The sequence below is a fragment of the Polaromonas sp. P4_F9 genome (assembly GCF_056401235.1).
Map to the genome: position 1 here is coordinate 112,174 of NZ_JBFUJT010000010.1, position 56,630 is coordinate 168,803.

The 56,630-nt window shown below is 62.7% G+C and carries 49 protein-coding genes, 1 other RNA gene and 1 pseudogene (2 of these 51 only partly in view); 24 read left to right on the top strand and 27 right to left on the bottom strand.

Going from position 1 to position 56,630, the window contains the following annotated elements; genetic code table 11:
- From AC1DUB_RS11040 to trxA, 5 genes are all read right to left on the bottom strand, one after another.
- On the bottom strand, positions 1 to 235 hold the beginning of the coding sequence (locus AC1DUB_RS11040) for an MATE family efflux transporter (protein WP_477729561.1). It extends 1,133 nt beyond the left edge of the window; 235 of the gene's 1,368 nt are visible here — the first part of the coding sequence; its start codon is at positions 233 to 235; the stop codon falls past the left edge of the window.
- Positions 232 to 2,022 carry a hypothetical protein gene (locus tag AC1DUB_RS11045; RefSeq protein ID WP_477729562.1) on the bottom strand — a complete coding sequence of 597 codons (1,791 nt, stop codon included), beginning with the start codon at positions 2,020 to 2,022 and terminating at the stop codon, positions 232 to 234. The genes AC1DUB_RS11040 and AC1DUB_RS11045 overlap by 4 nt, the downstream gene beginning before the upstream one ends.
- 141 nt (positions 2,023 to 2,163) lie before the next feature.
- Entirely contained in the window at positions 2,164 to 2,445 is a 282-nt protein-coding gene (locus AC1DUB_RS11050) for a type B 50S ribosomal protein L31 (RefSeq protein ID WP_011483184.1), read from the bottom strand.
- Between the two features lie 278 nt (positions 2,446 to 2,723).
- Entirely contained in the window at positions 2,724 to 3,986 is a 1,263-nt protein-coding gene (rho, locus tag AC1DUB_RS11055; RefSeq protein ID WP_477716888.1) for a transcription termination factor Rho, read from the bottom strand.
- Between the two features lie 291 nt (positions 3,987 to 4,277).
- The gene (trxA, locus tag AC1DUB_RS11060) at positions 4,278 to 4,610 is read right to left on the bottom strand and encodes a thioredoxin TrxA (protein ID WP_011483186.1); all 333 of its coding nucleotides are present in this window, start codon (positions 4,608 to 4,610) and stop codon (positions 4,278 to 4,280) included.
- Between the two features lie 174 nt (positions 4,611 to 4,784).
- Between trxA and AC1DUB_RS11065 the strand changes: the two genes are divergently transcribed.
- The 5 genes from AC1DUB_RS11065 to AC1DUB_RS11085 all read left to right on the top strand — a co-directional run bounded on the left by AC1DUB_RS11065 (position 4,785) and on the right by AC1DUB_RS11085 (position 13,658).
- A complete protein-coding gene (locus AC1DUB_RS11065; RefSeq protein WP_477729563.1) occupies positions 4,785 to 7,376 on the top strand; it encodes a PD-(D/E)XK nuclease family protein in 2,592 nt (863 codons plus the stop codon).
- Positions 7,377 to 7,661: 285 nt separating this feature from the next.
- Positions 7,662 to 10,961 (top strand): UvrD-helicase domain-containing protein, encoded by a 3,300-nt coding sequence (locus tag AC1DUB_RS11070; protein ID WP_477729564.1) that lies wholly within the window; start codon positions 7,662 to 7,664, stop codon positions 10,959 to 10,961.
- Between the two features lie 286 nt (positions 10,962 to 11,247).
- Complete coding sequence (locus AC1DUB_RS11075; protein ID WP_477729565.1) at positions 11,248 to 12,681, top strand: TIGR03862 family flavoprotein; 1,434 nt, start codon at positions 11,248 to 11,250, stop codon at positions 12,679 to 12,681.
- A 216-nt stretch (positions 12,682 to 12,897) separates the two neighbouring features.
- Complete coding sequence (locus tag AC1DUB_RS11080; protein WP_477716885.1) at positions 12,898 to 13,380, top strand: response regulator; 483 nt, start codon at positions 12,898 to 12,900, stop codon at positions 13,378 to 13,380.
- Positions 13,377 to 13,658: a hypothetical protein gene (locus AC1DUB_RS11085; RefSeq protein WP_477716884.1), complete on the top strand. Its 282-nt coding sequence runs from the start codon at positions 13,377 to 13,379 to the stop codon at positions 13,656 to 13,658. The genes AC1DUB_RS11080 and AC1DUB_RS11085 overlap by 4 nt, the downstream gene beginning before the upstream one ends.
- A 240-nt stretch (positions 13,659 to 13,898) precedes the next feature.
- On the opposite strand, the gene ffs is transcribed toward AC1DUB_RS11085, so the two are convergent.
- Positions 13,899 to 13,995: signal recognition particle sRNA small type (ffs, locus tag AC1DUB_RS11090), an RNA gene on the bottom strand.
- Between the two features lie 223 nt (positions 13,996 to 14,218).
- Here ffs and dnaX point away from each other — a divergent pair.
- From dnaX to AC1DUB_RS11125, 7 genes and pseudogenes are all read left to right on the top strand, one after another.
- Entirely contained in the window at positions 14,219 to 16,057 is a 1,839-nt protein-coding gene (gene dnaX, locus AC1DUB_RS11095) for a DNA polymerase III subunit gamma/tau (RefSeq protein WP_477729566.1), read from the top strand.
- Positions 16,058 to 16,097: 40 nt separating this feature from the next.
- The gene (locus AC1DUB_RS11100) at positions 16,098 to 16,430 is read left to right on the top strand and encodes a YbaB/EbfC family nucleoid-associated protein (RefSeq protein ID WP_477716882.1); all 333 of its coding nucleotides are present in this window, start codon (positions 16,098 to 16,100) and stop codon (positions 16,428 to 16,430) included.
- An 88-nt stretch (positions 16,431 to 16,518) separates the two neighbouring features.
- Complete coding sequence (gene recR / locus AC1DUB_RS11105) at positions 16,519 to 17,145, top strand: recombination mediator RecR (RefSeq protein WP_477716881.1); 627 nt, start codon at positions 16,519 to 16,521, stop codon at positions 17,143 to 17,145.
- 140 nt (positions 17,146 to 17,285) lie between these two features.
- Positions 17,286 to 17,699: an MAPEG family protein gene (locus AC1DUB_RS11110; protein WP_477716880.1), complete on the top strand. Its 414-nt coding sequence runs from the start codon at positions 17,286 to 17,288 to the stop codon at positions 17,697 to 17,699.
- A 159-nt stretch (positions 17,700 to 17,858) separates the two neighbouring features.
- Positions 17,859 to 18,908: an ABC transporter substrate-binding protein gene (locus AC1DUB_RS11115; protein WP_477729567.1), complete on the top strand. Its 1,050-nt coding sequence runs from the start codon at positions 17,859 to 17,861 to the stop codon at positions 18,906 to 18,908.
- Between the two features lie 75 nt (positions 18,909 to 18,983).
- A pseudogene (locus AC1DUB_RS11120) lies at positions 18,984 to 19,421 on the top strand (ATP-binding cassette domain-containing protein); the annotation flags it as partial.
- A 239-nt stretch (positions 19,422 to 19,660) separates the two neighbouring features.
- The gene (locus tag AC1DUB_RS11125) at positions 19,661 to 19,813 is read left to right on the top strand and encodes a DUF3096 domain-containing protein (protein WP_477716878.1); all 153 of its coding nucleotides are present in this window, start codon (positions 19,661 to 19,663) and stop codon (positions 19,811 to 19,813) included.
- 57 nt (positions 19,814 to 19,870) lie between these two features.
- On the opposite strand, the gene AC1DUB_RS11130 is transcribed toward AC1DUB_RS11125, so the two are convergent.
- A complete protein-coding gene (locus AC1DUB_RS11130) occupies positions 19,871 to 20,674 on the bottom strand; it encodes an IclR family transcriptional regulator (protein ID WP_477716877.1) in 804 nt (267 codons plus the stop codon).
- A 202-nt stretch (positions 20,675 to 20,876) separates the two neighbouring features.
- Here AC1DUB_RS11130 and AC1DUB_RS11135 point away from each other — a divergent pair, with 202 nt between their 5' ends.
- The 3 genes from AC1DUB_RS11135 to AC1DUB_RS11145 all read left to right on the top strand — a co-directional run bounded on the left by AC1DUB_RS11135 (position 20,877) and on the right by AC1DUB_RS11145 (position 24,409).
- Entirely contained in the window at positions 20,877 to 21,854 is a 978-nt protein-coding gene (locus AC1DUB_RS11135) for a Bug family tripartite tricarboxylate transporter substrate binding protein (RefSeq protein ID WP_477729568.1), read from the top strand.
- Positions 21,855 to 21,969: 115 nt separating this feature from the next.
- On the top strand, positions 21,970 to 22,785 hold the full coding sequence (locus tag AC1DUB_RS11140) for a citryl-CoA lyase (protein ID WP_477716875.1): 816 nt from the start codon (positions 21,970 to 21,972) through the stop codon (positions 22,783 to 22,785).
- Between the two features lie 4 nt (positions 22,786 to 22,789).
- A complete protein-coding gene (locus tag AC1DUB_RS11145) occupies positions 22,790 to 24,409 on the top strand; it encodes an AMP-binding protein (RefSeq protein WP_477716874.1) in 1,620 nt (539 codons plus the stop codon).
- Between the two features lie 35 nt (positions 24,410 to 24,444).
- Here AC1DUB_RS11145 and AC1DUB_RS11150 read toward each other — a convergent pair whose 3' ends face one another.
- Entirely contained in the window at positions 24,445 to 25,857 is a 1,413-nt protein-coding gene (locus tag AC1DUB_RS11150; RefSeq protein ID WP_477729589.1) for a transglycosylase SLT domain-containing protein, read from the bottom strand.
- A 155-nt stretch (positions 25,858 to 26,012) separates the two neighbouring features.
- A complete protein-coding gene (locus AC1DUB_RS11155) occupies positions 26,013 to 26,423 on the bottom strand; it encodes a hypothetical protein (RefSeq protein WP_477716872.1) in 411 nt (136 codons plus the stop codon).
- A 12-nt stretch (positions 26,424 to 26,435) separates the two neighbouring features.
- Between AC1DUB_RS11155 and AC1DUB_RS11160 the strand changes: the two genes are divergently transcribed.
- From AC1DUB_RS11160 to AC1DUB_RS11185, 6 genes are all read left to right on the top strand, one after another.
- Positions 26,436 to 27,272 (top strand): class I SAM-dependent methyltransferase, encoded by an 837-nt coding sequence (locus tag AC1DUB_RS11160; RefSeq protein ID WP_477716871.1) that lies wholly within the window; start codon positions 26,436 to 26,438, stop codon positions 27,270 to 27,272.
- 56 nt (positions 27,273 to 27,328) lie between these two features.
- Positions 27,329 to 27,808 (top strand): ribonuclease HI, encoded by a 480-nt coding sequence (gene rnhA / locus AC1DUB_RS11165; RefSeq protein ID WP_477716870.1) that lies wholly within the window; start codon positions 27,329 to 27,331, stop codon positions 27,806 to 27,808.
- Positions 27,809 to 28,058: 250 nt separating this feature from the next.
- Positions 28,059 to 29,411, top strand: coding sequence for an efflux RND transporter periplasmic adaptor subunit (locus AC1DUB_RS11170; protein WP_477729569.1), 1,353 nt, complete (start codon positions 28,059 to 28,061; stop codon positions 29,409 to 29,411).
- 34 nt (positions 29,412 to 29,445) lie between these two features.
- On the top strand, positions 29,446 to 32,601 hold the full coding sequence (locus AC1DUB_RS11175; RefSeq protein ID WP_477716868.1) for an efflux RND transporter permease subunit: 3,156 nt from the start codon (positions 29,446 to 29,448) through the stop codon (positions 32,599 to 32,601).
- A gap of 7 nt (positions 32,602 to 32,608) precedes the next feature.
- Positions 32,609 to 32,878 (top strand): MoaD/ThiS family protein, encoded by a 270-nt coding sequence (locus tag AC1DUB_RS11180; protein ID WP_477716867.1) that lies wholly within the window; start codon positions 32,609 to 32,611, stop codon positions 32,876 to 32,878.
- Between the two features lie 2 nt (positions 32,879 to 32,880).
- The gene (locus AC1DUB_RS11185; RefSeq protein WP_477716866.1) at positions 32,881 to 34,014 is read left to right on the top strand and encodes a WD40/YVTN/BNR-like repeat-containing protein; all 1,134 of its coding nucleotides are present in this window, start codon (positions 32,881 to 32,883) and stop codon (positions 34,012 to 34,014) included.
- A gap of 16 nt (positions 34,015 to 34,030) precedes the next feature.
- Here the strand turns inward: AC1DUB_RS11185 and moeA are convergent, their stop codons facing one another.
- The 9 genes from moeA to AC1DUB_RS11230 all read right to left on the bottom strand — a co-directional run bounded on the left by moeA (position 34,031) and on the right by AC1DUB_RS11230 (position 43,444).
- Complete coding sequence (gene moeA / locus AC1DUB_RS11190; protein ID WP_477716865.1) at positions 34,031 to 35,386, bottom strand: molybdopterin molybdotransferase MoeA; 1,356 nt, start codon at positions 35,384 to 35,386, stop codon at positions 34,031 to 34,033.
- Entirely contained in the window at positions 35,383 to 36,030 is a 648-nt protein-coding gene (gene mobA / locus AC1DUB_RS11195) for a molybdenum cofactor guanylyltransferase MobA (RefSeq protein ID WP_477716864.1), read from the bottom strand. The genes moeA and mobA overlap by 4 nt, the downstream gene beginning before the upstream one ends.
- A gap of 139 nt (positions 36,031 to 36,169) precedes the next feature.
- A complete protein-coding gene (gene moaA / locus AC1DUB_RS11200) occupies positions 36,170 to 37,294 on the bottom strand; it encodes a GTP 3',8-cyclase MoaA (protein WP_477716863.1) in 1,125 nt (374 codons plus the stop codon).
- 246 nt (positions 37,295 to 37,540) lie between these two features.
- Positions 37,541 to 38,302, bottom strand: coding sequence for an SDR family oxidoreductase (locus tag AC1DUB_RS11205; protein ID WP_477716862.1), 762 nt, complete (start codon positions 38,300 to 38,302; stop codon positions 37,541 to 37,543).
- Positions 38,303 to 38,371: 69 nt separating this feature from the next.
- Positions 38,372 to 39,805, bottom strand: coding sequence for an aldehyde dehydrogenase family protein (locus AC1DUB_RS11210; protein WP_477716861.1), 1,434 nt, complete (start codon positions 39,803 to 39,805; stop codon positions 38,372 to 38,374).
- A gap of 148 nt (positions 39,806 to 39,953) precedes the next feature.
- The gene (locus AC1DUB_RS11215; RefSeq protein ID WP_477716860.1) at positions 39,954 to 40,901 is read right to left on the bottom strand and encodes a 2-hydroxyacid dehydrogenase; all 948 of its coding nucleotides are present in this window, start codon (positions 40,899 to 40,901) and stop codon (positions 39,954 to 39,956) included.
- 25 nt (positions 40,902 to 40,926) lie between these two features.
- Positions 40,927 to 41,370 (bottom strand): nuclear transport factor 2 family protein, encoded by a 444-nt coding sequence (locus AC1DUB_RS11220; RefSeq protein ID WP_477716859.1) that lies wholly within the window; start codon positions 41,368 to 41,370, stop codon positions 40,927 to 40,929.
- A gap of 44 nt (positions 41,371 to 41,414) precedes the next feature.
- Positions 41,415 to 42,383, bottom strand: a complete 969-nt coding sequence (locus AC1DUB_RS11225; protein WP_477716858.1) for a tripartite tricarboxylate transporter substrate binding protein — start codon at positions 42,381 to 42,383, stop codon at positions 41,415 to 41,417.
- Between the two features lie 80 nt (positions 42,384 to 42,463).
- A complete protein-coding gene (locus tag AC1DUB_RS11230; protein ID WP_477729570.1) occupies positions 42,464 to 43,444 on the bottom strand; it encodes a Bug family tripartite tricarboxylate transporter substrate binding protein in 981 nt (326 codons plus the stop codon).
- A gap of 209 nt (positions 43,445 to 43,653) precedes the next feature.
- Here AC1DUB_RS11230 and AC1DUB_RS11235 point away from each other — a divergent pair, with 209 nt between their 5' ends.
- A complete protein-coding gene (locus AC1DUB_RS11235) occupies positions 43,654 to 44,304 on the top strand; it encodes a GntR family transcriptional regulator (protein ID WP_477729571.1) in 651 nt (216 codons plus the stop codon).
- 4 nt (positions 44,305 to 44,308) lie between these two features.
- On the opposite strand, the gene AC1DUB_RS11240 is transcribed toward AC1DUB_RS11235, so the two are convergent.
- From AC1DUB_RS11240 to AC1DUB_RS11260, 5 genes are all read right to left on the bottom strand, one after another.
- Positions 44,309 to 45,025 (bottom strand): ribonuclease activity regulator RraA, encoded by a 717-nt coding sequence (locus AC1DUB_RS11240; RefSeq protein WP_477729572.1) that lies wholly within the window; start codon positions 45,023 to 45,025, stop codon positions 44,309 to 44,311.
- Between the two features lie 44 nt (positions 45,026 to 45,069).
- Positions 45,070 to 46,809 carry an L-arabinonate dehydratase gene (araD, locus tag AC1DUB_RS11245; RefSeq protein WP_477729573.1) on the bottom strand — a complete coding sequence of 580 codons (1,740 nt, stop codon included), beginning with the start codon at positions 46,807 to 46,809 and terminating at the stop codon, positions 45,070 to 45,072.
- A 91-nt stretch (positions 46,810 to 46,900) separates the two neighbouring features.
- On the bottom strand, positions 46,901 to 47,134 hold the full coding sequence (locus AC1DUB_RS11250) for a Dabb family protein (protein WP_477729574.1): 234 nt from the start codon (positions 47,132 to 47,134) through the stop codon (positions 46,901 to 46,903).
- On the bottom strand, positions 47,128 to 48,600 hold the full coding sequence (locus tag AC1DUB_RS11255) for an aldehyde dehydrogenase (NADP(+)) (RefSeq protein ID WP_477729575.1): 1,473 nt from the start codon (positions 48,598 to 48,600) through the stop codon (positions 47,128 to 47,130). The genes AC1DUB_RS11250 and AC1DUB_RS11255 overlap by 7 nt, the downstream gene beginning before the upstream one ends.
- 516 nt (positions 48,601 to 49,116) lie before the next feature.
- Positions 49,117 to 51,315, bottom strand: a complete 2,199-nt coding sequence (locus AC1DUB_RS11260) for a sodium-translocating pyrophosphatase (protein ID WP_477729576.1) — start codon at positions 51,313 to 51,315, stop codon at positions 49,117 to 49,119.
- Between the two features lie 286 nt (positions 51,316 to 51,601).
- Here AC1DUB_RS11260 and ppa point away from each other — a divergent pair, with 286 nt between their 5' ends.
- Positions 51,602 to 52,141, top strand: coding sequence for an inorganic diphosphatase (gene ppa, locus AC1DUB_RS11265; RefSeq protein WP_477729577.1), 540 nt, complete (start codon positions 51,602 to 51,604; stop codon positions 52,139 to 52,141).
- A 253-nt stretch (positions 52,142 to 52,394) separates the two neighbouring features.
- On the opposite strand, the gene AC1DUB_RS11270 is transcribed toward ppa, so the two are convergent.
- From AC1DUB_RS11270 to AC1DUB_RS11280, 3 genes are all read right to left on the bottom strand, one after another.
- Positions 52,395 to 52,730: a four-helix bundle copper-binding protein gene (locus tag AC1DUB_RS11270; protein ID WP_477716850.1), complete on the bottom strand. Its 336-nt coding sequence runs from the start codon at positions 52,728 to 52,730 to the stop codon at positions 52,395 to 52,397.
- Between the two features lie 145 nt (positions 52,731 to 52,875).
- Positions 52,876 to 53,733, bottom strand: coding sequence for an alpha/beta hydrolase (locus AC1DUB_RS11275; RefSeq protein WP_477729578.1), 858 nt, complete (start codon positions 53,731 to 53,733; stop codon positions 52,876 to 52,878).
- Entirely contained in the window at positions 53,654 to 55,390 is a 1,737-nt protein-coding gene (locus AC1DUB_RS11280) for a wax ester/triacylglycerol synthase family O-acyltransferase (protein ID WP_477729579.1), read from the bottom strand. Before AC1DUB_RS11280 ends, AC1DUB_RS11275 begins: the two co-directional genes overlap by 80 nt.
- Positions 55,391 to 55,756: 366 nt before the next feature.
- Here AC1DUB_RS11280 and AC1DUB_RS11285 point away from each other — a divergent pair, with 366 nt between their 5' ends.
- Positions 55,757 to 56,302, top strand: coding sequence for a phasin family protein (locus tag AC1DUB_RS11285; RefSeq protein WP_477717220.1), 546 nt, complete (start codon positions 55,757 to 55,759; stop codon positions 56,300 to 56,302).
- 197 nt (positions 56,303 to 56,499) lie between these two features.
- On the opposite strand, the gene AC1DUB_RS11290 is transcribed toward AC1DUB_RS11285, so the two are convergent.
- Positions 56,500 to 56,630, bottom strand: partial view of a hypothetical protein gene (locus AC1DUB_RS11290; protein ID WP_477729580.1) — the 3' end only. It continues 646 nt past the right edge of the window; the window shows 131 of its 777 coding nt (coding positions 647–777); its start codon lies off the right edge, out of view; it ends in the stop codon at positions 56,500 to 56,502.

Below are 56,630 nucleotides of genomic sequence, written 5' to 3' on the forward strand. Positions count from 1 at the left end.
CTTCGTATTCGCGGGCGCCCCGCATCTCGGCCCAGATGGGCAGCAGGGCCTGGACAATGCCAATCAGCCCGACGTAAACACTGATGTAAATGGCCGACCCTACCGACAGCGCTGCCAGGGCCTCGTCGCTGTAGCGCCCGGCGATCACGGTGTCTGCCACGCCAAAGGCCATCACGGCCAGCTGGCCCACCAGCACGGTTCCCGCGTGCTGGCTGATGATTTTGAGTTCGCTCAAGGGTGGGTAGGCGAGCTGGCTGGCTTGGCCGCCCGGGCCTGTGTATCTGTGCTGACCCGTTTGAACACCAGGACATTTTCGTTTTTGTCCGTTGGTCTGCGTACGGTGGCCAGGAACGCCCAGTCCGGCATATTCACGGTGCTGCTGAGGGTCGACTGGGCATCGACATCCACGACGAGGTACGGACAGCTCGCATGAGGCGTCGCCTGGCGCAGCTCCAGCTGGCCGTGGTACTGCAGCCCGGCAGCCTGGGCGCTGTCCACCCCATAGATCTCGATGCAGGCTTTTTTGTCAACCAGGCTGGCGATCTGCCGCGACATCGGTGCATAGCTGCGCGCATAGTCGAGCAAGGGCATCCAGAGTGTCATCAGCAGCAACCAGCAGAGGGTGGCGCCGCCGGCAGGCAGGACCATCGACTTCCAGATGGCTGCGCGCTGTGCACCGGCCCGCCATTTGACGAGCCAGGTCCACGCCAGCGTGGCTGCCACTGCTGCCAAAAAAGCAAACCACGAAAAGCTGGGTTCGAATCCCGGCGCCAGCTTGGCCACATTGGCCGCGGGTTGCCGCGGCACGCCGGTTTGCATGGCAATCCAGACCACCCAGATGATGGTGGCGCAGCCCGTGAAAAAAAGCAGCGTGAACCAGTCAATCAGCGAGGCCCAGCTACGCTTGAGCGTTGGCAGGGAAAATGCCGCCAGTGCCGCCAGCGGCGGCAGGCTCAGCAGCAGACTGCGGTCGGAGGCTGTGGTGGTCAGCGTGGCGGCCACAGCCATGCCCGCGAACCACAGGGGAAGGGCCACGTGGCGGCTCGCCAGCTGTCTGCGCCAGCGCCACAGTGTCCACAGCGCCAGCGGCCATGTCGGCCAGGTGAACCACAGCAGCAGACGACCCAGCCGGCGCCAGTCTCTCCAGGCCGGTTGATCACTGGCGCCGGGCAGCTGAATTCGCCAGCGCCAGAGGTCCAGCTTGTACGCCAGCAGTGCGGCCAGCAGCGTGGCGCCGGCAATCAGCAGCACCCAATGCCAGGACTGCCGCCTGCTGTCAGCGTCGGCTTGGCTGCCCTGGCTGTCCTGGTTGTAGCCCCAGCGAAGATGAGTCCCCTCGACCAGCACGCCACCTACGCCCAGCAGCAGGGCCAGTGTAGGGGCGCCGCTCAGGGTAAGTCCTGCAAGACCGATCAACAGGCCCAGTGCAGGGCCCCGAATTTTGGTCGCCCGGCGGTACGGGCTGGCAGACATTGCGTAAAACACCAGGGCCGTAAAGCCCAGCTGCGCCAGCGCGGGGGTCGTCTCGTGAGACAACTGTGCCAGGCCCAGGCTGGCAATCAGCGCCAGCAAACCGGCGTCTGCAATGGCGCGGGCGTAGTCCACCGGGCCGGCTTCTCCGCCGAAGGCAAAGGCTACCGGCTGCGCTTGCGGGCTGCGGGCCAGGTAGTAGATGGCGTACCAGGTGGTGAGCAGCGTCAGGACCAGCAGCAGGCCGAACGGAATGCGCACGGCAAGGGCCGGGTCCAGAAAAGGCAGGCATTTGATCGCGAGGGCGCCCAGCCAATAGGGCACAAGTGCTTCAAAATCGGTGACCTGTCCGAGCAGCTGAGGCTGCAGCCAGTTGGCCGCGCTGGACGTCAACTCCCGCATGACGCCGAAGGCGGCGATGTCCTCGTATTTCCACGGACCGCGGCCAAAAAATCCCGGCAGCACGTAGGCCGCGCAAAACAGCAACAGCGCCAGCCGCGGCAGGCGGCGCACGGCAGACTGGGCAATGATGGCGGGCGAAGGTTTGTTCAAAACGGTTTGGTGCTCAGGAAAGATGTCTGCAGGGGGGCCGGATAGCGATTTTCATGGCAAGTAAGGGCAGTTTTAGCCGAAAAAAAAGCAGCCTGAAATTCAGGCTGCTTCTTGCAGGCTGGCGAAAGAATGTTTCGCAGCTTACTCGGCAGCTGGTGGCGTTGCCTCTTTGGCAGCGGTTTTGCCGAAGCGGTTGCGGAATTTCTCAACGCGACCACCCATGTTGTCCACGGATTTTTGGGTACCGGTGTAGAAGGGGTGCGATTCGCTGGACGTATCGAGCTTGTACAGGGGCAGTTCGCGGCCGTCTTCCATCTTCACCATTTCTTTGGTGTTTACGCAGGAGCGGGTCACAAACTTGAAGTTGTTGGACAGGTCCAGGAAACAAACTTCGCGGTAGTTGGGGTGAATGCCTTCTTTCATGATCTTTCCTTATTCGTTGCGGGAGCCACTCAAGCCATTCCTGGGCACTTTCCGCTAAGCCTAATATTATGGCATGAAATCAACCACTTACAGCGGTTTTGGCCTCATGAGGGGTGATTTTGTGGCGAAAGCAGCTCCGGGGGCTTCGAAGGGCTTGGATTTAACCCAGCCGGGGCCGCGGAACCGGCGTGGCCGGGCCGCAGGCGCAGCGGCCCCCTCGGGGGGCAGGAAGCTACACGAAGTGAGCGACCGTGGGGGCCATAGTTGGCGAGTCGGCTTTAGCCGCCTCGCCGCATCATGTCAAAGAATTCGTGGTTGTTTTTCGTCGCTTTCATGTTCTTCAGCATGAGCTCCATGGACTCGATTTCATCCATGTTGTACATGAATTGACGCAAAATGCGCGACTTTTGGAGAATTTCGGGCGCCAGCAACAGCTCCTCCTTGCGGGTACCGCTGCGGTTGAGGTGGATGGCCGGGAACACGCGTTTTTCGTACAAACGACGATCCAGGTGAATCTCGCAGTTGCCGGTGCCCTTGAATTCCTCAAAGATCACCTCGTCCATGCGGCTGCCGGTATCGACCAGCGCCGTGCCGATGATGGTCAGGCTGCCGCCTTCTTCGATTTTGCGGGCTGCACCAAAGAAACGCTTGGGGCGCTGCAGTGCATTGGCGTCGACACCGCCGGTCAACACCTTGCCCGATGAGGGCAGCACATTGTTGTAGGCACGGGCGAGGCGGGTGATGGAGTCCAGCAGGATGACCACGTCCTTGCCGAGCTCGACCAGGCGCTTGGCGCGCTCGATCACCATTTCGGCCACATGCACGTGGCGCGCCGCGGGTTCGTCGAAGGTGGAAGAAATCACTTCGCCGCGCACGCTGCGCTGCATCTCGGTGACCTCTTCAGGACGCTCATCCACCAGCAACACCATCATCACCGCTTCGGGGTAATTGGCGGTGATGGCGTGGGCGATGTTCTGCATCATCACCGTCTTGCCGGATTTGGGCGGCGCCACCAGCAGGGCGCGCTGCCCTTTGCCGATGGGGGCAATGATGTCGATGATGCGGCTGGTCAGGTTTTCTTCGGCCTTGATGTCGCGCTCGAGCTTGAACTGCTCGCGTGGGAACAGCGGCGTCAGGTTCTCGAACATGACCTTGTGCTTGTTGTCTTCCGGCGCACCGTCGTTGACTTTGTCGAGCTTGTTCAGTGCAAAGTAGCGCTCGCCGTCTTTGGGGGTGCGCACTTCGCCTTCGATCATGTCGCCGGTGTGCAGGTTGAAGCGGCGGATCTGGCTTGGGCTGATGTAGATGTCGTCGGTGCTGGCGGTGTAGCTCGAGTCGGGCGCACGCAGAAAGCCAAAACCGTCTGGCAGCACTTCCAGCACGCCATCGGCGACGATGGTTTCGCCGGTTTTTGCCCGCTTCTTGATGATGGCAAACATCAGCTCCTGCTTGCGCATGCGGCCAACGTTTTCGATCTCCAGGGCTTCGGCCTGCTTGAGGACTTCAGACACGTGCAGTGCCTTGAGTTCGTTTAAGTGCATGGAATTACTCCTTGCGGAGTTCATTTAAAAAACGGGGGAGGTTTGAAAAGAAGCCGCAGAGGAGAAAGGCTTACAAACCGGGAACTCGAACCAGCCGGTAACAACCGTCTGGCGAATAAAGCGCATTATGACAGGAAAATCAGGATGTAAATCGGGGGTATCGAGGCGTCCCCGGCAGGCGCCCGGGGCGCGGGCTCAAAGGGACAGGGGATTTGCGCTGGGCAAGAAACAAGCCAGTGCCGGATCAGGAAACCGGGGCAGGCCCGGTTTCCTGATGGCAATGCGAAATGTTCAGGCCAGTTGCTGGTCGATGAACGCGGTCAACTGGGCCTTGCTCATGGCGCCAACTTTGGTGGCCGCCAGCTGGCCATCCTTGAACAGCATCAGCGTGGGAATGCCGCGAATGCCGAACTTGGCGGGAATGTCGCGGTTTTCATCGACATTCATTTTGGCGATCTGCAACTTGCCGTCATAGCCGGTGGCCACTTCGTCAAGAATGGGGGCAATCATCTTGCAGGGACCGCACCACTCGGCCCAATAGTCCACCAGGACGGGCGTCGAGGATTTCAGCACGTCGGCTTCAAAAGTGGCATCGGTGGTATGTTTGATCAATTCGCTCGCCATGACGGCTCCTTTGGTCTAGTTACGAGATACGGCTAAAGTTGCAGTCATTGTGTCAGAAAGCAAGTAACCGGGTCGCTTATGCAGCCGCTATGGCCCCGATAGCCGTCCTCTGAAACATGCCCTGCGTATCGCTCGCCGTCCGTTTTTCCTGTTTCCGAGTTCCCTGATCAATCCATGCCGCCAGAGACCCCAAAGACCGCTGATATCGCCGGGAACGCCGTGACTTCCCCGGATGTGCTCTGCTGGCAGCGCGTCATGGCGCAACTGGCCGCGACGCTGAAAGCGCGCAATGTGCATCCCGCCGAGGCTGTGGTGCTGCTGCCTTACGTGCAGTTGATACAACAGGCGCGGCAGGCCTGGGCAGCCGCCGCAGGCGAGACTTTTTTTGTGCCACGGTTTGAGACCACCATGAACTGGGCCAGCAGCCTGGGTGGCACGCTGGGGCTTTTCACGCCATCGGGCGACGATTTGCGCATGGATGTGGCGGTAGACATGCTGACTGCCGCCTCGCTGCTGGAGCGGGCCGGTTTGGGGGCGCAACAGGACGCACTCGCCGGGCGACTCGTCGACGCCGCATGGAGCCTGGCGCGGGTGGCGGCGGCCGTGTTGCCCGCGGAGCGCCAGGCCTGGAGCCAACGCCTGGCCGTCTCGCTGCAGGCTGGCCAGGATTCCCCGGTGCTGGCGCTGGAAGCAGCTGTGGGACAGATTGCGCTGGCTTGGGCGGCGACCTCGGCCTACGCATCCGATCGCCTGTTCCAGGCCCGGCCGGCGCTGTTTGCAGTACTCGAGGGCTTTCAGGCCGAACCGCTGACTGACGCACTGAAGGCGCATTTTGGAGAGCGGGCTGTCTCCATTGCGCTCTGCCTGCCGGAGGACCTGCTGGCCAGGGGCGAATTCCCCTTGCCGTCGCTACACGCCGCGACGGACGCCGAAGACGAGGCCTGGCGGGCCGCTGCCTGTGTGCTGACGCACCTGGCCGAGGGGCGCAGTCCCGTCGCGCTGATTGCTCAGGACCGGCTCCTCACGCGCCGGGTTGGCGCCATGCTGGCCGAGCGCGGCATCGCGATGCGCGACGAAACGGGCTGGAAGCTGTCCACCACGCGTGCTGCGGCCAGCCTGATGGGCCTGCTGCGCGCCATGCCCTGGGACGCTTCCACCGATGCGGTGCTGGACTGGCTGAAGAACGCGCCCGCATTCAGCCCAGGCGAGGTAACTGCAACGGAAATCGAACTGCGCAAGGCCGGCCTGCGCGCCTGGCGCGATTTGCCCGCCACGCCGCAGCCGGCTTTCGCCGCCATCCAGCAGCTCGCCCCACGGGTGGATGGGCTGCGCAAGGCCTTGGCCCGCGCCCGTCCGCTGGCCGTGTGGCTGCGCGACCTGCGCGCCGCCCTGCAGTCAGCGGGGCAGTGGGAGGCACTGGCGCTCGATGAGGCCGGCCAGACGGTCCTCGACGTGCTCCGTCTGCACGAAGGCGCCGAGGCGGAGTTCGACAGCGCACCCACGATGACGCTGGCTGTCTTCACCAGCTGGGTTAACCAGGCGCTGGAGGGTGGCAAGTTTTCCCCCGAGCATCCACAGGGCGAGCAGGTGGTGATCCTGCCGCTGGCGCAGCTCCTGGGGCGGCCCATGCAGGCAGTCGTGTTGCCGGGCTGCGATGAAATCCGCCTGCCGGTTTCGCCCGAGCCTGCGGGTCTCTGGACACCCGGACAGCGCGAAGTGCTCGGCCTACCCTCGCGTGAAACCCTGGCCGGGGCAGCCCGCCAGGCTTGGCACTATGCCTTGCAGCTGCCGCATGTGGATTTGCTCTGGCGCACCAGCGAGGGCGGTGAGCACCTGATTCCCAGTGGGTTTGTGCAGGAACTGCTGCTCGCCCAAGTCGGGCATGGTGCCGGGCATGGCGAAAGCCCGGCCCTGGCGAGCGACGCCCGCCGTTTGCGCGCCATCGCCGTGCGACCCACGCCGCATCCCATGCCCACGGGCGAGGCCCTGCCGGTGACCCGGCTGTCGGCCAGCGCCTATGAAGACTTGCGCCGCTGCCCCTACCGTTTCTTTGCGCTGCGCCAGCTCAGGTTGCAGGAGCCCGAGGAACTGGAGGGCGAACTGGGCAAGCGCGACTTCGGCAATTGGCTGCACAGCTTGCTGCACCACTTTCATGAAGCACTGAAAGCGGCCCCAGCCCAGGATTTACCTGCGCGGGTAGCCATGATCAATGCAGCGGCAGAGCGGGCCACGCAGGAGCTGGCCCTGAGCGACAGCGAGTTCCTGCCGTTCGCCGCGATCTGGCCGCGCGTGCGCGAGGGCTACCTGGCCTGGCTCACCGATCACGAGGCGGTGGGCGCCCGTTTTGAGGAGGCGGAAGCCGAGCGTGAAATGCCCCTGGGCAAGCTGCAGTTGATCGGCAAGCTGGACCGCATCGACCGCCAGGCCGATGGCCACACGCTGCTGATTGACTACAAGACCGAGCCGCGCACAGTGACGGCCGAGCGCATCAAGGACGGGCAGGAAGACACCCAGCTGGCGTTTTATGCCGCGCTGATGGATGACGACACGCTGGCGGCCGCTTATGTCAACCTCGGCGAGAAAGAGGCCACCCGCACCTACGGGCAACCGGAGATCGTGGGCCTGCGCGACGCGCTGATTGACAGCATTCTGACCGACATGGGCCGCATTGCGCGCGGCGCTCCGCTGCCTGCATTGGGCGAGGGCAAGGCCTGCGAATACTGTGCGGCGCGGGGCCTGTGCCGCAAGGATTTCTGGAATGAGTAGAGCCCCCACGCTTGTCACTTCGTGTACTACGCGAGGCCTTGCAGGCCGCGGCTCGCGAGACGCTTCGCCTCTGTCGCCCGTCCAAAGCTGCGCAGGCAGCTTTGGAGCCGCGGGCTCCAGCCCCTCGGAGGCCGCTGCGCCTGCGGCCCGGCAAAGCCGGTTCCGCGGCCCCTGTTGGTATGGGATGCCTGCGGCTCGGCCCTGCGACGGGCTCAGGGCAGGCCAAGGCCGGTTCCGCTGTCCCTGCTGGGATGGGATGCCTGCGCCCGTCAGGAGGTTCGGGCGATGAAGGTCGTCCATCATGCCGCCTACGAGTGCAACGGCGAGCCGATTTCCGCTGACGCGTTCTACGCCATTGCTTGCGACCCGCGCCGCAGTGTCGCGGTCGAGGCGTGCGCCGGCGCCGGTAAAACCTGGATGCTGGTGTCGCGCATCGTGCGCGCTCTGCTGGACGGTGCAGGGAGCGATCCCGATGCGCAAGTTCGGCCCCACGAAATACTCGCCATCACCTTCACCAAAAAGGCCGCTGGTGAAATGCGTGAACGGCTGGACGACTGGCTCAAGGTTTTTACCCACGCCGACGATGCCATGCTGCAGCGCGAGCTGGAAATACGCGGTGTCCGGTTTGGAGATGCAAACGAAAAAGGCCTGAAAGCTGCGCTTGAAATGCGCAAGCGGCTGTCAAATTTATACCGTTCCATCCTGACCAGTGGGCGTTCGGTGCAGATCCGCACCTTCCACAGCTGGTTTGCCGCCTTGCTGCGCAGCGCGCCCGTGGCCGTGATGCAAAGGCTGGGCCTGCCGGTCAATTACGAACTGCTGGAGGACGATGCCCCGGCACGCGCGCTGGTGTGGCGGCGGTTTTACGCCGCGGTGGCGGCCCATGATTCGCTGAAGGCGGACTTTGAGGCGGTGGTGCTGACACATGGCCGTTTCCAGACCGACAAGGCCCTGCAGACCGCACTCGACAAGCGCACCGAATTCACGCTGGCCGACGAGCAGGGCGTGATCGATGCCTCGGTGCTGCCTTTTGGCGTGCAGTACCCTGACTTCGCCGGGCTGGATGCGCCCGGGGAATGGCTGGTCCATCCCATGCGCCGCCAGACTCTGCTGGAAGCGGCGAAGGCGCTGGGCCGGGCCAGTGCCCCCACCTTCTCGGCCAAGGGCGTGGAGCTGATGCAGGCCCTGTCGGCGGAGGATATGGATATGTCCGCCGTTTTCGGTGCGCTGCTGACCGAGAAGGGAAGTCCGCGCAAGTTCGGCGTGAAAATCGCCGGCATCGACATCGTGCGGCAGGCGCAGGACCTGGCGCTGCGCGCGATGGCGGCCTGCCAGCAGCATGAGGCCTGGATGCACCAGCAACGCATGGTCCGCCTGACCCGTGCCCTGATCGCGCAGTTCACCGGCCTCAAGCGCGAGCGCGGCTGGGTCGACATGAACGACGTTGAGCGCGCGGCGCTCGTCATGCTGGGCGACCCGGTCCTGTCGGGCTGGGTGCAGGAGCGGCTGGATGCGCGCATCAAGCATTTGATGATCGATGAGTTCCAGGACACCAATCCGCTCCAGTGGCAGTCGCTGTATTCCTGGCTGATCGGTTATTCCGGCGCCGGGTCGGCGCCCAGCGTGTTTCTGGTGGGCGACCCCAAGCAAAGCATTTACCGTTTTCGGCGCGCCGAACCACAGGTGTTCCGCGCTGCGCAGGCCTTTGTGGTTGAGGGCCTCGGCGGCGACCTGCTGAGCTGCGACCACACCCGCCGCAATGCCGAAGGGGTGATTGACATGGTGAACGCCGCCATGGTCACGGCTCGCGAGGCTGACGGGTATGAGGGCTTTCGCGAGCACACCACGGCGTCCGGACAGGCCGGTGCGACGGGACGCCTGCCGCCAGTACCGAGGCAGCCGAGGCAGAAAGACACGGGTGAAGCAGCTCCGGATGGTCTGGATTCGGGCTGGCGCGACAGCCTGACCACGCCGCGCGAGTTGCCCGAGGAAACCCTGCGCACGCGCGAGGCGCGGCAGGCCGCCGCATGGATCTCCGGGCAGTTGGCCAGCGGGCTCAAGCCGTCCGGCATCATGGTGCTGTCGCGCAAGCGCGCCGGTCTGCTGCCCTTGCAGGATGAGTTGCGCGCGCTGCACATTCCAGCGCAGATTGGTGAAAAAACCGACCTCATCGACTGCTGCGAGGTGCTGGACATTGTGGCGCTGCTGGATGCGCTGGTGTCGCCGCAGCACGACTTGTCGCTGGCGCGTGCACTGCGCTCGCCGCTGTTTGGCGTGGCCGATACCAGCCTGGTGCAGCTTGCCCTGCTGCAGCGTGAGCTGCGGGTTTCGTGGTACCAGGTGCTGCAAAAAACAGAGCTGCTCACCGGCGAGTTACAAGGGCTGGGCGCAATTTTTATTCGATGGAAGGGCTGGCTGGACCAGCTGCCGCCGCATGACGCGCTACAAGGCATTTACGACGACGGCGATGTGCTGGCGCGTTTTGCGGCTGCCGCACCGGCCGCCCAGCGCAGCACCGTGCTGGCCAACCTGCGCGCGCTGCTGGGTGTGGCGCTGGACCGCGACGGCGGGCGCTATGCCACGCCCTATGCCTTTGTGCGGGCGCTGAAGGCGGGCGGCACGCTGGCCCCTGCAGCCGTCAGCAGCGATGCCGTCCGGCTGTTGACCATTCACGGCGCGAAGGGACTGGAGGCCGATGCCGTGCTGCTGCTGGATACCGACACGGTGGAGCGCAATGCCGACAGCATGGGCGTGCTGGTCGACTGGCCCGGCGAAGCTGCCGCGCCGCATAAATTCGTGTTTTTGGTCAGTGAAAGCCGGCCGCCGGCCTGCGCGGAAGAGCTGCTGGCCGCAGAACTATTGGCGCGCAAGCGTGAAGAGCTCAATGCACTGTATGTGGCCCTGACCCGGGCGCGCCACACGCTGGTGATCTCGTCAATTGAACCGCACCGCGAGACCAGCGAAAGCTGGTGGCAGCGCCTGCGCGGGCTGGTCAGCGAGTTGCCGGCGCCGGTGGCTGAGTCTGTGGTTGAATCCGCTGGCGCTGTGGATAGCCGCGTTTTCTACCTGCCCGAGCTGCCCGTCTTGCCCGACACGGCGACCCCCAGGGCCCTGGCGGCGTTGCCTGGGCAAGAGGACAGCGCCGTTGCCCGTGTCGGCAAGGCCATGCACCGCATGCTGGAATGGGGCGCGCCGTTTTCCGCTCAGCAGGTGGCGGCTGTCACGCGTGAATTTCACCTCAGCCCGGCGCAGGCCGGGCGGGCAGCCGAGCTGGCGCGGCGCATTGTGACGGGTGAGGGCGCCTGGGCCTGGAACCCCGAGGTGGTGGCTTGGCAGGGCAACGAGGTTGATCTGGTCTACCAGGGCCAGCCCCTGCGGCTGGACCGTCTGGTGCAGCGCAAGGACGCCGGCCACGAGGGCCATTGGTGGGTGCTGGACTACAAGTCGGCCGGCGCGCCACAACTGCAGCCGACCTTGCTGGCACAGATGCAGGCCTACCGCGCGGCGGTGCAGCAGATTTACCCGGCGGCCATGGTGAAGGCCGCTTTCCTGACGGGATCGGGAACGGTGGTGGAACTTTCCTGACCGGGCTGGTGCATTGCGCGGAGCGATGCGCGGCCAGCCTGCAATAATTGAACCAATGGTCAGGCAATGGCCAGGCTGGCGGCGTACCGCCCCTGGCCGGAGTTACACACCTTTTTGCGCTGTTGTCCTTGATTTACGGGCTTCCAGATCAAGAGCAGAGAGCGGAGTAAAACCGTGACAGCTTGTGCCGCACGAAATGGCCCCGGTTCGCTGCGGCTGCGGCCACTATTTGACCTTGACGCTCAACAATGCCCCCCGGGCAGACGGAAATTACTTGAACCACTTGATGCCTACTGATAAATCGCTGCAGTCCCCGCAGCACACACCGCATCAGGGCCCGTTGCGGGTTGCCGTCATTGGTGGCGGCCCCGCGGGCCTGATGGCTGCAGAAGTGCTGGCTGGCGCCGGCGCTGCAGTGTCGGTCACGGTCTATGACGCCATGCCTTCGGTCGGTCGCAAGTTCCTGCTGGCCGGCAAGGGTGGCCTCAACCTCACGCATTCTGAAGAGCCGCCGGCCTTCCTGGGCCGATACGGCGAGCGCAGCGGCCAGCTGCAGCCCTTGCTGGCCGCTTTTGGTCCGACCCAGCTGCGCGCCTGGGCCGAAACACTGGGTGTGGAAACCTTTGTCGGCAGTTCAGGCCGCGTGTTTCCCAAGGACATGAAGGCCGCGCCGTTGCTGCGCGCCTGGTTGCACCGCCTGCGCAGTGCGGGCGTGAAATTTTCCATGCGGCACCGCTGGCTGGGCTGGGCCGATGACGGCGACCTGGACGGCGCCCTGAAATTTTCAACACCCGCCGGTGAGGTGCTGGTACAGGCGGACGCCGTGGTGCTGGCACTGGGCGGCGCCAGCTGGGCGCGCCTGGGATCGGACGGTGCGTGGGTGCCGCTGCTGGCCGAGCGCGGCGTAGCGCTTGCACCGCTGAAGCCTTCGAACTGTGGCTTTGACGTGGTCGCACGGCCGGCCGGCGAGGCGGAGCCGGTCATGACGGGGCCTGTCGAGAGCCGCCGTGAGTTTTTGAAGGAACTGATCGGCAGCGCACCGCTGCCGCGAGTGGGCTGGACCGAACATTTCACCAGCCGCTTTGCCGGCCAGCCTTTCAAGTCGGTTGCCATCCACTTCACGGACTCACGCGGCCGCACTTTCCACCGCAAAGGGGAATTCGTGGCGACCGCCACAGGTGTCGAGGGCAGCCTCGTTTATGCCGTTTCAAGCCTGTTGCGTGATGAGATTGCGACGCACGCAAGTGCCACCTTCAAGCTCGATTTGCTGCCGGACAAATCACCCGAGCAGGTATTGGTTGAGGTGCGTCACCCGCGTGGCTCGCGCTCGCTGTCCAGCCACCTGAAAAGCCGCCTGAACCTCGACGGCATCAAGGCCGCCATCCTCCATGAACTGCTCGGCAAGGACGCCATCAACGACCCCGTCCAGCTTGCCCACGCCATCAAGGCATTGCCGGTGACGCTGCTCGCTCCCCGGCCGATCGACGAAGCCATCAGCAGCGCCGGTGGCGTGCCTTTTGAAGCAATGGACGCACAGCTGCAACTTCAGGCACCCAAAGGTATAGCCCAACCCGTATTTTGCGCCGGCGAAATGCTTGACTGGGAAGCGCCCACGGGCGGCTACCTGCTCACGGCCTGTTTTGCCAGCGGATATGTGGCCGGGCAGGGCGTCCTGCGTCATTTTGATCTCCAGCAGAAGGACGCTAGCAATCGCAATTGACCCATCGCTGTTGATCTGACCGCAGATTTGATAGCGGTTCAATTGCTTCAATTGCTTCAACTTCTTCAATTGCTTTTTGACTCTGGCATTGGACTGGCTGTTTGCCGCAGCGCTCATTGAGCGCCACGGTAGCAGAATCTGGATAAAGTCAGCCCCCTGTGAAGGAAGCACTTTCTGCTTCACAATCCCGGATATGCTTTCCAAGAGCAGCCCTTCATGAAGACCCGACCCCTCGCCGGCAGCCGCGTTGCAGAAATTTTGCTGGTTGAAGACAACGAGGACGATGTTTTTTTAACCCGCGAAGCGTTTGACTCGGCCAGTCTGCGCGTCAATCTGCATCATGTCGACGACGGCAAAAAATGCATGCAGTTTCTGCGCAAGCAAGGTCCTTATGCCAATGTTCCCACCCCTGACCTGATCCTGCTGGACATGCACATGCCGATAATGGATGGTCATGAAGTGCTGTCTGAAATCGTCAAGGACGAAAAACTTCGCCATCTGCCGGTGGTGGTGCTGACCACCTCTTACGAAGCCGCCGACATCCAGAAAATGTACAGTCTGCGCTGCAACTCCTACATTACCAAACCCGTCGATTTTGAGAGCTTTGTCAAAGTGATCGGCGAGTTGGCCGGTTACTGGCTGACCGTGGTGGTCATGCCCGAGGCCGATGGATTTCCTGAGAAAGACCTGCTGGCATGATTGTTCGTTTTTCCATTGACCCTGACGGGGCGGGACGTTTTGACTACCGCGTAAGCCATGAAGGCCAGGAGCTCTTCGGCGACGCAGGCCTGGCGAGTGCCGAGGAGTGCATCACCGCCGCCACCGAAGGACTGGGCCAGGATGCGGTGGCCGCCGAGGTCGCCTACTGCGGCATTGTCAGCGGCACTTACCCCCTGGCTTCGCTGGCGCTGATGTCGGCGCAGATCGCCGAACACGCGCTGAACACCACGGCGGCCATCGAAGAGCTTTTACGCTGATAGCGGCGCGACGTCTTGTCTTTGGGGCCGTCCGCCAGATGGTCGCCGGCGTTGGGCAAGGGGTTCAATCCATGGGTTGCACAGGCCGCGCAGCGCGCGTGAGGGAAGCCCTTCTATCTGTGCCATGTCTTTATCCGTAGTCATAGATTAAGAAAGTGACACAACGAAGTGATACAAAAGCCGAAGCGAGAGCCCCGATGGGCTTGGAAACCGCATGAATACACGGTTTTTGATGAATAAGGTGACGAGCCTTGACCCCGGCACTGACTCCACAGTTAGGGCTGCTTGGTTCCCCACCTGACCCGGTTGGCCGCTTTATCATGCGGGAAGGCCCGTCACCGGTTATTGTAAGGGAGTTGGGAATGACCTTGCTGCGGCGTTGCAAGCCGCGACACCTGTCAAACCATTTTTACCAGTCGTTTACCCATGGTCCAAGGGAGCTTGGCGTGTCGTGTTGAATAAAAAACTATCGCCCACACCGTCTCGCGGGGGCTGATGCCGGGCGCCCGCCGCCTCAGCAGTTTCAACCGCATAATCCCACGGCAATTTAGAATGGCTGAATGTCCTATCTAGTTCTTGCCCGCAAATACCGTCCCCGAAATTTCTCTGAAATGGTGGGTCAGTCGCATGTGGTGCAGGCACTTGGCAATGCGCTGAGCACACGGCGCTTGCACCACGCCTATCTCTTCACCGGCACGCGGGGCRTTGGCAAAACCACTGTGTCACGCATTCTCGCCAAGTCGCTCAATTGCACAGGACCTGACGGGCAGGGCGGCATTACCGCCGAGCCCTGCGGCGTTTGCCAGGCATGCATCGACATCGACAGCGGCCGCTTTGTCGACTACACCGAACTGGACGCGGCGTCCAACCGGGGGGTGGATGAAATTGCGCAGTTGCTGGAGCAGGCGGTTTACAAGCCGGTGGTCGGACGCTTCAAGGTCTTCATGATTGACGAGGTTCACATGCTCACGAACACGGCGTTCAACGCCATGCTCAAGACGCTTGAAGAACCCCCCGAGTACCTCAAATTTGTGCTCGCCACAACCGATCCGCAGAAGGTGCCGGCCACCGTGCTGTCGCGCTGCCTGCAGTTCAACCTGCGTCCCATGGCGCCTGAGACGGTGCTGGAGCACCTGGCCCAGGTGCTGGGCACCGAAAATGTGCCCGCCGAGCCCCAGGCCCTGCGCCTGCTGGCGCGTGCGGCCCGAGGCTCCATGCGCGATGCGCTCTCGCTGACTGATCAGGCCATTGCCTTTGGTTCTGGCCAATTGCTGGAAGCCAGTGTGCGCACCATGCTGGGCAGCGTGGACCGCAGCTATGTGTTTCGCCTGCTGGATGCGCTGGCGCGCGGCGACGGGAAGACGGTGGTGGAAACCTCCGAAGCCTTGCGGCTCAATGGCCTGAGCGCCGCTTCCACGCTCGAAGAGATGACCGCCGTGCTGCAGCGCATGGCGGTGCTGCAGGCTGTGCCGGACAGGGGGGCCGGCGATGATGCCGACCCCGAAATCGCCGAAACAGCCCGGCTGGCCCGCACCTTGCCAGCCGACGAAACACAGCTGCTGTACAGCCTGTGCCTGCATGGCCGCGGCGAGTTGGGCCTGGCGCCCGATGAGTATGCGGGTCTGACCATGGTGCTGTTGCGCTTGCTGGCGTTCAAGCCGTCGGCCGCTCCGGTGCCTGCCGCAGAGCCCAGGTCATCAGGCCCCTCGCCGGGGAGCGCCGCCGAGCCCGAAAAAAAGCCGCAACCTGAGCCGGCCGTTGCTGCCGCGCATGCGGTTCCTGAGCCGGCTGTGGCGGCGCCGATGTCCCGGGCGGTGCCTGACACGGTGGCAGAACGCTTTCCAAGCCAGGGACAAGGACGCAAAGAGGCTCCAGCTACAGTAAAATCTGAGCCTGTTGCTATCAATTCAGAAGCGTCTGTGGAGCCGCCTCGCGGGCCGACGACCGCACAGCGGATGCAGCCAACCGCACCCGCAGCCGTACCCCTGGCCATCACGCCGCTGGGCGATGTATGGAGCCAGACCGTGAACCAACTGGTGGTGGCCGAGGCGGTTGCCGCGCTGACACGCGAGCTGGCGCTGCAGTCAGAGCTGCGCAGCCGGGACGACGGCTCATGGATCTTGCGTGTGGAGCGGGAGTCATTGAACCAGACCGCAGCCCGCGAGAAATTGCAGGCTGCATTGCAACAGGCCCTCGACGACACGGCCATCAGGCTGACGGTGGAAATAGGCCCCGTGAGTGATACCCCGGCACGCCGCAACGCTGCGGCGGCGGCCGAGCGCCAGCGGGCTGCCGAAGAGATGATTCAGAACGACCCGTTTGTGCAGGACATGATTCGCGATTGGGGGGCCAGAATCGTTCCGGGCAGCATCAGGCCCCTTGCCCCCAAGCCGATATGATCGACACCCGTTGTAAAGCCGGAATTTAAAGGAAAGAACCATGTTCAACAAAGGACAACTCGCAGGCCTCATGAAACAGGCGCAGGCGATGCAGGACAACCTCAAAAAAGCGCAGGAAGAACTGGCTTTTGTCGAAGTGACGGCGGAAGCCGGCGCCGGCCTCGTCAAGGTCACCATGACCTGCAAGCACGACGTCAAGCGCATTGAGATTGACCCCAGTTTGCTGGCTGATGACAAAGACATGCTCGAAGACCTGGTGGCGGCTGCTTTCAACGCGGCAGTACGCAAGGCCGAAGAAGTCAGCCAGGAAAAAATGGGCAAGTTGACAGCCGGCATGCCGGGACTGCCTGGGGGCATGAAGTTTCCATTCTGATCGTCTCCGGTCTGGCTGAGGCTGCCGTTGCGGGCTTGTAGCCGGGTATTTGTGCGAACTCGACACCCACGGCGGACCCGCATTTCCAATGGCTGACTCCAACGCTCTCGAAGGCCTGACCCAGGCGCTGCGCAAGCTGCCGGGGGTGGGTGTCAAATCGGCTGCGCGCATGGCTTTTCATCTGCTGCAGCACGACAAGCCCGGCGCTTTGCAGATCGCGCGGGCCCTGGAGCATGCGGTGAGCAGCATCAGGCATTGCACCCTGTGCAACACCCTGACCGAGCAGGAGGTTTGTGCCACCTGCGCGAATCCGCAACGCGACCGGAGCAAGCTGTGTGTGGTGGAAACTCCGGCAGACCAGGCGGCACTGGAGCGGACGCTGGCCTACAGGGGCCTTTACTTCGTGCTCATGGGCAAGCTCAGTCCGCTGGATGGCATTGGACCGAACGACATCGGCCTGCAAAAACTGTTTGACCGTGTCGTGCCCCGGGACGAGCATGGCGAGCCGGTGCCGCCGGCCTCGCGTGAGGTGCAAGAGGTCATTCTGGCCACCAACTTCACCGCCGAGGGCGAGGCAACGGCGCACGTGATTGCCCAGGCGCTGAAAAGCCGCGGCGTACAGGTGACGCGCCTGGCCCGGGGTGTTCCCGTAGGCAGTGAACTGGAGTACGTGGATTTGGGCACGATTGCCCACGCGCTGGTGGACCGCCGATGACGGCGGCGATGGCGATAGATGCAACTGAAACAGTGGAGGGGCAGGCTGCTATCATTTTCATAGTCTGCGCGATGCATTGAATAAAAACAGGGCGAAAGCGAAAAAAACTAAGCCCAAAAAAACTGGACGAGGGATTCACCATGACGTTTGCACGTTTCACCATTGCCTATTGGTGTGTACTGATCGCTGCCTTGCTGCCCCTGGCCTGCGCCGGGCTTGCGAAGTACGGCATGATGACCACCCCCAAACGCCAGGGAGGCTTTGACAACAACAACCCGCGCGGCTGGCTGGCCCGACAGACTGATTGGCGCGGTCGGGCCAATGCAGCCCAGGCCAACACCTTCGAGGCGCTGCCTTTCTTCTTTGCCGCGGTCATCATTGCGCACCTGTTGCAGGCCGGGCAGACAAGCCTGGACATTCTGGCCTTGCTGTTCATCGTGCTGCGTATCGCCTACATCATGATGTACATCGCCGATTTGGCCCAAGCCCGCTCTGCAATCTGGGCCCTGGCGATGCTGGTCAACATCGGCATCCTCTTCTCCGGCTATCGATGAAACGAGGTGTCCGGCGCGCCTGAGCTGTTATGTCTGGCAAGGGCTAGTAACCACTGGTAACCGAGCGCCGCCCTTCGGTAAAAACCCGCACGGGATGACCCCGATGCGGGTTTTTTAACGCCCCGATATCCTTCTTTTTGACCAAAGAGAGGACTTCGCATGACCCGCCCACCCTTGATTTCGCGCCGGATCTTTGCCGGTGGCGCCGCGCTGGCCGCGGCTACGTTGTCATTGTCGGCCCTGCGTGCACAGCCCAAGCTTGAAAAAACAAAAATCTCGCTCGCCGTGGGCGGCAAGGCCGCGTTTTATTACCTCCCCCTGACAATCTCCGAGCAGCTTGGTTACTTCAAGGCCGAAGGTCTGGATATCGAGATCAGTGACTTCGCTGGCGGCGCGCGCGCGCTGCAGGCGGTGGTGGGTGGTTCGGCCGATGTCTGTTCGGGTGCCTTCGAGCACACCATCAACCTGCAGTCCAAGAACCAGATGTTCCGGGCTTTCGTGCTGCAGGGCAGGGCGCCGCAAATTGCGTTTGGCGTTTCTACCAAAAACCTCCCCAATTACAAATCGATTACCGACCTGAGGGGCAAGAAGATCGGTGTGTCGGCGCCCGGCTCGTCCACCAACATGATGGCCAATCTGGTGCTGTCGCGCGGCGGCCTCAAGGCCAGCGACGTGAGCTTTATCGGTGTGGGAACCGCTGCCGGGGCGCTCACTGCGCTGCGCTCCGGCCAGATTGATGCCATGAGCAACACCGACCCGGTCATGACCATGCTGGAGCAAAAGGGCGAGGTAAAAATCATTTCAGACACACGCACGCTCAAAGGGACGCTTGACGTATTCGGCGGGCCGATGCCGGCCGCATGCCTCTACGCGCCCGCGGACTTCATCCAGAAAAATCCGAATACCTGCCAGGCGATGGCCAATGCCATCGTCCACGGCCTGAAGTGGTTGCAGACGGCTGGTCCCGGCGACATCATCAAGACCGTGCCAGAAAGCTACCTGCTGGGTGACCGTGCGCTGTACCTCGCCTCATTCAACAAGGTGCGCGAGTCGATCGCGCTTGACGGCATCATTCCTGATGACGGTGCGCGTACGGCCCTGAGGGCGCTGGCCAGTTTTGACCCCAGCATCAAAGCCGACAGGATAGACCTGGCCAAAACCTACACCAATGAGTTCGCGCGCCGGGCTAAAGAGCGGTTCAAGGCTTAAGCAATACCCTGCAGGCTCCCGGTGCCGGCCTCTACTGGCCTCTGCCGGGCGGAAAGCATGGGGCAGGCTCGCGCCATGTCAGACATAGCTGACGCCTGCGCGCTTGAGTTGCACGACATCACCTGCACCTTCGTGTCGCAGAATGATGGCGGCCCGCGCTACACAGCTGTCAGCAACACCACACTGCGCTTCAAGGCGGGCGAGTTTGTCTCGGTGGTTGGTCCGACGGGTTGCGGCAAGTCCACGCTGCTCAATATGGGCGCGGGCCTGCTGCAACCTTCTTCGGGTGAAGTGAGGGTATTTAGCCAGCCGCTGCAAGGCATCAACACGCGTGCGGGCTACATGTTCCAGACGGACGCCCTGATGCCTTGGCGCAGCGCCATCGGCAATGTCATGATGGGCCTGCAATACCGCGGTGTGCCCGACAGCGAGGCACGCACACGGGCGCAGGCCTGGCTGGGACGGGTCGGCCTGGGCGAGTTCGGTGACTGCTATCCGCACCAGCTGGTGGGAAGTGGGGCGGTTCTGGCTCGGTAAAGGGGCCGCTGACCAACGCAGCCGGAAAGCGCTGATCCGAATGCGCTGAATTTTTCAGCAAACACCTGCTGTCTGCCGGTTTTCGAAGCTCATCCTGCCGTCCTACAGCGATGGCTCGCGCGGTTCAGTACAGTTGAGGGTAGGCCTCTCCGGGAATCGCCTTCGTACAAGACGGAGACAGTTCCAGAGCCCGCCCCAAGACTACAGGAGACACCATGAACGCCTCAATCAGCATCGGTCCGATCGTCTCCCTGACAGCCGGCATTCTGATTCTGCTCATTCCACGCCTTTTGAACTACATCGTGGCGATCTACCTGATCGTCATCGGGCTCATTGGCCTGTTTGGGGTGGGGACGCTTCGGCTTTAACCCCTCGCCGGGTTCCGTGCGCGGCAGCTTGACCGTCCTGAAGCACTGCGGCAGCATTTACCGCGCAGCATGGTTGCTTGCCGTCACCGCGGCTATCTTTGCGGTGGAGTGCTTTAGCAGGGTGACCAGTTCGGGGATCCGCTCCGGTGGAATCCGCGATGAGATCGCTGAGACGCTTAACGCCATATAGGGCCGCTGGTAGCTCGCCGGCACGGCCATCCCGACCGCTGTCACGCCTTCCATGACGGCATTCACCCCGACCGCGTAGCCCTTGTGGCGAGCCTCTTCGACGTGACGCTTCACGTCAGCGGGTGTCATTCTGCAAAAGTCCGCCAGACTGGCGCCGTGGGTATCAATCAATGCGTCGGATTCTTCCCGTGGCAGGCAAGCCAGAATGCCGAGTCCGGCCACGCTCGCGCCGAGCGGGCGTCTATCACCGAGTGCCACCACATTGGCCTTGATGGGGTAGGCCCCCTGGGCTCGCCATGCGCACACCACGTCGTCGTAACTCCGCAGCATCAGGTAGACCGTGTCATTGGTGCTGGCTGCCAGTTCTTCCGCGATGCTGCGCACCTGCGGAAATTGGGTGATCGGGTTGGGCGCCGCCAGCCCCAGTTCGAACATCCCGCTACCCAATGCATAACGGCGGTTCTCGGTGCTTTGCTGCACCAACCCGGCCATCTGTAATGAACGCAGGATGCGGTGCGCCGTCGGTCGACTGAGTCCCGCGGCGTTGCACAGATCAAGGAGGCGTATGCCGCGCCCGCCCGTGCGCGCGATTTCGCGCAGTAACTCGCAGGCCCGGTCGACAGTCTGCGCGCCGGTAACCAGCTCGGCTTCAGGTTCAAGTTCATGTTTCATGTCCTGGAGCATAGGGGTAAATCAAAAAAAAGTCCAAATAACGTACGTTTTTATAAGAAATTGAAAAATACGATGAAACAAATGATCTTGTTCCTAGGGTGTTAACTCGTAAATTCATAAAATTTAAGTTGAAAAATAAGTTCATATATAGGACTTATTTTTGAAACCTCATTTTTTATTAATCATATACATGGAGACAAACATGAAATTACTGCGTCGTTCGATGGTGCTGGGTGTGTTGGCGGGGCTGGCGTGGGGTGGTATCGCGCAGGCCCAGACTTATCCCTCCAAACCGATTCGCATCGTTCTGCCATATAGCGCCGGCGGTCCTGCTGACGTGATGGTGCGCGCCATCAGCCAGAAGCTTGGTGACAGCTGGGGCCAGCCCTTCATCGTCGACAACAAGCCGGGTGCCAATGAAATCATTGCCGCCGACCTGGTGGCCAAAAGCCCGGGAGACGGCTATACCTTCCTGGTGGCCTCCGACGGCGCCTACAGCCTGAACCAGAACCTCTACCCCAAGATTCCCTATGACCCGGTCAAGGACTTCGTGCCGGTCGCCAAGCTGGCCGTCGGCAATCTGATGCTGGTGACGCGTCCCGACTTTCCGGCCGCCAACGTCAAGGAGTTCATCGACTACGTCAAGCGCAACCCGGGCAAGCTCAACTACGGCTCGATAGGTGCAGGCGGCGTGAACCACCTGGCCTCGGCCTGGTTCAACAGCATCAACGGCTTGCAGATGGAGCATGTCGCGTTCAAGGGTTTGCCTGCGGCTGTTCAGGAGCTGATGGCCGGCCGCATCGACGCGATGTTTGCGGTGACGGGCGGCGTGGCGCCTTTCCTGGAGTCGGGCAAGATCAAGGCGCTGGCGGTTTCGGGTCGCAACCGACAACCCGCGGCCCCGAACGTGCCTACTTTCGCCGAAGTCGGTTATCCCTCGTTTGATGCCTCGTACTATTTCGGCGTGGTGGCTCCCAAAGGAACACCGGCCGACATCACCAGCCGCTTTGCCCGCGACATGAGCAAGATCATCAACGCCGCGGACTTCAAAAGCAAATACCTGCAGCCGCTGGGCTTTGACGCGGTGGGCGACACGCCCGAGCAGTTCGCGGCCTTTCTCACCTCCGACCGTGAACTCGGCGCGCAGAAGGTCAAGGTGTCCGGCGCCAAGCTTGACTGACCGAAGGCAACCGTTGGCAGGAAAAGGGTTCGCCCTTTGGCGCCGGAGGGCCGACCCCGGCCATCCAGCTACAGAGCTATAGACCACATGAGGACATGAGGACATGAGGACACATATGAGTAAAAGAGCCCCTTTGCGTTCGGACATTGCCTGGAGCACGCCCGAAGCCATTGGTGTGCATGGCTATGACCTGTGCAATGACCTGATGGGTGAGGTCAATTTCGGCGACATGGCGTTTCTCGAGGTGACGGGGCGCCTGCCCAACACCAACGAATCGAGGATGTTCAATGCCATCCTGGTCACGCTGGTGGAGCACGGCATTGTCCCGTCTACCCTCGCGGCCCGCATGACGTACGCCGGCGCACCGGAGGCCATGCAGGCCGCTGTGGCTGCGGGCCTGCTTGGCCTGGGCAGCGTCTTTGTCGGCTCGACAGAAGGATCGGCGCGCATGCTGGCCGCCGCTTTGCCGCAGCCAAAGGGCGGGCCGGATGAGCCGCCGGTAGCCTCTCTGCAGGAGCTCGCGCAGGACATCGTGCAAACCCATAGGGAGCAGAAAAAAATCATTCCGGGTTTGGGCCATCCGATTCACAAGCCGGTGGATCCCCGCACGCTGCGTCTGTTTGCCATTGCGCAGCAGACCGGTTTTCACGGACGCTATGTTGAACTGATGCAGGGTGTGGCCGACGCTGCAGGTGCTTCCTACGGCAAGCAGCTGCCTATCAATGCCACCGGCGCCATTGGTGCGCTGTGCTGTGAGATGGGCCTGTCCTGGAAGGTTTCGCACGGCCTGGGCGTGATGGCCCGGGCGGTGGGGCTGGTCGGCCATGTGCTGGAAGAGGCGCGGCAGCCCATGGCCATGGAGCTTTGGCATCGTACCGAGGAGGAGGCCACAACCCATTCGCGTGGTCACCTGCGTGGCAAGAATGCCTGAAGCCATGCTGTCACCACTCGATGTTTTAAAGCTGTATCCGCCGCATGACGGCACGATGGCATCGATGCTGCGAAGTCGCGTTGCCGTCGCGGGTGCGCACGAATTCATTGTCTACCAGGGGCGTTCCATCAGCTATGCCGAGGTCCTGGACGAGGTCGGGCGTACGGCGGCCGTGCTCGCAGCCAAAGGGGTGAGGGCGGGCGACCGGGTGGGTGTGATGTCGCTCAACCATCCGTCTACCGTTTTTGCTTTTTTTGCGCTGGCCAGCTTGGGGGCCATCATGGTGCCGGTCAACCCCGACTACGGCGTGGAAGAAACGCGTTATGTGTTCACCCATGCAGAGGTATACGGCGTAATCTGCTCCCCGGTGGCGTTGCCGACGGTGCGCGCGGCCTGCGACCGGCTGGAAGCGATGCCCTGGCTGATGCTGAACGAAGCGGGGAACGGCTCCGAGCTGCAAGCCCTGCCGGTTTTGTCGGTGGAGGCGAGGGCCTACCCTGACGTGGCGCCGGTGCCGCTGAAGAGTCCGGACGCGACCAGCGTGTTCATTTACACCTCGGGTACAACGGGCTTTCCCAAAGGCGTGATGCATAGCCAGCGCAGCTTCCTGACCGCCGGCGAGGGCTTCGTGGAGCGCATGTACCTGCAGCCGAATGACAGACTGCTGTGCGTGCTCCCGATGTTCCATGTCAATGCGATTTTTTATTCGCTGGCGGGTTCGCTGGCGGCTGGCGCGACCCTGATTCTGGAGCCCAGGTTTTCTGCATCGAAATTCTGGACAACCGTGAAGGACACCGGCGCGACCGAGGTCAATACCATCGCGGCGGCCAGCAGCATTCTGATGCGGCGACCCCGCACCGAATACGTGCCGGGCCATCGTCTGCAAAAAATGTACGGCGCACCGTTTGACGAGGAAACCTTTCGTGTCTTCCAGCAGGAGTTTCATGTGCCGACCCTGATTGAGGGCTACGGCATGTCGGAAATCCCGGGCGCCCTGAACAACCCGTTTTGCGGTCCGCACAAGGTACTCAGCATGGGCAAGCCCAGCCGGCATCCTGACCCGGCGGTATCGCTCGCCGAACTGCGTATTGCCGACGATGCCGGTCAGTTTTTGTCGGCAGGGCAGGTGGGTGAACTGGTTGTGCGCACGCCCATGGTGATGCAGGGCTATTTCAGGGACGAGGCGCAAACCCGCGCGGCATTCCGCGACGGCTGGTTTCTCACGGGAGACCTGGCTTATGTCGACGAGGATCACTATTTCTGGTTTGTCGCCCGCAAGAAGGACATCATCCGCAAGCGTGGTGAAAACATCTCTGGCGCGGAGCTGGATCGCGTGATTGGCAACCATCCGGCCGTACTTGAGTCAGCAGCCATACCGGTCCCCTCGGAGTTGGGTGAGGACGAGATTCTGGTGGCGGTGGTGGTGCGGCCGGGCATGGCGCTCAGGCACGAGGAGATTGCCCAGTGGTGCCGTGAAAGGCTCGCTGCCATCAAGGTGCCACGCTATGTGGCGCTGGTCGAGACGCTGCCGCACACGCCGACGCACCGGGTGGCCAAATTCAAATTGCGGGACGACGCTTCGGTCAGGGCCCTGGCGGTCGATCTTCAGGCCATCAACTCCTGACGCCGTATTGCGTCGTGGCTGTTTCGTCGGCGTGCTCAGCGTCTTTTGGTTTTGACCACGGTTTTGCTGGTGCTGCGCTTGACGGCCTTGACGTTGTTGCGGCCGGAGGACGTGCTCTTGACCGGCAAAAACACAACCACCTGATGCCCCAGCTTGAAGGCGGCAGAGGTGCTGACACCGTTCCATTCGGCCACGTTGGCCGCGCTCAATTTGTAGCGCCTGGCGATGGTGGCTACCGATTCACCCTTGCGCGCCTTGACGGTGGTACGCCGCGTGACGATTTCAGGCGCCAATGACATCTGGGCACTGTCGACCACGTGACCCGTCACATCGTCTTCCATTTTTGCCGAGCGCGGCACCAGCAGGGTAGAGCCTGCCTTGATCAGCATGCGCGGCGGTATGTTGTTGACGCTGCGCAGATCGGTCTCACTCATGCCGGTGCGGCGCGCTGCCTCGGCCGGGTTCATGGTCTTCGGGGCTGTCCACGCCGTCCAGCTGGCGTACTGCCCCTGGCTGTAGGCTTCAAAATTGCGCAGGAAGACGATGGCGTTGTCCCACGGCAGCAAAATTTGGGGGGTGCCTGCCGCGATGATGACCGGGCGATGGGCCGAGGGATTGAGCGCCTTGAAGTCTTCAAGCTTGACGTCCGCCAGCCGCGCGGCCAGGGTAACGTCAATGTCCCGGGTGATCATGACCTGCTGGAAATAGGGGTGGTTTTCGATCAGCGGCAATTCCGTGCTGAACGCCTGCGGGTTCGCCACGATGTTTTTCACGGCCTGCAGCTTGGGAACGTAAAGCCGGGTCTCCGCCGGCATGTTGAGGTCAAGGTAACTGGTGCCCAGGCCGGCTCGCTGGTTTTTGGCGATGGCCCGGCCCACGCTGCCTTCGCCCCAGTTGTAGGCGGCCAGCGCCAGGTGCCAGTCACCAAACATGCCATAGAGCTTTTGCAGATAGTCCAGCGCCGCCCGGGTCGAGGCCAGCACATCCCGGCGGTCATCGCGAAAAGCGTTTTGCTTCAGGTCGAAGTACTTGCCCGTGGCAGGCATGAACTGCCACATGCCGGCGGCTTTGGCGCTGGAGACTGCCTGGGGATTGAAGGCGCTCTCAATGAAGGGCAAGAGGGCCAGTTCGGTAGGCATCTGGCGGCGCTCGAGTTCTTCAACAATATGAAAGAGATACTTGCTGGAGCGCTCGGTCATGCGCTGGATGTAGTCGGGCCGGCTGACATACCATTGCTCACGGTCAGTCACCAGCTCATTCTGCAGGTTGGGCATGGCAAAGCCGCGGCGAATCCGGTCCCACAACTCCTTGGGTGRCTCGGTGGACGCAATCTGGTGCGAGCCGGCCTGGCCCGGCGTGATGACCTGTAGTGGGCCATTGGGGACCAGCGGCTTGGGGCCGGGATCCTTCGCCGGGCCTTGTTGTCCCGTCCCCTGTTGCCCCGTCATGAGCACCGGATCACCTGGCATGCCCGGCGGGCTGGCGCAGCCCGCCAGCACTGCGAGCACGAGAAGGAACGCAAGAGACACGAGGCGGGCGTGCGGGATGAAAAAGCGGGGGGCAACTGCGGTTGGTGGGGAAGGCATCATTTGAATTGGTTTTTCTACTGCCTTGTGGCGGCAAATACCGTGGCGTCATCATGGGCCGATGCAGCAAAGCGGCGGGCAGCTGCCATGATAGTGGTTTGCTTGGCAAGAAACGGGTTAATGAGGAGTTCCCGGCCGACGGACGTCGGCAAGGGTGGCGGGGCCGCCCGCTGATCGGGCGCTGAATGTATTGGCGTCGGCGTGCCCCCAAACACCGCGGCCCCGGCGGCACTAGGCAGAGCGTCTACACGTCCCGTGTAGTCCGCAGGGTGGTGCGTGACTAGAATCGACTCTAATTGCAATGCGTGCTGTTTCAGTGCGTGTAGTAGCGGCCCGGCATCACCTGGATCCACGATCAGGGCGCGCTTGCCGTCATGCAACGACCCGAGGTAGTTGTCGGTCAACGCGGGAATGGGGATCAAATACATGCAATGGCTTCGATGAACTCGGAAATTATAGGATTGACCGATTGGCTGACGACCCCGCCTGGCAGATACCTGCTGCGCTGGGAACGTACCCATTTCGACCAGGTGGTCAATGATATTTTTGGCTACCATGCCTTGCAGCTGGGCCTGCCCGAACTCGACACCCTGCAAGCCAATCGCATGCCGCACAAGTGGCTGGCGCTGGACTCCCCATTGACAACGACTTCTTCGGCACCTGTGGCTGACGGCGCCCCTGATGCGACCTCGGCCGCCATTCGAAGTTCCCCGTGTGCCGCCCTGATCACGGATTCCGCGGCACTGCCGTTTCCGGAAAACAGCCTGGACCTGGTGGTCCTGCCGCACACGCTCGAGCTCAGCAGCGACCCCCACGCCACGCTGCGTGAAGTGGAGCGGGTTCTGGTGCCCGAAGGGCGCGTGGTCATCAGCGGGTTCAACCCGACCAGCCTCTGGGGTTTTCGCCAGTCGCGCGGCCACTTTTACCAGCGCCTGGGTTATCAGGACCTGTTTCTGCCAAAAACCGGTGAGTTCATTGGCTATTGGCGTTTGCGCGACTGGCTCAGGCTGCTTGACTTTGAGGTAGAGTCGGGGCGCTTTGGCTGCTACCGACCGGCGCTCACCAGCCAGAAATGGCTGGACCGTTTTGAGTGGATGGATGCGGCGGGAGAGCGTTGGTGGCCCATCTTTGGGGCCGTTTACTTCCTGGTCGCGGTCAAGCGCGTGCGGGGTGTCCGTTTGCTGGAGCCCGCCTGGAAGGCGCGCAAAAACCCGGCCGCGGCGCCAACCGCCGTGGCCAACAAGCAGCCGGCAACGCGCTCCAGGCCGCAGGCCTGAATTTTTCAACCCCCGTGGGCCAGACCTTCGAGTCCCCCTGGAATTCACGACAACTCATGACCGACACACAAGCAGGCACAACAACACAAACACAGGTAGTGATTTACACCGATGGCGCATGCAAGGGTAATCCCGGGCCCGGTGGCTGGGGGGTGTTGCTGGCGATGGGCGATACCGAGAAAGAGCTGTTTGGCGGTGAAGCCGTCACCACCAACAACCGCATGGAAATGACCGCAGTGATCGAGGCGCTGGCCGCATTGAAGCGGCCATGCCGTGTCACGCTGTACCTGGACAGCGAATATGTCCGCAAGGGCATCACCGAGTGGATCCACGGCTGGAAGGCCAGGGGCTGGCGTACCGCCGCCAAGGCGCCCGTCAAAAACGTGGATCTGTGGCAACGGCTGGATGCGCTGGTGACGTCCAGCGGTCACAAAATTGATTGGCGATGGGTCAAGGGCCATGCGGGCGATCCCGGCAACGAGCGCGCTGATGCGTTGGCCAACCGGGGCGTGGAGCGTGCCCTCGGCCGTCGCTGACTTCCTTGAGCTGCCACGGATTATCCCGGGCAGGAGAGGAAAAAAGGGGAAATAAAAGGGGGAAAGGCGCACCACAAGTATGCGTACATAGCATTGCCCCGGCCCGACCGGGCCCGGTGTGTCTGCGGTTTGGTAAAGGCGTTGTAAAGCTGTCCACAACTTCGTGGTCAAGGGCCCGGATAAGCTGCACCCGGCGCCGCGTCCTGCTACATTGAAAGCTTGTTTCTTTTCCTAACAAGTTACTTCGTTCATGGCATCCAAAGCAATTTACACGGCGGTCGCGGTTGCGGGCATTGCGGTTGCCTCGGGCGTTGCATGGTGGTACCAGCAACCCAAATCCAGTGAGGGCTCCGCAGGGGGGTCCTCGGCGGCATCACCGCCGGCTGCGCCGGCTCAGGGCGCTGCCAGCGCAAATGGAGGCGGCAAGCCGCCGACTGTGGAGGTTGCCAGTGTGGAGCTCACCCGGCTCGTGGACGATACCCAGGCCGTGGGGAGTTTGCGTTCGCGCAGGGGAGTGGTGTTGCGTCCGGAGGTCAGCGGGCGTATTACCCAACTCAATTTCGTCGATGGACAGCGTGTGCGCAAAGGCCAGGTGCTGGTGCAGTTTGATGACCAGTTGCCGCTGGCGCAAGTCCAGCAAAGCCTGGCTGAGCTGTCGATTGCCCGGGCCAACCAGAAGCGCAACCAGGAACTGGTGGCGCAAAACTTCATCAGCCAGCGCTCTCTCGATGAAAGTGCGGCCAATCTGCAGGTCGCCGAAGCCAAGCTTGCGCTGGCCAAGGCCACCGCGGCGCGCCTGAAGATCGTGGCGCCATTTGACGGCATAGCCGGTATCCGGCAGGTCAACGTCGGGGACTACCTGAAGGACGGTGCCGACATCGTGAACATTGAAGACATTGAGGCCATCTATGTTGACTTCCGGCTGCCGGAGCGTTTTCAGAGCAAGATCAAGCGCGGCCAGACGGCGGTGCTGGACATCGATGCGCTACCAGGTCGCCCCTACACGGCGCAGATTCAGGCCATTGATCCCCTCATCGACGCCAATGGCCGCTCTGTAGGGGTTCGGGGCTGCATTGACAACCGTCAGCTGCAGTTGCGTCCCGGCATGTTTGCCCGCGTCAACACGGTCTTTGGCGTGCGCGACAACGCCAGGGTGATTCCCGAAGAGGCGATTGTGCCGCTGGGCGGCAGGCAGTTCGTCATCAAGCTGCAGGGCAACCCGAACGAGCAGACGAGAACAACCCAGCGCGTGGAAGTGAAAGTGGGTTTGCGCAGCCCCGGCAAGGTGGAAATTCTCTCCGGACTTGAGCCCGGCGAAACCGTGGTAACGACCGGTCAGCAGCGCGTGCAGCGTGATGGCACCGTGGTGACGGTGGTGGATCTGGCCAGTGCCCGCGCGGCTCGCCCGGCGGCCGGCGCAGCATCCGCCGCATCGGCACCTCGGCCTGATAGCGCGCTTGCCAATGCCCCGGCGGTGCTGTCGGGCCCCAACCCCTGTGGGGTTCTGGTCTCCGAAGTCGCCCCGGCAACGCCTGCGCCGACCCGTAACGCCGCGACGCCGGAGCGTCGACCCGCCAGCCCGGCGGGCCGCGATCCTGCCTGAGCGCGAACCCGAGTGATTGACACCCCAGACCCCTATGCAACTCGCTGAAGTCTCCATACGCCGCCCGGTATTTGCCACCGTGCTGTCGCTGCTCATCGTGTTGATTGGCGCCGTGAGCTTTAACCGCCTCACGGTGCGTGAATATCCCAAGATCGACGAGCCCGTGGTCACCGTGAGCGTGCGCTACGCCGGGGCCTCCGCCGAGGTGATTGAGTCGCAAGTGACCAAGCCGCTGGAGGACTCCATTGCGGGTATTGATGCGGTGGACGTGATCACCTCCATCAGCCGGGCCGACCAGGCGCAGATCAGCGTGCGCTTCCGGCTCGAAAAAGATGCCGACTCAGCCGCCGCCGAGGTGCGTGACCGCACCTCGCGTGTGCGCAACCGCCTGCCGCAAGCGATTGACGAGCCCGTCATTGCCAAGGTCGAGGCTGACGCCTTCCCCGTCATACAAATCGCTTTTTCCAGCGATTCGATGACGCCGCTGCAGATCAACGACCTGGTCAACCGCATTGTCAAGCCACGTTTGCAGACCGTCACGGGTGTGGCCGATGTCCGCATTTTTGGCGAACGCAAGTACGCGATGCGGGTCTGGCTGGACACCGACAGGCTGGCCGCTTACCGGCTGACCACCCAGGATGTCGAGGATGCGATCCGCCGCAGCAACCTGGAGTTGCCCGCTGGCAGGATCGAATCGCAGCAGCGCGAGTTCAGCGTGACCTCGCAAACCGACCTCGTGAAGCCTTCGCAATTTGGCGAGATTGTGATCAAGAACGTCAACGGGTTTTCCGTCAAGGTCCGCGATGTGGCCCGGGTGCAAGAAGGCCCGGCAGACGAGCGCACCGCTGTCAGGCTCAATGGCCGCTCGGCAGTGGCGGTTGGCGTGATTCGCCAGGCCACGGCCAACCCGCTCGACCTGTCCAAGGGTGTACGGGACGTCATCCCCAGGCTGAAGGCCGATCTGCCGCCGGGCATGCTGATTGATATTGCCAATGACAACTCGGTCTTCATTGACCGTTCGGTCAAGAACGTCTATCGCACCATTGCCGAAGCGGTGGCGCTGGTGGCATTGGTGATTTTTGTGTTTTTGCGCACACTGCGCGCCTCGCTCATTCCCATCGTCACCATTCCTGTCAGCCTGATAGGAACGTTTGCCCTGATGGCGCTGGCCGGGTTCACCATCAACACGCTGACGCTGCTGGCCCTGGTGCTGGCGATCGGTCTGGTGGTGGACGATGCCATCGTGATGCTGGAAAATATTTTCCGCCACATTGAAGAGGGCATGGACCCGTTTTCTGCGGGCATCAAGGGCGCGCGTGAAATCGGCTTTGCGGTGATCACCATGACCGCAACGCTGGTGGCGGTGTATGCGCCGCTGGCGTTCACGCCGGGGCGCACCGGGCGCCTGTTTGTGGAATTTGCGCTGGCGCTGGCCGGTGCCGTGGTGGTGTCCGGCTTTGTGGCGCTGACGCTGACGCCAATGCTGTGTACCCAGCTGCTCAGGCATAACCCCAAACCCAATCTGTTTGACCGCACCATGGAGCGCGTGCTGACGTCCACCTCGGACCGCTATGCGGCTGTGCTGCGCTGGCTGGTCACCACACGCTACCAGCCAGAGGCTGGCGGTGGCATGGGGCAGCGGATCAAGGGCTGGGTATTTCAGGCGCGCTGGATGGTGGTGGCGGTGATGTTGCTGAGCGGACTGGCGATCGCGCTGGTTTTCCCGTCCATGAAACAGGAGCTCTCGCCAATCGAAGACCGCGGCGTGATCCTGGCCAACGTCAATGCGCCCGACGGCGCCACACTGGACTACACCAACCGCTATGCCCAGGCGCTTGAGAAAATGGGGCAGTCCTTCAAGGAGTTCGACCGCATCTTCGCCAACGTGGGCAATCCGACGGTCGCGCAGGCCAGCGTGGTGTACCGGACGGTGGACTGGGATGACCGCAAGCGCACCACCATGGAGATGGCGCGCGAACTGCAACCGAAGTTCAACGCGCTGCCCGGCGTCACGGCCTTTCCGATCACGCCGCCTTCGCTCGGTCAGGGCTTTCGCGAGCGGCCCCTCAATTTTGTGATCCAGACGTCGGACAGCTACCAGAACCTGAACACGGTCGTGCGCCAGATGCTCGATGAGATTGCCAGGAATCCCGGCATCGTCTCTCCCGATGTGGACTTGCGCCTGAACAAGCCCGAGTTGCGCATCGAGGTGGAGCGTGACAAGGCGGCTGATTTGGGCGTGAGTGTCGAAGTGGTGGCCAAGGCGATTGAAACCCTGCTGGGTGGACGGAATGTGACGCGCTACAAGCGCGATGCCGAGCAGTACGACGTGATCGTGCAAACCGAGGCCAGCGGGCGCAGCACACCCGAAGACATTGACCGTATTTATGTGCGCGGCCGCAACGACGTGGTGATACCGCTGTCGGCGTTGGTGAAGGTGCATGAAAGCGTGTCGCCACGCGAGCTGAACCACTTCGGCCAGCGCCGGTCGGTGTCGATTACCGCCAGCCTGGCGGCCGACTACTCGCTGGGTGAGGCGCTGAAGTTCATGGACCAGACCGCGACCAAAGTGCTGAAGACGGGCTACAGCACCGACCTGAACGGCACCTCACGCGAATTCAAGAACTCCCAAGGTGCGCTGGCTATCGTGTTCGTGCTGGCGCTGGTGTTCATCTTTTTGGTGCTGGCTGCGCAGTTCGAGAGTTTTGTGGACCCGCTGGTGATCATGCTGTCGGTGCCGCTGTCCATGATTGGCGCGCTGCTGGCCCTGAAATGGAGCGGCGGCTCGCTCAACGTTTATTCCCAGATCGGGCTGATCACGCTGGTGGGGCTGATCACCAAGCACGGTATCCTGATTGTCGAGTTCACCAACCAGCTGCGCGGGCAGGGCATGGAGATGATTGATGCGCTCGTGAAGGCATCGTCGCAACGCTTGCGCCCAATCCTGATGACCACCGGTGCCATGGTGCTGGGAGCGATGCCCCTGGCAATGGCGCATGGCGCCGGCGCCGAGAGCCGTATCCAGATTGGCTGGGTCATTGTGGGCGGCATGTCGCTGGGCACCTTGCTGACCATTTTTGTCGTCCCGACCATGTACTCGCTGTTTGCCCGCGCCAAAATCCCGGGTGCCAACAAGGCCGTGGTCAAGGATGCGGTGTCACACCACAAGGGCGATCTGGTAGCAAAATAGGGCTGTCATGCCCACTGTTGAGTTCGCCCCGGCCCTCACACGCCATGCTGCATGCCCACCCCAGCAGGTGGCTGCGGCCACCTTGGGTGCGGCCCTCGATGCAGCATTCCTTGCGGCACCCGCCTTGCGCAGCTACGTACTTGACGAGCAGGGCGCGATACGCAAGCATGTAGCTGTGTTCATCAATGCGCACCAGATAGCCAGCCGGACGCAACTGGACGTTGCACTGCAGCCGCAGGACAAGGTGGTGGTGATTCAGGCGCTCTCGGGAGGTTAGACATGGCAACCCCGACTCCGGCGGCGCAAGCCGCCCCCGTGACTCCTGTGGCGGCACACACCCTCTGGGTGGGCACGCGCAAAGGCTTGTTTGTCGTGCGCCGGTCCGATGCGGGCTGGCAGATCGGCGAGCCGCACTTTCCCGGTGAGCCGGTCAGCCAACTGCTCATAGACCCGTACAACGGGGCCTGGTACGTGGCGCTGCGCCTGGGGCACTTCGGTATCAAGCTCTGGAAAAGTGTCGATGCCGGCGTTCAATGGCAGGCCATCGCGGCGCCCGCGTTCCCATCCAAACCCGACCATGGTTTCTGGAAGGACGACCCTACGCCGTGGAGCGTGGACATGGTGTGGGGCCTGGAAGCGGGGCCTGGCATTCTCTGGGCCGGCTGCCTGCCGGCGGGGCTGTTCAGTTCTGCCGATGGCGGCGCCAGCTGGCAACTGGCTGAAAACCTGTGGCTGCGGCCTGAGCGCAAGGAGTGGCTTGGCGGGGGTTATGACCATGCCGGCATCCATTCGATATTGATCGACCCGCGCGACCCCCAGCATCTGACGGTGGCCATCTCCTGCGGCGGGGTGTGGCAAAGCCGTGATGGCGGCGCCAGCTGGCGCAATACCTCCGAAGGCCTGGAGGCCGGATACATGCCGCCCGAGCGGCGCGCCGACCCCAACATCCAGGACGTGCACCGCGTCGTGCACTGCGCGGGGCAGCCGGACGTGCTGTGGTGCCAGCACCATTGCGGCATCTGGCGCTCGACCAACGGTGGGGAGTTCTGGGACGCGGTCGCCGCGCCGCAGCCCAGCGGGTTCGGGTTTGCCGTGGCGGCGCATCCGCTCGATCCCGCACGCGCGTGGTTTGTGCCCGCGCATTCGGATGCCCAGCGCATACCCGTTGGGGGACGGCTGGTCGTGAACGAAACCCGCGATGGCGGCGCCACGTTCGCCAGCCACGGTGAAGGACTGCCGCAGCAGGCTGCTTTCCATCTGGTGTATCGCCACGCCCTGGCGTCCAGCGAGGACGGCCAGATGCTGGCCATGGGTTCCACGACGGGCGGCCTGTGGGTCAGCGAAGACGCCGGGGTTTCCTGGCAGTGCCTGTCACGGGACTTGCCGCCGATCGCCGTGCTGCGGCTGGTTTAGTGGTTTACTGGGCGGATTAGAGGACGCCCTCGAACATCATCACATCAACCTCGTCACCCACCGCCACGCTCCCCTGACCGTGGTGCAACATGATCAGGCCATTGGCCTCGGCCATGGAGCTGAGCACGCCGGAGCCCTGGTTGCCCGTGGTCCTGACCTGTAGCGAGCCGTCGGGCGCTGTGGATACCCAGCCGCGCTGGTATTCGGTACGGCCCGGCTTTTTGCGGATGGCTTCCGTGCTGCGCGCCCTGAGCAGCGGTGGTGGCAGTGCGCTCGCGCCCATCATCTGCAGCAAGGCGGGGCGCACAAACGCCAGAAAAGTGACCATCACCGCCACCGGGTTGCCCGGCAGGCCGAACAGGATTGCGCCGTGAGGGTTGCCACGTCGTTGATAACCGTCTTGCCCGGTTGAGCCTGGGCTGAGTGCGGGTTTTGATGGCAGGATGCGCCCGACGGCCATGGGACGGCCTGGTCGCATGGCAATGCGCCAGAAGGCCACATCACCCAGCTTCTTCATCATGGCCTTGGTGAAGTCGGCCTCGCCCACACTGACGCCGCCCGAGGTAATGACGGCATCGGCCTGTGCCGCTGCGCGGGAAAATGCCGCTTCGAGCAGGGCCGGGTCGTCGCGCACCACACCCATGTCGATCACCTGGCACCCCAGGCGGCTCAGCATGCCGAAGACGGTGTAGCGGTTGCTGTCGTACACGGCGCCTTCGCGGGGTGCCTCACCCAGCGACAAAATCTCGTCGCCGGTGGAAAAGTAGGCTACCCGCAGCGGCCGCCAGGTCTTCAGGGTTTTAAGGCCCAAAGATGCTGCCAGCCCAAGGCGGGCGGGCGTCAGCAGCTCACCTTTTCGCAGCGCCGGCTTGCCCTGCATCAGGTCTTCGCCACGCAGCCGGCGGTTGTCCCCGGCGCGTAACAGGCCGGGCGGGATGCTGATACGGGTGCTTTCAGCGGATTCCCCGGCAGGCTGCAGTGTGGCGAACTCCTGCGGCACCACCGTGTCCAGCCCCGGCGGCATGATGGCGCCCGTCATGATCCTGACGCACTGGCCCGACAGAACGCTGCCTTGCCACGCCTTGCCCGCCAGCGCCGTGCCCACCACCTCCAGTTCAAGTGCGGCATCGACCGTCAGTTGCTGGCTGGCAAAGGCATAGCCGTCCATGGCCGAGTTGTCATGAGGCGGTACGTCGAACGGCGAAATCACGTCGTCGGCCAGCACCCGGCCGAAGGCGTCGAACAAAGGCAGCTCAACGACTTCCTGAACAGGCTCGACAAGCCTGGACAGGAAGACCAGCACATCGGCGGCGGATATGGACTGGGGGTCGTAGCCCTGCAGTTCCGCGGCAATCTGGTCCAGTGTTTTCACGGCAGGCGGGATTCCAGCTGGTGCAGTTCAGCCAGCGTATTGGCATTGAAAAAGCCATGCGCGTCGTCGGTGGGCCGGTCGAATGGCACAAGGACTGTTTTGTGCTGTGCGGTCCAGGCGTCGATTTTGCGGCCGCCATCCTTGGTAAAACGCACCAGGCTCTCGAGCATGCCGGTGTGCATCAGGCAAAACACCGGCTGCGGTCTCAGCTGTCCGTCCTCCTCGGGCGCAGAAGCTACCGCAAAATCGGCACCCTCCCGCACAAACGCCTCTGCCATGCGTGCCACCAGGTCTTCCGGAAACAGGGGGGTGTCGCAGGGCACGGTGAGCATGTAGGGTGTCTCGCAGCGCTCCAGGCCGGTCAGGAAACCGGCGAGCGGCCCGGCATAGTCGCCCAGGTCGGTGCTGTCGGGCCAGACGGGAACACCAAACGACTCGTAGGCGGCCAGGTTGCGATTGGCGTTGATCATGATGCCGCCGACCTGCGGACTCAGCCGCAGCAGCGTGTGCAGCGCCAGCGGAACGCCGTTGAAGTTTTGCAGGCCCTTGTCCACGCCGCCCATGCGCGAGCCGCGGCCACCCGCGAGGATCACGCCGGTAATGGCTTCCGCATGGAGCGGGGCGGTGATATCAATGTTTGCCAAATCTGCCTCCAATGGACTGCCAAGCATGAGCGCAGTCATGCCTCAGTCGACAATTTTCCGCCGGGCCGCTCCAAGGAAAATTAGCCCCCTCGGGGGGCAGCGTATTACACGAAGTGAAAAGCGTGGGGGTCATATATTTTTAGCCCCCGATGTAGCTCATTTCAACCCGCTTGGGTGTCCCATCCGACGGGCTGGTGTCTGCCGGCATGGCAGCGCGCAACTCCGAGTAATGGTCGGTGCGGGCCTGCCAGATGTGGCCTACTGCCGCGGCGATCTGGTCGTCGGCAAAACCACCGCGCAGCAGGGCGCGCAGGTCATGCCCCTGGCTGGCAAACAGGCACAGAAACAGTTTGCCTTCAGTCGACAGCCGTGCCCGGTTGCAGTCGCTGCAAAAGGCCTGGGTGACGCTGCTGATCACGCCAATTTCGCCCGCGCCGTCAACATAGCGCCAGCGCTCGGCGGTCTCGCCGGTGTAGTTCGGGTTGACGGCTACCAGGGGGAATTCGGCCTGGAGGCGCTCAATCACCTGCGCCGACGGCAACACTTCGTCCATACGCCAGCCGTTGGTGGCGCCCACATCCATGTATTCAATAAAACGCAGCACCGCACCCGTGTTGCGGAAATGCCGCGCCATGGGGAGAATCTCGGCATCGTTGGTGCCGCGCTTGACCACCATATTGATCTTGAGGGGCGCCAGGCCCACCCTGTGGGCCGCTTCAATTCCCTTGAGCACGTCGGCCACCGGAAAGTCCACATCGTTCATGCGGCGGAATGTGGCATCGTCCAGTCCGTCCAGGCTCACCGTGACGCGCTGGAGCCCCGCATCCTTGAGCGACTGCGCTTTTTTGGCAAGCAACGATGCGTTGGTGGTCAGCGTGATGTCCAGCGGCCTGCCGTCCGGTGTTTGCAGTTTTGCCAGCATCTCGATCAGCACCTCGAGGTGCTTGCGCAGCAGCGGCTCGCCGCCGGTCAACCGGATTTTCTCCACCCCATGCGCCACAAAAATTTTGGCCAGCCGGGTAATTTCCTCAAAGCTCAGCAGCGAGCTCTGCGGCAAAAAGGCGTAGTCCTTGTCAAAGACCTCACGCGGCATGCAGTAGCTGCAGCGGAAGTTGCAGCGGTCCGTCACGCTGATGCGCAAATCGTGCAGCGGCCGGCCCCGCGTGTCGCTCAGCAGGCCCGTGGGGGCCTGCAGCCGGGCAGGGATATGCGGCACGCGGCTTGCGTAGCGGATATCTGCCAGGGGAATTACTTTGTCGGTCATGGTGAAAGGCATAAAGGGCCTAAAGGGAGAATTTACTCCATTGGCCCGGCCAAGCGGAAAAGTTCCGCCCTTATCCCCAGGCGCTGAGCGTTATTGACCGCCGGGCCGTCCCGCCCTTGCATGGGGCTCTCCTCCCAGCAGGGGCCGCGGAACCGGCTTTGCCGGGCCGCAGGCGCAGCGCCCCCTCGGGGGGCAGCGAACCACACGCAGTGGGGAGCGTGGGGGCTTTATACGAGCGTGGGGGCTCTATACACAGCGCGCGCCGTCCACCTCGATACACACGCCACTGATGAAATCGGCCTCGTCGCTGGCCAGGTAGAGGGCCGCGTTGGCCACATCCAGTGCCGTGGAAAAGCGGCCCAGCGGGATGCTGGCGCGGAACCGCTCCCGGCGTTCTTCATCCAGCGGGCCGCCGGCAAACTCGGCCGACAGGCCGGTATCGGGGTTGAACACCGGGTTGATGCAATTCACCCGGATGTTGTCAGGCCCGAGTTCGGCCGCCAGGGATTTGGAGGTCGTGATGACCGCACCTTTGGAGCCGTTGTACCAGGTCAGGCCCGGCCGCGGGCGCACGCCAGCCGTGGAGGCGATATTGATGAAGCTGCCGCCACCCTGGCTGCGAAACACCGGCGTGGCATGAATGGTGGCCAGGTAAATGCTTTTGACATTGATGGCGTAGCACTTGTCGAACTCTTCTTCGCTCACGTCAAGCGCGGGCCGGTTGCGGTGCGTCCAGCCCGCGTTGTTGACCATCACGTCGAGCTTGCCGTAGCGCTGCAGGGCCGCATCGACTAGCGCCTTGACTTCCTCGGATTTCGTGACGTCGGCGGCAAAGAAGGAAGCGGTACCACCGGCCTTGACAATGGCGGCCACCACTTTTTCGCCCATTGCCACGTTGATGTCATTGACGATGACCTTGGCGCCTTCAGCCGCCAGCCGTCTGGCTATGCCTTCGCCAATACCGCCGCCGGAGCCGGTGACGATGATGGATTTGTCTTTGACCCGCATGGGATGATCTCCAGGTTTCTATTGATACGTGAGCTTAGTGCATCTGCCAGGCTGGGCCGGGCAGGCATGTCAACCATGCCGCACCGCCACCGTCTTCAAAGTCGTAAATCCATATAACGCCTCAAATCCCTTCTCGCGTCCATAACCCGATGACTTCACGCCGCCAAAGGGCAGCTCCACGCCGCCGCCGGCGCCGTAGTTGTTGATGAACACCTGGCCGCTTTTGACGCGCTTGGCCATGCGGAACTGGCGGGCGCCGTCGCGGGTCCAGATGCCGGCCACCAGGCCAAAGCGGGTGGCGTTGGCAAGTTCAACTGCATGGTCTTCACTGTTGAAGCTCATGGCGCACAGCACCGGGCCAAAGACCTCTTCCTGCGCCAGCCGGTGCATTACCGGCACGTCGCGCAGCAAGGTGGGCGCCTGGTAAAAACCGGTGTCGGGTGCTTCTTCCACGATCTGGCCTTGCGCCACCATGGGGATGTTGGCGACCTGTGCGTCGCTTAGAAAATCCCACACACGCTGCTGCTGGCTTTGCCGGATCAGCGGGCCGACGTCCAGGTCCATGGAGGCCGGGCCGACACGCAGGTTTTCGAAGGCCTGCCCCAGCCGCTCCAGCAGGGGCTCGTAGATGGCCTGCTCCACCAGCAGGCGGGAGCCGGCCGAGCAGGTTTGCCCGGCGTTTTGCACGATGGCGTTGATGATCGTGGGAATGGCCTCGTCGAGGTTGGCATCGGCAAACACGATTTGCGGGCTTTTGCCGCCCAGCTCCAGTGTTACCGGGCAATGGCGCTCGGCCGCCACTTGCTGGATCAGCGTGCCGACCGCCGGGCTGCCGGTAAAGCTGATGTGGTCAATGCCGGGGTGGCGGGCCAGCGCGTCGCCGACCTCATGGCCGTAACCCGTCACGATGTTGATCGCCCCTGCGGGAAAGCCGACCTCGGCCGCGAGCTGGGCCACACGGATGAGCGACAGGCAGGCGTCTTCAGCCGGCTTGACGACGCAGACATTGCCGGCCGCCAATGCGCCGCCCACACTGCGCCCAAAAATCTGCATCGGGTAGTTCCAGGGTATGACGTGACCCGTGACGCCGTGCGGCTCGCGCCATGTCATCACGCTGTAGCCGTCCTGGTAGGGAATGGTCTCGCCATGCAGCTTGTCGCAGGCGCCGGCATAAAACTCAAAGTAGCGTACCAGCGCGGCCGCATCGGCCCTGGCCTGTTTGACGGGTTTGCCGCAGTCGCGCTGCTCGATCAGTGCCAGCTCATCGGCATGCTGCGCCACCTTGGCCGACAGGCGCATCAGCAGCCGGCCACGCTCTGCGGCGCTGAAGCGCCGCCAAACCAGTTCCAGGCAGCTGCGTGCGCCGCTGACAGCCATGTCAATATCGTAGGCATTGCTGCGCTGGATGACGTCAAAGACCTGGCCATCGGACGGGTCGAGAACGGGAATGGTTTTACCGGAGGACGAAGGGATGGACGCGTTGGCAATGTAATTGAGCTGCATGGGCATGATTTTGCGTGAAAAGCACATGCCCCCAGTCAAACCTCAATAGGTTATTGCCGGGGCGGTGCATCCCGTTGCAAAAATGTACACATCGCTGCGCCGGCCTCGTTCGCAACCGCTATGCGAAAACCGGGGAGCAAGTTCAGATTCAGATATGCAGGGGAACGCTGGCCCGTAGCTTGCCGGTCGCGTAAAAAGAGTCCAGGTTGTCCACCACCAGCTTGGCCATGGCCTGGCGTGTCTCATTCGTGGCGCTTGCGAGATGCGGCAGCAACACCACCTGATCCAACGCCAGCAATCGCTCTGGCACGCGCGGCTCATCCGCATACACATCCAGACCGGCGCCGGCGATGGTGCCGGCCTCCAGCGCCTCAATCAACGCGTCTTCGTCGATCACCGAACCGCGCGACACATTGATCAGGAAGCCTTCGGGGCCGAGCGCGCGCAGCACGCTGGCCGATACCAGGTGACGGGTTTCGGGGCCGCCGGCGCTCACGACTACCAGAAAGTCCGCCCAACGGGCCAGTGACTCGATGGAGGGTTCATAGGTGTAGGCCACCGCCGGATTGGGGCGACGATTGTGATAGCGCACTTCCATGTCAAAACCGCTGGCACGGCGCGCGACGACCTGGCCAATGCGGCCCAGCCCGAGAATGCCCAGCCGCTTGCCGCTGACGCGCGTGGCCAGCGGATAAGCGCCCTGCAGCCAGCGCCCGGCACGCACGAACCTGTCTGATGCGCTGAAGCGGCGCGCCACATCCATCACCAGGCCAAAAGCCGTGTCGGCCACGCAGTCATTCAGGACATCCGGTGTGTAGCCCACCGCAATGCCGCGGGCCTGGGCGGCCTCCAGAGGCAGGGTTTCAGTGCCTACGCCGAAGCTGGAAATCACCTGGAGATTGGGCATGGCCGCCAAGGTGGCATCGTCCACGCCAAAGCGTGCGCTGGTCACGTAGCCGGTGAATTCATGGCCATGTCGGGCGAGGAAGGCCGAGGGGTCGGCTTCTTTCCAGAGGGGATGCGCGTCGTAGCGGGTGTTGAATTCGGTGGCGAGCAGGGGGGGGATGGCTACGTGCTGGAGGAGTCTGGGTTTCATGGGTTTGGAAGAGGGAGTCAAGGAGTCAAACAGTCAGTGGTTGGGTTTTTCGGGCCTGGCGCAGCCGCAGGCGCCAGGCACCGGCGTCCAATTGCCAGATCTGGCTGACCTGTACGTCAGACGTGCCGGGCTCGCCCCGGTTGAAGATGTCGTAGAGCGCGCGATGACTCACCAGCGCAATCTCGCCCGCCAGCTGTACGGACGCATTGCGCAACTTGATGCCGCGGAAGACCGACTGACCGTTGACCAGCGCGTCAATGAACGCCTCACGTGTCTGGATGCGTCCATCGGTGTGGCTGTAGGTCAGGCTGGCCATGGTGAGTTCCGCAAGGTCGGCCCGGCTGGCATCCAGGCAAGCCTGGCTCAGTGCGTGCATGGCTTGCAGCACGGCCGCTTCCGCAGCAGCCGTGGGCTCGCATGAGCCATTGGCCAGTAGCTGGGTGCTCGCCGGGGCGGTGTTGTGGTTCATGCTGTGATTCACAAATCAGTCCTCAGGCTATCTCTATTCGGGCCTTACTCGGGCTGGATGTCGGCGTCCTTGGCCACTTTGGCCCACTTGGCCATTTCAGACTGGATGAAGCTGCCAAATTGCTGGGGCGTACCGCCGCCCACTTCAATTCCGGCTTCCTGCAGGCGCTGGCGCACGTCCGGCGCGCTGAGGGCCTTGTTGATTTCCGCGTTCAGTTTGGCGACGACTGCCTTGGGCGTGCCGGCGGGCGCCAGGATGCCGCCCCAGGTGCTGGTCTCGTAACCCGACATGCCCGCCTCGGCCATGGTGGGGACGTCGGAGGCAACAGCGGACCGCCTGGCCGTGGTCACGGCCAGCGCGCGGACCTTGTCGCTCTTGACCTGGGTGTTGATGGCTGCCACCGTGTCAAACATCAGGGACGTGCGGCCGCTGATTAGGTCCGGATGGGCCAGCGTGCTGCCCTTGTAAGGCACGTGCACCATGTCGATCCCGGCCATGGTCTTGAACAGTTCGCCGCTGAAATGGGGCGCGCCGCCCAAGCCGCTGGATGCAAAAGACAGCTTGCCGGGGTTGGCTTTGCCATAGGCCACCAGTTCCTTCAGGGTCTTGACCGGCAGCGTCGGCGACACCACCAGCATCAGGGGCACGACGTGCGTGATCACCACCGGTTCAAAGCTCTTGAGCGTGTCAAACGGCAGCACTTTCTTCATGCTCGGATTGATGGCATGGCTGCTGGCCACCAGGGCCAGGGTATGGCCGTCGGGGGCCGACTTGGCCACGAAGTCGGTGCCGATGATGCCCGTGGCGCCGGCCTTGTTGTCAATCACCACCGGCTGGCCGGTGGATTCTGTCAGCTTCTGGCCGATCAACCGCGCCGCCAGGTCAATGGCGCCTCCGGGGGAAGCCGGTACGACGATGGTGATGGATTTGCTGGGAAAGGTTTGCGCATTCAGTGCGCCGCTGACAGACAGGGCGGTGACGGTGACGGCGATGGCTGTAAAAAGCTTGTTCATGTTGATTTCTCGGCCTATGGATGGGTTGTGGGTTGCGGGTGGGTATTGGGGTTGAAACTTTTGGGCTTTTGAGTTTTGCTCTATTCGATCGAGATGCCGCTGTCGCGGATGATGCGACCGTAGCGCTGCCGGTCTGCATCGATGCGTGCCTGGAAGGCCGCGGGCGTGAGCCCCAGGGGTGTAGCCCCCTGCATGATCAGGGTCTGGCGGGTATCGGGTTGCGCCAGCACTTCGCGGACATCGGCAGAAATTTTTTCCACGAGTGCGGGTGGCGTGCCTGCCGGGGCCAGCATGCCGATCCAGGATCCGGTGTCAAAGCCCGGCAGGCTTTCACCCACGGTGGGCATGTCGGGCAGGGCGGGCGAGCGGCTGGCGGAACTGACCGCCAAGCCGCGCAGCTTGCCCGACTTGAGGTGTCCGATCGACTCCAGCACCGTGGCAAACAGGATGTCGACGTGGCCGGCCATCAGGTCGGTCACGGCGGGGCCACCGCCTTTGTAGGGCACGTGCAGCATGCTGAGGCCGCCGGACTTCCTGAAGATTTCGGCCGCCAGGTGAGGCGCGCCGCCACTGCCGGAGCTGGCGTAGCTGAGCTTTCCGGGCTCCGATTTGGCAGCGGCCATCAGGTCCCGGACCGACTGGTAGGGCAGGGACGGCGTGATCAGCAGCACCAGCGGCAGCTCGGCAATCATGCTGATGGGGGCGAACGCCCTGTCCGGGTCGTAGGCCATTTTTTTGTACAGCGAAGGGTTGACCGACTGCGTGCCAACGTTGCCGGCCAGCAGTGTGTAGCCGTCCGGTTTGGCCTTGGCGACGACATCAGCGCCGACCATGCCGGAGGCGCCGGCCTTGTTGTCGACCAGCACCGGCTGCCCCCATTTGACCGATAGTTTCTGGGCCACGAGACGGGCGCCGACATCGGTGCCGCCGCCCGGCGGGAAGGGCACGACCACCGTGACGGGCCGGGTGGGAAAGGGCTGCGCAGCAGGCGCTTGCGCCTGGGTGGGCGCAGCAGACCACGCGACCAGTGTGGTGAGCAGGGCGGACAGTAAGTGTTTCATGGTGTCTCCTCGCGGTGGGTAGGCCCTGTCCGTTTTGGGCGGATGGGCGGTTTATCGGGTTGTTGCGCCGAAATTTCTTTGTAGTATTCTAGTATGCCAGAATACTACGGAAATCCAAACAGTAAACTCGCCCCATGGCCCGCTCACGACTGCACCTCCCTGAAATCCCTGCCAACTCCGCATTGACTGACCGGTCAGGCGGCCGGGGAATGATCAGCCAGGAAGCCTATGAAAGCATCCGCACGGCGATCCTCAACTGCTCATTCACACCGGGCATGGCGTTGTCGGAACTGGCGGTGTCGGAGGAGCTGGGCGTGAGCCGGGCACCGGTGCGCGATGCGTTTCGCCGCCTGGTGGGCGAAGGCCTGCTGGAGGTCACGCCGCAGCGCGGAACCTTTGTCACGCGGCTGAGTCGGGCGCGCATTGAAGATGCCATCTTTGTGCGCGAGGCCATTGAATGCCTTGCGGCGGAACTGGCCTGCGAGGCGCCACTGGCGGAGCGCAAGAAGCTGCATGAAGTGCTGGAGCGGCAGATTGCGGCTTCAGACCAGAAGGACTTTGGGGGCCACCTGAAAGCGGACGAAGACCTGCATTACCAGATACTCGTGTTGGCGCGTCATCCGCATGCCTGGAATCCGCTGATGCTGGCACGCACGGGCATGAACCGGATCCGCCACATCGCCATCCCGGAACTGGGCGGCAACCGGATCGCCATCGAGCAGCACCGGCAGCTGGTGCGTGCGATTGTGGCCGGCGACCGCGCCAAGGCGCGTGAACTGATGCTGCTGCACATCCGCTCGCCGCTGCGTTTTGTGGATGCCATCAGCGAGCGGTACCCGGAGTACTTTGTGCAGGAGTAGTGCTTTATCGCCCCCTGGCCTTGCGCCAGGCGACGAAGTCGTCCTTCGATTGCTGCTCGGTGGGCGGATACAGGCCAATGATGGGGCGGCCCTTCAGGACTTCCTCGGAGACGAAGTCTTCAAAGGCGGTCATCTCCACCGCCTCGTCGGCAATTTCGTCGGCCAGGTGGGCCGGAATCACAAAGACACCTTCCTTGTCGCCGACGATGACGTCGCCTGGAAACACCGCCACGTCGCCGCAGCCAATGGGCACATTGATGTCCAGCGCCTGGTGCAGCGTGAGGTTGGTCGGCGCCGACGGGCGGTGGTGATAGGTGGGAAACGGCATCGCCGCAATCTCCGGCGAATCCCGAAAGCCGCCATCGGTAACGATGCCGGCAGCGCCGCGCACCATCAGGCGGGTGATCAGGATGGAGCCGGCCGATGCGGCGCGGGCATTTTTGCGGCTGTCAATCACCAGGACCGCGCCTTCGGGGCATTGCTCGACCGCCACGCGCTGCGGGTGCTTGGGGTTCTGGAATACCGTGATGGGGTTCAGGTCTTCGCGCGCCGGGATGTAGCGCAACGTGAAGGCTTCGCCCACCATGTTCGGCAGGTTGGCGTTGAGCGGGTGCACGTCCTGGATGAACTGGTTGCGCAGGCCGCGCTTGAAGAGCGCCGTGCACAGCGTGGCGGTGCTGACGGTTTTGAGCTTGTCGCGGGTTTCGGCTTTGAGGGTCATGGGAGTCTTTCCTATCACTTCGTGTTGGTTCTTGTCAGGTCGTGTCAGTAAATGTCGGGCTCGCCCACCGGCGCGCCAAACGAGGTTTCCAGAAAATCAAAATCACAGCCCTGGTCGGCCTGCTGGATATGGCGCGCGGCCATCCAGCCGTAGCCGCGTTCATAGCGTTTGGGCAGTGGCGTCCAGGCGGCCCGGCGCTGCGCGAGTTCTTCGTCGCTGACTTCCAGGTGAATGCGCCGGCCCGGCACGTCCACCGAGATCAGGTCGCCGGTTTTGACGAGTGCGAGCGGACCGCCGATGTAGGCTTCAGGCGCCACATGCAGGATGCATGCGCCGTAGCTGGTGCCACTCATGCGGGCGTCTGAAATGCGCACCATGTCTTTCACGCCCTGTTTCACCAGCTTCAGGGGAATGGGCAACATGCCCCACTCGGGCATGCCCGGGCCGCCCTGCGGGCCGGCGTTACGCAGCACCATGACATGGTTTTCTGTGACGTCAAGGTTCTCGTCGTCAACGGCTGCCTTCATGGAGGGGTAGTCGTCAAACACCAGGGCCGGGCCAGTGTGCTTCAGGAACTTCGGGGCGCACGCGCTGGGCTTGATCACGCAGCCACCGGGCGCCAGGTTGCCGCGCAACACGGCGAGCGCGCCTTCGGCGTAAATCGGGTTGTCCAGGGTGCGGATCACGTCGTCGTTGTAGACCTCGGCACCTTCCAGTGTTTCGCCCAGGGTGCGGCCGCTGACCGTCATCGCGTCCAGCTTCAGATGGCTGGTCAAGCGGCTCATCATGCCGCGCATGCCACCCGCGAAATAGAAGTCTTCCATCAGGTAGGTGTCGCCGCTGGGCCGGATATTGGCGATCACGGGCACCTTGCGGCTGGCGGCATCGAAGTCGTCCAGGCCCACGGCGCAGTGCTCGCCGGCGCGGCGCGACATGGCCACCAGGTGAATGATGGCGTTGGTCGAGCAACCCATGGCCATGGCGATCACGATGGCGTTTTCAAACGAGGCGCGGCTGAGCATCCTGGCCGGGGTCAGGTCTTCCCAGACCATGCTGACCACGCGGCGGCCGCATTCGCTCGCCATGCGGATGTGGTTGGCATCCACCGCGGGAATGGACGATGCGCCTGGCAGCGTGAAGCCGCAGGCCTCGGCAATGCCCGTCATGGTGCTGGCCGTGCCCATGGTCATGCAGTGGCCGTGGCTGCGGGCAATGCCGCCTTCGACTTCCAGCCATTGGGCCGCGCTGATCTTGCCGGCGCGCCGGTCGTCCCAGTATTTCCAGGTGTCTGAGCCCGAGCCCAGCACCTTGCCCTTGACGTTGCCGCTCAGCATGGGGCCGGCCGGCAGGTAGATGCATGGCATGCCCGCGCTCATGGCGCCCATCAGCAGGCCAGGGGTGGTCTTGTCGCAGCCGCCCATCAGCACCACGCCGTCGATCGGGTGGCTGCGCAGCAGCTCTTCGGTCTCCATGGCCAGCATGTTGCGGTAGAGCATGGTGGTGGGCTTGACGATGGATTCCGACAGCGAGATCGCCGGGAGCTCAATCGGAAAACCGCCCGCCTGCAGCACGCCGCGCTTGACGTCTTCCACACGCTGCTTGAAGTGGCCGTGGCAGGTGCCAATGTCGCTCCAGGTGTTCACGATGGCGATCACCGGCTTGCCGACCCAGTCCTCGGGGCCGTAGCCCAGCTGCATCACGCGCGACCGGTGGCCGAAAGAGCGCACGTCGTCGGGGGCGAACCAGCGGGCACTGCGCAGCGATTCGTAGGTTTTTTTGGTCATGTCGGTCCTTGGGGTCCTTGGGTCTCGGGGTTCACAGCGTGTAATCCACCGCCGCCCATTCAAAGTAGGGCTTGAGGTCGGTTATCAGTGCCTAGTGCAATGGGTGGAACAGATACTCGTTCAGCGCGCTTGCGTCGTCAAATTGCGATTCGAGCACGTAACCCCAGCAAATGGGCCGGTCCAGCTCGTTGGCGCTGAGCCTCCAGCTCCGGATGCCGGCAATCTGCGTGCCGAGAGCGTCCATGCGTTCGACCAGCGAGGCCTCCAGTCCGGTATTGGCCGTGACGTCCGGTTTGCGGCGGAACATCACGATATGGTTCAGCATGGCTGTCCCTTGCGTGCCAGCAACCAGGCTGGCGCGTCTTGCAAGGCCACGGGACGCAGAAAGCGCTCCATCGCCGCGTCACCCACGGAGGTGGTCATGGGCTGGGTCGACGAAGGCCATGGGCCACCGTGCTGCTGCGCGGCCGTGACGGCCACACCTGTGGGCACACCGGCGAACAGCACGCGTCCCGCAATGGCTGTGGCGCCGCGCACCAGTGCGCGGGTGTCGGCGTTGTCGTCGTCTGCACCCCAGAGGGTCACCGTCAGGCTGCCAGCCACGGCGTGCAGTACGTCGAGCACCTGCGCGACGGAATCGGCACGCACGATCAGGCTGGAAGGGCCGAACACTTCTTCGCGCAACTCGGTTTTGGCGATGAAATTGACGGCGTCCACCTGGGCAAGAAAGGGACGCGGCGCCTCGGCGTTGCCGGCTTCCTGCAGCAGGGGCTGCGCACCGGCGGAGGCCATGTGGGCTACGCCGGCATCGAAGGCGCTGCGCATGCCCGGGGTCAGCATGGCATGGGGTTTTTGTGTGGCCAGGGCGCTGGTCAGCTGCTGCACAAACGCATCGCTGGCCGGGTCCTTGAGCAGAACAATCACGCCGGGGCTGGTACAGAACTGGCCGCATCCGAGCGAAATCGATCCGGCAAGCACGCCGGCCAGTTCGGCTCCGCGCGCGGCAAGGATGCCGGGCAGGGCGACAACGGGGTTGGTCGATCCCAGTTCGCCATAAAACGGAATCGGGCGTGGCCGGGCGTTGGCCTCGGCCTGCAAGGCCGCGCCGCCGCGCGTCGAGCCGGTGAAGGCGCCAGCGGCCATCGCCGGGTGGCGCACCAGGCGCACACCCACATCGGAGCCACCGCCCTGGATCATGCCTATCAGGCCGGCGGACAGGTTTTGGGCCTTGAGGACTTGCTGGACCAGGCCAAATACCCGGTTTGACAGCACCAGGTGGCCCGAGTGGGCCTTGACGACCACCGGGCAACCGGCGGCCAGTGCCGAAGCGGTGTCGCCACCCAGCACCGAGAACGCGAAGGGGAAATTGCTGGCCGAGAACATGGCGACAGGGCCCAGCGGCACGCGCAGGCGGACCATGGCCGGGTGACCGGCGGGCGGGGGGCCGGCCACGGCGGGATCATCCGTGGTGGCAAAAGGCACGCCGCGCTCGGCAATATCGGCAAAGCGGCGCAACTGGAAGGCGGTGCGGTCGAGTTCGCCATTGAGCCGCACCGGGCCCAGTGCGGTTTCCTCGTCGGCCACGGCGACCAGGTCTTCCCGGTCAGCTTCCAGCGCGGCGGCAAGCGCACGCAGCAGCGCCGCGCGGGTGTTGCCGGTGCTGGCTGACCAGCTGGCAAAGGCCGCGTGGGCAGCGGCCGCGGCGGCATCGACCTGCTCCGGCGTGGTTGCGGGCAGAGGCGCGCCAAGGGGTTCGCCTGTGCGGGCTGTAAAAGATTGCAGGGTTTTCATGGGCAGGGTAATGGTTTGGATGGCTAAATTGAAAGAAAAAGTGCCCTGATCGGGACGGGCGGACGCTTCAATTGCTGGCAGTTTGTGCTATATGTTAGCGCTAACAATTGGCGGGGACATTAGTATAAACACTTGCCCTGGAGAAAAAATGGCGTTGAAAAGGTGGAGGGGCGGGTGGTAATCGTCCCGGCCCGCGAAGTCTCGCAAAGTCCACCAAGGCAAGTCCGCTCATGCTGGCATTGCGGTCATTGACCGCAGCTTGTACGAAGCACTGCCGAAGCTGGTGGCTTGCTTTTGGGCATGGGGTGTTTGGTCGTTTAACAGAGGTAGAGGTGATAGCGGGCGCGTGGAACTGGCAGGGCTGCAGGCGCCGCCAACGGCTGGATCGATTGGCCGTTTCATCCTCGCGACGCTGGTTTTGAGTCAAAAGTGTCATGACGCCAGAAATCGTCATTCATTATTGAAACCGGGCAATAAAAAAGCCCGCCGAGGCGGGCTCTTGATGCGCAAGACACCTTATTTGGATGCTGGTGCAGCTGGCACTGCCGGAGCCATGGGTATGGCCGCCATTGGTGCAGGCGTCACCGGAGCTGGCGCAGACACTGCTGCAGGCGCCGCCACCGGCATGACCGGCGCTGCGTTGGCCGGTCCGCCATGGAACTTCATCATCAATGGCACGATCAGCAGCGCCACGATGTTGATGATCTTGATCAGCGGGTTCACGGCCGGACCAGCGGTGTCCTTGTAGGGGTCGCCCACGGTGTCGCCGGTCACGGCGGCCTTGTGCGCTTCCGAGCCTTTGCCGCCATGGTTGCCGTCTTCAATGTATTTCTTGGCGTTGTCCCAGGCACCGCCGCCGGTACACATCGAGATCGCCACGAACAGGCCGGTGACGATGGTGCCCATCAGCATGCCGCCCAGCGCCTTGGGGCCCAGCACCAGGCCGACCAGAATCGGCACCACCACCGGCAGCAGCGACGGGATCACCATTTCCTTGATCGCCGCGGTGGTCAGCATGTCCACGGCCTTGCCGTACTCGGGCTTTGCCGTGCCTTCCATGATGCCTTTGATCTCGCGGAACTGGCGGCGCACTTCCACCACCACCGAGCCGGCGGCGCGGCCCACGGCCTCCATCGCCATGGCGCCGAACAGGTAGGGGATCAGGCCGCCGATGAACAGGCCCACGATCACCATCGGGTCGCTCAGATCAAAGCTGATGGCGTTGCCATAGCCTTCCAGCTTGTGGGTGTAGTCGGCAAACAGCACCAGCGCGGCCAGGCCGGCCGAGCCGATGGCGTAGCCCTTGGTCACGGCCTTGGTGGTGTTGCCCACCGCATCCAGTGGGTCGGTGATCTCTCGTACGCTGGCGGGCAATTTGGACATTTCGGCAATGCCGCCGGCGTTGTCAGTGATCGGGCCATAGGCGTCCAGCGCCACCACAATGCCGGCCATGCTCAGCATGGCGGTGGCTGCGGTGGCAATGCCGTACAGCCCGGCCAGCGAATAGGCCGTCATGATGGCGATACAGACGCAGAGCACCGGCCACGCGGTGGAACGCATGGACACACCCAGGCCCGCAATGATGTTGGTGCCGTGACCGGTGGTGGACGCTTGCGCGATGTGCTGCACCGGCGAGTACTGCGTGCCGGTGTAGAACTCGGTGATCCAGACCAGCGCACCGGTCAGTATCAGGCCGACGGCGCAGGCGCCGAACAGGCGTATCTGCGTGCCGGAGGCGGCAATCGCGTTGTCAGGCATCAGCCACATCGTGACGAAGTAGAAGGCGATCAGCGACAGCACGCCGGCCACGGCCAGGCCCCTGTACAGCGCCGGCATCACGTTCTTCATGCCGGGCGAAGCCTTGACGAAGAAGCAGCCGATGATGGACGCCACGATGGACACGGCACCGAGTGCCAGCGGGTAGACCACAGCGTTGAGCGGGGCAGCCGCCACCAGCAGGGCGCCCAGCACCATGGTGGCAATCAGCGTCACCGCGTAGGTTTCAAACAGGTCGGCAGCCATGCCGGCGCAGTCGCCCACGTTGTCGCCCACGTTGTCGGCGATCACGGCCGGGTTGCGCGGATCATCTTCGGGAATGCCGGCCTCGACCTTGCCCACCAGGTCGGCGCCGACGTCAGCGCCTTTGGTGAAAATGCCGCCGCCCAGACGGGCGAAGATCGAGATCAGCGAAGCGCCGAAGGCCAGGCCGATCAGCGGGTTGAGCAATTCAGCCAGCTTGCGGTCGGGCGTGTAGTTGCCGTTGCCCACCAGGAACCAGTAAAAGGAGGTCACACCCAGCAGGCCGAGACCGACCACCAGCATGCCGGTGATGGCGCCGCCGCGAAAGGCGACGTCGAGTGCCGGGCCTATGCCGCGGGTGGCGGCCTGTGCGGTGCGTACATTGGCACGCACCGATACATTCATGCCGATGAAGCCGCAGGCCCCTGACAGCACGGCTCCGATCACAAAGCCGATGGCGGTTTTCCCATCCAGGAAGAAGCCGATCAGCAGGGCCAGGACCACGCCAGCAATCGCGATGGTTTTGTACTGCCGGGCCAGGTAGGCCGCGGCGCCGGTCTGGATGGCGGCCGCAATTTCCTGCATGCGTGCATTGCCGGCGTCCTGGGAAAGAATCCAGCTGCGTGCCCAGATGCCGTACCCCACGGCAATAAGCCCGCAGACGAGCGCAAGAATGAGCGCTGAGTTGCCTGTCATAGAGATCTCCTTGTTTTTCGCTTGGAGGGGGTAGCAACGCTAGTGTGGTGTGAAACCCCCGCTGCGTTGCTTCCTCGCTGCTTCCAACATGCTTGGAGACGATTGGCCAACTCGCGCAATTTACTGCCAAAACATGACAAATTGACGACCCGTAAGGTATGAATCAGTAAAATGAGGGTAAATCCTGAGTAGCTAAATCCAGCGGTTGACTCCCTCAGCCAACACCGCCTGCTGCAACGTTTCGTGTTCTTTTCTTTCCCTTTCTTTTTATCAACATCAATCGACCATGTCCCTAGATAAAGTTTCTCCCGGAAAAAACGTTCCTGAATCCTTCAATGTGATCATCGAAATTCCGATGAACGCTGACCCGGTGAAATACGAAGTCGACAAGGAGTCGGGCGCGATTTTTGTCGACCGCTTCATGAGCACGTCCATGCACTACCCGACCAACTACGGCTATGTGCCCAAAACCATCAGCGGCGATGGCGACCCGGTGGATGTACTGGTCATCACGCCCGTGCCGCTGATTCCCGGCGTGGTGGTGACTTGCCGCGTGATCGGCATTTTGAAAATGACCGACGAGGCTGGCGAAGACGGCAAGGTGCTGGCCGTGCCCATCGACAAGAAGTGCTCGCTCTACAGTCATTGGCAAAAGCCTGAAGACATGAACCCGCTGCGCCTGAAAACCATCGCGCATTTCTTTGAGCACTACAAAGACCTCGAAGAGGGCAAATGGGTCAAAGTGCAGGGATGGGAAGGCCCGGAGGCTGCGAAGAAGGAAATTACCGACGGCATTGCCAACTACGCCAAGGCGAACAAGGCCTGAGGCCAGGGGCTGGTAAATTGCTGAAGGGGCTGGCGCTTTTTTGGTGCTCTTGCCTCTTCAACTTCAGATAGATCCAGGATGGCTATAAAAAAGATAGCAAAAAACCACCGCACACATCTTGCAAAAAGCGCCTGCACTGAACTGTGCAGGCGCTTTTTTATGGCGCCTGGTCGTGGCAGGGGTGTCCGAACCGGCGCATTGCGGACTTTTCAGCGCGTGGCGCCAGGGTGGGATGTCAGGATGCCTGGCAACTTCACACCACGGCCATGCCGGCGCAGGATTCCGCGCATTTCCGGCAGGCCTGCACGCAGTCATCCATCTCGCCAATGGCTTCGCAGCTGGTGGCGCAAGCCTCGCAAATTTCGGCGCACAGGGCGCAAAGTTTGGGCACGTACTCAGAGCCGCTGAGCTGCAAATTGGCCGATGTCTGGCAGATATCCGCACAGGTCAGCATCAGGCTGAAATGGTCGGGGTCGATGTGCTTGCCGCCGACCTGGAGGCAATGCGTCATGGCCGTCTGCAGGCACACCTGGTGGCAGTGGGTACAGGCCTCGATACAAGGCTGCATGCTGGTGATGGTGTGGTCCATGGAATGTTCCGCGATGAAGTGCGTGGCCATTCATTTTGGGTCGCGCAGCCATCCCGCGGCTAGCAGACGGTGTCAACTGTTGTTGTAGGCGCAGGCTGACGCCACCTGCCGCCTGTTTGATGCCAGCGACTGCCCGCAAGGCTGCTCAGGCGGTGCGTGCCGGATCGGGATAAATCAGGCCGTGGATTCGGCCTCTGCGGCCTTTGTCTTCTGCTGCAAAGGGGCGCCACTGGCCCTCGGCCTGCGCCAGACGGTCGGCGATGGCCCACCAGGCGCTGGGATTGACTCCCAGTCCAATGTGGCTGGCCACCACCTCGATGTTCTCGGTGTAAGGGTTGCTCGTGCAGGGCGACTGAATGCTCCCTTGCCAGGCCACAATGCCATCGGTGCGCGAATAGATGCTGGTGGTTGGCACCGGCGGTGCGGTGGGCAGGTCGTAGTTTTCCGCTTCGCGCTCAATGCTGCGGCCGCTCGCCAGTTCGTAAATACGCCAGGCGTTGGTGGATTTGTGTGAAGCGGAAAAGGGCGTTCCCAATGTGATCACGCCGCGCACCATGTGAGGCAATTCCTTGGCCAGTTCCCGCGCGTACACGCCGCCCAGGCTCCAGCCGACGAGGCTGACCTTGCGACCGGTGGATTCAAAAGTGCGCGTGAGCTGGGCCTTGGCTTCGTCAATCACGCCGGCGCGCGGGCCCAGGTTGAAACCCTGCTCCCAGCCCCAGGCCTTGTAGCTGAGCGACTGCAGGTAATGGCGCAGCGGCACGGTGGAGACATCGTTGGCAGAAAGGCCCGGAAACACCATCACGGCATGGCCATCACCCTCGGGCGCGCGTGCCAGCAGCGGCCATGAGGGAAGCAGGGCGCCAAATTCCCAGACAGCACGCAACTCCAGCGCCAGCAGCCAGGCGCTGGGCGGCGCAATGTCATGCGGGCCTGGCTGGCTTGGGGGTTGTTGTGCGCTGGATGCGTGGGGTGTGGGTTTTTTGCGGAACGTGCTTGCCATGGCTCGGAGCATTGGACGTTTTGGTGTTGTTATGGATGGAAACAGTATCGGGGCGTCTGCGTCTTTTTCCAGAGGGAGGCTCCTCTAACCTGGCTGCGTTGGTCACGTTCAGGACGGCAGTTTTGCGGGTTTTTACGGGTGTTTTTACCGCCGGCGGCCCACTTGGGGTTGCAGCGGGAGCGGGTGCTGTACCGACCATCAATGCCTGCGCTTGCTCGAAAGCAGCTTCGATCGCCTTGGCCAGATCCTGTGCATGCGGCAGCGCTTTCTTGTCGCCAATGATGCCGAAATCAACATGGCCGGCATAGGTCTGGATGGTGATGTTGAGCGCCAGACCATGCATGATGATGGACAGCGGGTGGAAGGTCAGAAAGCGGGCGCCGGCCAGGTACAGGGGCACCGCTGGTCCTGGTACATTGGAAATCGCGAGGTTTGCCACCATCGGCAGGCGGTTGGCCAGGCCGCTTTTGCCGTAGGCATTCAGCGCCAGCCTGGCCGCGCCGCCCACCAGCCACGGCGCCAGTAGCGAAGGGTAGTTGGTCGGCAGCAGGCCTTTCAGGCTTTGCAGGGAGTCTTTCACCTTGCCTGTGGACGCCATGATGGCGTTCAGGCGCTTGAGGGGATGCGCCAGGTGCGTGCCCAGCTCCACCAGGCTCATGCTCACCTGGTTGCCCAGGTTGCTCGTGTCGGTGGCGCCATTTTCACGCAGCGAGACCGGCATGGCCGCCACCAGGGATTTTTTGGGCAGGCTGTGATGCTGCGTGAGGTAATCGCGCAGGGCGGTCGAGCAGATCCACAGCACCACGTCGTTAAACGAGCCGCCCACGGCCTTGCCCATGGCCTTGCATTCAGCCAGCGGAATGGTGGCCGTGACGAAAACCCTGCCCGAGCCTATGCCCGCATTGAACGGCGAGGGCGGCGCCAGCTTCATCGGCATCTTCGGCCGCACGCCGGTGGCCGAACTGCCAAGCGATTGTTTGGCCAGCGTGCGGCCGAAGGTGCCGGCTGCCGCTGGCAATGACTTGGCCACCTTGACCAACTGGCCCAGCGAGCTGGAAAACACCGAGCCGATCATCTTGCCGACCTTGAGATCAGCCTCCAGCCTGCGGCGGCGGCCGGGGTCGGGCGGAGGCACCTCACGTGGCACCGGGCTGACGTCCAGCAGGGCGTTGGCCAGCATCACGCCGCCTTTTCCGTCCAGGGCCGCATGATGGATTTTGGAGAAAAAACCGGCCACGATCTTGCCTCCCTGACTGGCAGGCAGCTTGATGCGGTCAAAAATATAAAACTCCCAGAGCGGAAAGTTGCGGTCAATCAGCTCCCCATGCAATTGCGCGCACAGCTTGTGCACCTCGGCCAGCGTCATGGGTGCAGCGCCTTTTTTCGTGGCGTCGGCGCGGCGAATGTGAAAGCCGATGTCCACCGAGTCAGCCTCAACCCACAGCGGATGACCCAGGTCCAGCGGCATGAACACCAGCTTGCGGCTGAACACTGGCGCCAGGTGCATGCGTTTGGCAATGTGCCTGGTGACTTCTTTATGAAAGCTGCCCTTGAAGCCGGCCGGCAGTTCACACAGGTTCAGCGAGCCCACATGCATGGGCATTTCGGGAGTTTCCAGGTAGAGGAAGGTCGCATCGAGGCCGGTGAGCGATTTCATGGTTATTGTCTCCGTGGAGGACGTTAACCGAGCGGGGAGGGTTGCGACAGTAGGGTTTGCCGTAGAGAAGCCCAACCCAATGAGCCGCTGCGCAGGGACACCCCGGAAGCTGTGGCGCATCGCCCCCAGCCACTGCGTCATGGCACGTCAGGACACCCGCCGTGGCTTTGCGCCTTCGCAAGTACAAGCTGTTGCAATTCAACAGCTAGACCGGCCTCCCTAGAATTTGCTGCGGCGCAACAAAATTACTTGCGAATGTTCTGGTTTTCTCCATAATAGAGTCCATGCTGCACTGCAACATAAATAACCGGAAACGGGTTTATGCAGGGCAGACGCCCAGAACGTCCATCAACCCAGGAGCTTTCAATGACCTACACAGCTGAACAACTCATCGCGACCAACCAGGCTAACGTCGACGCCCTGGAAGGCCTGACGACCCACACTTTTGCCGGATTCGAAAAACTGGTCGAGTTGAACCTGGCGGCCTCCAAGGCTGCTTTGGCTGAGTCTTTCAACTACGCGCGAGCCGCTCTGGGCGCCAAAGATGCGCAGCAGCTGCTGGCCCTGCAAACCGGCTTGCTTCAGCCCCTGGCCGAGAAGTCGGCTTCCTATGGCAACCATGTCTACAGCGTTGCCGCTGAAACCGGAGCCGTATTCACCAAGGCTTTTGAAGCCAAGGTGGACGAAGCAAAAAAAGCTTTTGCCGTCGCGGTGGAAAATATGACGAAGAACGCCCCCGCTGGAACCGAGTCCGCTGTTGCTGCTTTCAAGAGCGCTGTGAACGTGAGCCAGAACGCTATCGAAACCGCCCAGGGAACGGCAAAGAAGGCCGTCGAACTGGCTGAGGCCAACTTCACGGCCGTGACCAAGCAGGCTGTCAGTGCAGGCGCCGCTGCTTCCAGGAAGCGTTAATGGTTGATTGGGTTGATTGCCTTACGACATAAAGGCATCAATAAGCAACTGCTTTCCGGCAGTGAAAATTCTGGAACAGTCCCTCAAGAAATGCCTCGCTATCGCGGGGCATTTTCATTTTTGTTGCTGGCTCCGTTGTTTTTGCGTTTTCCCCTGGCCGATCTTCAGCGGCAGCGGAACTTGTCTCAATTCCTGTCTCAATTCCGCTCGGCATCCGCGAGCATTCCCTGTTCATCATCGGTTAATCCAGCCACAGGCGTAGCCTTGGCCAGTGCCATCCATACCCCCAGCGGCAAGGGCTGTCGTGAGCGCCGGGGCGCTGCGCGGG

Excerpts from the sequence above, each read along its gene's own strand:
- AC1DUB_RS11050 (WP_011483184.1), bottom strand. The coding sequence starts at position 2,445 with ATGAAAGAAGGCATTCACCCCAACTACCGCGAAGTTTGTTTCCTGGAC.
- rho (WP_477716888.1), bottom strand. The coding sequence starts at position 3,986 with ATGCACTTAAACGAACTCAAGGCACTGCACGTGTCTGAAGTCCTCAAG.
- trxA (WP_011483186.1), bottom strand. The coding sequence starts at position 4,610 with ATGGCGAGCGAATTGATCAAACATACCACCGATGCCACTTTTGAAGCC.
- AC1DUB_RS11065 (WP_477729563.1), top strand. The coding sequence starts at position 4,785 with ATGCCGCCAGAGACCCCAAAGACCGCTGATATCGCCGGGAACGCCGTG.
- AC1DUB_RS11070 (WP_477729564.1), top strand. The coding sequence starts at position 7,662 with ATGAAGGTCGTCCATCATGCCGCCTACGAGTGCAACGGCGAGCCGATT.
- AC1DUB_RS11075 (WP_477729565.1), top strand. The coding sequence starts at position 11,248 with ATGCCTACTGATAAATCGCTGCAGTCCCCGCAGCACACACCGCATCAG.
- AC1DUB_RS11080 (WP_477716885.1), top strand. The coding sequence starts at position 12,898 with ATGAAGACCCGACCCCTCGCCGGCAGCCGCGTTGCAGAAATTTTGCTG.
- AC1DUB_RS11085 (WP_477716884.1), top strand. The coding sequence starts at position 13,377 with ATGATTGTTCGTTTTTCCATTGACCCTGACGGGGCGGGACGTTTTGAC.
- AC1DUB_RS11100 (WP_477716882.1), top strand. The coding sequence starts at position 16,098 with ATGTTCAACAAAGGACAACTCGCAGGCCTCATGAAACAGGCGCAGGCG.
- recR (WP_477716881.1), top strand. The coding sequence starts at position 16,519 with ATGGCTGACTCCAACGCTCTCGAAGGCCTGACCCAGGCGCTGCGCAAG.
- AC1DUB_RS11110 (WP_477716880.1), top strand. The coding sequence starts at position 17,286 with ATGACGTTTGCACGTTTCACCATTGCCTATTGGTGTGTACTGATCGCT.
- AC1DUB_RS11115 (WP_477729567.1), top strand. The coding sequence starts at position 17,859 with ATGACCCGCCCACCCTTGATTTCGCGCCGGATCTTTGCCGGTGGCGCC.
- AC1DUB_RS11125 (WP_477716878.1), top strand. The coding sequence starts at position 19,661 with ATGAACGCCTCAATCAGCATCGGTCCGATCGTCTCCCTGACAGCCGGC.
- AC1DUB_RS11130 (WP_477716877.1), bottom strand. The coding sequence starts at position 20,674 with ATGAAACATGAACTTGAACCTGAAGCCGAGCTGGTTACCGGCGCGCAG.
- AC1DUB_RS11135 (WP_477729568.1), top strand. The coding sequence starts at position 20,877 with ATGAAATTACTGCGTCGTTCGATGGTGCTGGGTGTGTTGGCGGGGCTG.
- AC1DUB_RS11140 (WP_477716875.1), top strand. The coding sequence starts at position 21,970 with ATGAGTAAAAGAGCCCCTTTGCGTTCGGACATTGCCTGGAGCACGCCC.
- AC1DUB_RS11145 (WP_477716874.1), top strand. The coding sequence starts at position 22,790 with ATGCTGTCACCACTCGATGTTTTAAAGCTGTATCCGCCGCATGACGGC.
- AC1DUB_RS11155 (WP_477716872.1), bottom strand. The coding sequence starts at position 26,423 with ATGTATTTGATCCCCATTCCCGCGTTGACCGACAACTACCTCGGGTCG.
- AC1DUB_RS11160 (WP_477716871.1), top strand. The coding sequence starts at position 26,436 with ATGAACTCGGAAATTATAGGATTGACCGATTGGCTGACGACCCCGCCT.
- rnhA (WP_477716870.1), top strand. The coding sequence starts at position 27,329 with ATGACCGACACACAAGCAGGCACAACAACACAAACACAGGTAGTGATT.
- AC1DUB_RS11170 (WP_477729569.1), top strand. The coding sequence starts at position 28,059 with ATGGCATCCAAAGCAATTTACACGGCGGTCGCGGTTGCGGGCATTGCG.
- AC1DUB_RS11175 (WP_477716868.1), top strand. The coding sequence starts at position 29,446 with ATGCAACTCGCTGAAGTCTCCATACGCCGCCCGGTATTTGCCACCGTG.
- AC1DUB_RS11180 (WP_477716867.1), top strand. The coding sequence starts at position 32,609 with ATGCCCACTGTTGAGTTCGCCCCGGCCCTCACACGCCATGCTGCATGC.
- AC1DUB_RS11185 (WP_477716866.1), top strand. The coding sequence starts at position 32,881 with ATGGCAACCCCGACTCCGGCGGCGCAAGCCGCCCCCGTGACTCCTGTG.
- moaA (WP_477716863.1), bottom strand. The coding sequence starts at position 37,294 with ATGACCGACAAAGTAATTCCCCTGGCAGATATCCGCTACGCAAGCCGC.
- AC1DUB_RS11205 (WP_477716862.1), bottom strand. The coding sequence starts at position 38,302 with ATGCGGGTCAAAGACAAATCCATCATCGTCACCGGCTCCGGCGGCGGT.
- AC1DUB_RS11210 (WP_477716861.1), bottom strand. The coding sequence starts at position 39,805 with ATGCAGCTCAATTACATTGCCAACGCGTCCATCCCTTCGTCCTCCGGT.
- AC1DUB_RS11215 (WP_477716860.1), bottom strand. The coding sequence starts at position 40,901 with ATGAAACCCAGACTCCTCCAGCACGTAGCCATCCCCCCCCTGCTCGCC.
- AC1DUB_RS11220 (WP_477716859.1), bottom strand. The coding sequence starts at position 41,370 with ATGAACCACAACACCGCCCCGGCGAGCACCCAGCTACTGGCCAATGGC.
- AC1DUB_RS11225 (WP_477716858.1), bottom strand. The coding sequence starts at position 42,383 with ATGAACAAGCTTTTTACAGCCATCGCCGTCACCGTCACCGCCCTGTCT.
- AC1DUB_RS11230 (WP_477729570.1), bottom strand. The coding sequence starts at position 43,444 with ATGAAACACTTACTGTCCGCCCTGCTCACCACACTGGTCGCGTGGTCT.
- AC1DUB_RS11235 (WP_477729571.1), top strand. The coding sequence starts at position 43,654 with ATGATCAGCCAGGAAGCCTATGAAAGCATCCGCACGGCGATCCTCAAC.
- AC1DUB_RS11240 (WP_477729572.1), bottom strand. The coding sequence starts at position 45,025 with ATGACCCTCAAAGCCGAAACCCGCGACAAGCTCAAAACCGTCAGCACC.
- araD (WP_477729573.1), bottom strand. The coding sequence starts at position 46,809 with ATGACCAAAAAAACCTACGAATCGCTGCGCAGTGCCCGCTGGTTCGCC.
- AC1DUB_RS11250 (WP_477729574.1), bottom strand. The coding sequence starts at position 47,134 with ATGCTGAACCATATCGTGATGTTCCGCCGCAAACCGGACGTCACGGCC.
- AC1DUB_RS11255 (WP_477729575.1), bottom strand. The coding sequence starts at position 48,600 with ATGAAAACCCTGCAATCTTTTACAGCCCGCACAGGCGAACCCCTTGGC.
- AC1DUB_RS11260 (WP_477729576.1), bottom strand. The coding sequence starts at position 51,315 with ATGACAGGCAACTCAGCGCTCATTCTTGCGCTCGTCTGCGGGCTTATT.
- ppa (WP_477729577.1), top strand. The coding sequence starts at position 51,602 with ATGTCCCTAGATAAAGTTTCTCCCGGAAAAAACGTTCCTGAATCCTTC.
- AC1DUB_RS11270 (WP_477716850.1), bottom strand. The coding sequence starts at position 52,730 with ATGGACCACACCATCACCAGCATGCAGCCTTGTATCGAGGCCTGTACC.
- AC1DUB_RS11275 (WP_477729578.1), bottom strand. The coding sequence starts at position 53,733 with ATGGCAAGCACGTTCCGCAAAAAACCCACACCCCACGCATCCAGCGCA.
- AC1DUB_RS11280 (WP_477729579.1), bottom strand. The coding sequence starts at position 55,390 with ATGAAATCGCTCACCGGCCTCGATGCGACCTTCCTCTACCTGGAAACT.
- AC1DUB_RS11285 (WP_477717220.1), top strand. The coding sequence starts at position 55,757 with ATGACCTACACAGCTGAACAACTCATCGCGACCAACCAGGCTAACGTC.